Origin of the sequence: Frondihabitans australicus (genome assembly GCF_003634555.1) — a bacterium.
GTDB lineage: Bacteria > Actinomycetota > Actinomycetes > Actinomycetales > Microbacteriaceae > Frondihabitans > Frondihabitans australicus.
The window spans coordinates 1,080,897-1,138,567 of sequence record NZ_RBKS01000001.1; the positions used below are offsets into that span (position 1 = coordinate 1,080,897).

Annotated in this window: 54 protein-coding genes and 2 tRNA genes (2 of these 56 cut by a window edge); 47 read left to right on the top strand and 9 right to left on the bottom strand. The window is 70.2% G+C overall.

The genetic code is table 11. The features are described 5' to 3' along the window. The 12 genes from dnaJ to leuA all read left to right on the top strand — a co-directional run. Positions 1-1,091, top strand: the 3' portion of a protein-coding gene (gene dnaJ, locus C8E83_RS04970) for a molecular chaperone DnaJ (RefSeq protein WP_121368710.1). The gene continues 16 nt to the left of window position 1, outside the view; the window shows 1,091 of its 1,107 coding nt (coding positions 17-1,107); its start codon lies off the left edge, out of view; its stop codon occupies positions 1,089-1,091. 12 nt (positions 1,092-1,103) lie between these two features. Further along, the gene (locus C8E83_RS04975) at positions 1,104-1,844 is read left to right on the top strand and encodes a 16S rRNA (uracil(1498)-N(3))-methyltransferase (RefSeq protein WP_121368711.1); all 741 of its coding nucleotides are present in this window, start codon (positions 1,104-1,106) and stop codon (positions 1,842-1,844) included. A gap of 76 nt (positions 1,845-1,920) precedes the next feature. Beyond that, a complete protein-coding gene (locus C8E83_RS04980; RefSeq protein WP_121368712.1) occupies positions 1,921-2,292 on the top strand; it encodes a histidine triad nucleotide-binding protein in 372 nt (123 codons plus the stop codon). Beyond that, positions 2,285-3,310, top strand: a complete 1,026-nt coding sequence (locus tag C8E83_RS04985; RefSeq protein ID WP_425454753.1) for a PhoH family protein — start codon at positions 2,285-2,287, stop codon at positions 3,308-3,310. The genes C8E83_RS04980 and C8E83_RS04985 overlap by 8 nt, the downstream gene beginning before the upstream one ends. Beyond that, on the top strand, positions 3,307-3,768 hold the full coding sequence (gene ybeY, locus C8E83_RS04990; protein WP_121368714.1) for an rRNA maturation RNase YbeY: 462 nt from the start codon (positions 3,307-3,309) through the stop codon (positions 3,766-3,768). The genes C8E83_RS04985 and ybeY overlap by 4 nt, the downstream gene beginning before the upstream one ends. A gap of 9 nt (positions 3,769-3,777) precedes the next feature. Next, positions 3,778-5,136 carry a hemolysin family protein gene (locus C8E83_RS04995; protein WP_121368715.1) on the top strand — a complete coding sequence of 453 codons (1,359 nt, stop codon included), beginning with the start codon at positions 3,778-3,780 and terminating at the stop codon, positions 5,134-5,136. Continuing rightward, entirely contained in the window at positions 5,133-6,035 is a 903-nt protein-coding gene (era, locus tag C8E83_RS05000; protein WP_121368716.1) for a GTPase Era, read from the top strand. Before C8E83_RS04995 ends, era begins: the two co-directional genes overlap by 4 nt. Before the next feature lie 91 nt (positions 6,036-6,126). After that, on the top strand, positions 6,127-7,434 hold the full coding sequence (locus C8E83_RS05005) for a sensor histidine kinase (protein ID WP_121368717.1): 1,308 nt from the start codon (positions 6,127-6,129) through the stop codon (positions 7,432-7,434). 59 nt (positions 7,435-7,493) lie between these two features. Then, positions 7,494-8,159, top strand: a complete 666-nt coding sequence (locus C8E83_RS05010; RefSeq protein ID WP_281270835.1) for a response regulator — start codon at positions 7,494-7,496, stop codon at positions 8,157-8,159. A gap of 11 nt (positions 8,160-8,170) precedes the next feature. Beyond that, positions 8,171-9,490 carry an alpha/beta hydrolase gene (locus C8E83_RS05015; RefSeq protein WP_121368719.1) on the top strand — a complete coding sequence of 440 codons (1,320 nt, stop codon included), beginning with the start codon at positions 8,171-8,173 and terminating at the stop codon, positions 9,488-9,490. Beyond that, positions 9,487-12,000, top strand: a complete 2,514-nt coding sequence (locus tag C8E83_RS05020; protein WP_121368720.1) for a bifunctional lysylphosphatidylglycerol flippase/synthetase MprF — start codon at positions 9,487-9,489, stop codon at positions 11,998-12,000. The genes C8E83_RS05015 and C8E83_RS05020 overlap by 4 nt, the downstream gene beginning before the upstream one ends. Positions 12,001-12,189: 189 nt before the next feature. Next, entirely contained in the window at positions 12,190-13,950 is a 1,761-nt protein-coding gene (gene leuA / locus C8E83_RS05025; RefSeq protein WP_121368721.1) for a 2-isopropylmalate synthase, read from the top strand. Here the strand turns inward: leuA and C8E83_RS05030 are convergent. Next, the gene (locus C8E83_RS05030; protein WP_121368722.1) at positions 13,947-14,609 is read right to left on the bottom strand and encodes a trimeric intracellular cation channel family protein; all 663 of its coding nucleotides are present in this window, start codon (positions 14,607-14,609) and stop codon (positions 13,947-13,949) included. The two genes, leuA and C8E83_RS05030, sit on opposite strands and share 4 nt — an antisense overlap. A 34-nt stretch (positions 14,610-14,643) precedes the next feature. Between C8E83_RS05030 and recO the strand changes: the two genes are divergently transcribed. After that, a complete protein-coding gene (gene recO / locus C8E83_RS05035; RefSeq protein ID WP_121368723.1) occupies positions 14,644-15,450 on the top strand; it encodes a DNA repair protein RecO in 807 nt (268 codons plus the stop codon). 74 nt (positions 15,451-15,524) lie between these two features. After that, positions 15,525-16,322 (top strand): isoprenyl transferase, encoded by a 798-nt coding sequence (locus tag C8E83_RS05040; protein ID WP_121371745.1) that lies wholly within the window; start codon positions 15,525-15,527, stop codon positions 16,320-16,322. Positions 16,323-16,355: 33 nt separating this feature from the next. Here C8E83_RS05040 and C8E83_RS05045 read toward each other — a convergent pair whose 3' ends face one another. After that, positions 16,356-17,036, bottom strand: coding sequence for a hypothetical protein (locus C8E83_RS05045; RefSeq protein ID WP_147430085.1), 681 nt, complete (start codon positions 17,034-17,036; stop codon positions 16,356-16,358). Between the two features lie 115 nt (positions 17,037-17,151). Between C8E83_RS05045 and C8E83_RS05050 the strand changes: the two genes are divergently transcribed. Genes C8E83_RS05050 through C8E83_RS05060 form a run of 3 tightly spaced genes read left to right on the top strand, consistent with a single transcriptional unit; the run spans position 17,152 to position 19,504 of the window. Further along, the gene (locus C8E83_RS05050; protein ID WP_121368725.1) at positions 17,152-18,537 is read left to right on the top strand and encodes a glycine--tRNA ligase; all 1,386 of its coding nucleotides are present in this window, start codon (positions 17,152-17,154) and stop codon (positions 18,535-18,537) included. A 53-nt stretch (positions 18,538-18,590) separates the two neighbouring features. Beyond that, a complete protein-coding gene (locus C8E83_RS05055) occupies positions 18,591-19,289 on the top strand; it encodes a DsbA family oxidoreductase (protein ID WP_121368726.1) in 699 nt (232 codons plus the stop codon). Then, entirely contained in the window at positions 19,286-19,504 is a 219-nt protein-coding gene (locus tag C8E83_RS05060) for a hypothetical protein (RefSeq protein ID WP_121368727.1), read from the top strand. The genes C8E83_RS05055 and C8E83_RS05060 overlap by 4 nt, the downstream gene beginning before the upstream one ends. A 9-nt stretch (positions 19,505-19,513) precedes the next feature. Here the strand turns inward: C8E83_RS05060 and C8E83_RS05065 are convergent, their stop codons facing one another. Next, positions 19,514-20,002 carry an aminoacyl-tRNA deacylase gene (locus C8E83_RS05065; protein WP_121368728.1) on the bottom strand — a complete coding sequence of 163 codons (489 nt, stop codon included), beginning with the start codon at positions 20,000-20,002 and terminating at the stop codon, positions 19,514-19,516. A 108-nt stretch (positions 20,003-20,110) separates the two neighbouring features. Here C8E83_RS05065 and dusB point away from each other — a divergent pair, with 108 nt between their 5' ends. The 5 genes from dusB to C8E83_RS05090 all read left to right on the top strand — a co-directional run bounded on the left by dusB (position 20,111) and on the right by C8E83_RS05090 (position 26,641). Then, entirely contained in the window at positions 20,111-21,283 is a 1,173-nt protein-coding gene (gene dusB / locus C8E83_RS05070; RefSeq protein ID WP_425454754.1) for a tRNA dihydrouridine synthase DusB, read from the top strand. A gap of 8 nt (positions 21,284-21,291) precedes the next feature. Next, positions 21,292-22,656 (top strand): deoxyguanosinetriphosphate triphosphohydrolase, encoded by a 1,365-nt coding sequence (locus C8E83_RS05075; RefSeq protein ID WP_121368729.1) that lies wholly within the window; start codon positions 21,292-21,294, stop codon positions 22,654-22,656. Between the two features lie 67 nt (positions 22,657-22,723). Next, positions 22,724-24,631 carry a DNA primase gene (dnaG, locus tag C8E83_RS05080; protein WP_121368730.1) on the top strand — a complete coding sequence of 636 codons (1,908 nt, stop codon included), beginning with the start codon at positions 22,724-22,726 and terminating at the stop codon, positions 24,629-24,631. 117 nt (positions 24,632-24,748) lie between these two features. Then, on the top strand, positions 24,749-25,621 hold the full coding sequence (locus C8E83_RS05085) for an ATP-binding cassette domain-containing protein (RefSeq protein ID WP_121368731.1): 873 nt from the start codon (positions 24,749-24,751) through the stop codon (positions 25,619-25,621). A gap of 3 nt (positions 25,622-25,624) precedes the next feature. Further along, positions 25,625-26,641, top strand: coding sequence for a D-isomer specific 2-hydroxyacid dehydrogenase family protein (locus C8E83_RS05090; protein ID WP_121368732.1), 1,017 nt, complete (start codon positions 25,625-25,627; stop codon positions 26,639-26,641). On the opposite strand, the gene C8E83_RS05095 is transcribed toward C8E83_RS05090, so the two are convergent. From C8E83_RS05095 to def, 5 genes are all read right to left on the bottom strand, one after another. Continuing rightward, a complete protein-coding gene (locus tag C8E83_RS05095) occupies positions 26,638-27,129 on the bottom strand; it encodes an SHOCT domain-containing protein (protein ID WP_211331664.1) in 492 nt (163 codons plus the stop codon). The two genes, C8E83_RS05090 and C8E83_RS05095, sit on opposite strands and share 4 nt — an antisense overlap. A 169-nt stretch (positions 27,130-27,298) precedes the next feature. Then, positions 27,299-27,961 carry a response regulator gene (locus C8E83_RS05100; protein ID WP_121368733.1) on the bottom strand — a complete coding sequence of 221 codons (663 nt, stop codon included), beginning with the start codon at positions 27,959-27,961 and terminating at the stop codon, positions 27,299-27,301. Next, on the bottom strand, positions 27,958-29,115 hold the full coding sequence (locus C8E83_RS05105) for a sensor histidine kinase (RefSeq protein ID WP_170159851.1): 1,158 nt from the start codon (positions 29,113-29,115) through the stop codon (positions 27,958-27,960). The genes C8E83_RS05100 and C8E83_RS05105 overlap by 4 nt, the downstream gene beginning before the upstream one ends. A gap of 153 nt (positions 29,116-29,268) precedes the next feature. After that, positions 29,269-29,341, bottom strand: a tRNA-Asn gene (locus C8E83_RS05110). 82 nt (positions 29,342-29,423) lie between these two features. Further along, on the bottom strand, positions 29,424-29,990 hold the full coding sequence (def, locus tag C8E83_RS05115) for a peptide deformylase (RefSeq protein ID WP_121368735.1): 567 nt from the start codon (positions 29,988-29,990) through the stop codon (positions 29,424-29,426). 40 nt (positions 29,991-30,030) lie between these two features. Between def and C8E83_RS05120 the strand changes: the two genes are divergently transcribed. From C8E83_RS05120 to C8E83_RS05230, 25 genes are all read left to right on the top strand, one after another. Then, the gene (locus tag C8E83_RS05120; protein WP_121368736.1) at positions 30,031-30,945 is read left to right on the top strand and encodes a DMT family transporter; all 915 of its coding nucleotides are present in this window, start codon (positions 30,031-30,033) and stop codon (positions 30,943-30,945) included. A gap of 61 nt (positions 30,946-31,006) precedes the next feature. Continuing rightward, on the top strand, positions 31,007-32,269 hold the full coding sequence (locus tag C8E83_RS05125) for a glycosyltransferase (RefSeq protein WP_245981428.1): 1,263 nt from the start codon (positions 31,007-31,009) through the stop codon (positions 32,267-32,269). A gap of 173 nt (positions 32,270-32,442) precedes the next feature. Then, positions 32,443-32,517: transfer RNA gene (locus C8E83_RS05130), tRNA-Ile, on the top strand. A gap of 20 nt (positions 32,518-32,537) precedes the next feature. Further along, the gene (locus tag C8E83_RS05135) at positions 32,538-33,578 is read left to right on the top strand and encodes a DUF262 domain-containing protein (protein ID WP_211331665.1); all 1,041 of its coding nucleotides are present in this window, start codon (positions 32,538-32,540) and stop codon (positions 33,576-33,578) included. Between the two features lie 138 nt (positions 33,579-33,716). Further along, complete coding sequence (locus C8E83_RS19150; protein ID WP_147430086.1) at positions 33,717-34,478, top strand: hypothetical protein; 762 nt, start codon at positions 33,717-33,719, stop codon at positions 34,476-34,478. 517 nt (positions 34,479-34,995) lie between these two features. Further along, positions 34,996-36,405 carry an MFS transporter gene (locus C8E83_RS05140; RefSeq protein WP_121368737.1) on the top strand — a complete coding sequence of 470 codons (1,410 nt, stop codon included), beginning with the start codon at positions 34,996-34,998 and terminating at the stop codon, positions 36,403-36,405. A 212-nt stretch (positions 36,406-36,617) separates the two neighbouring features. Then, on the top strand, positions 36,618-36,908 hold the full coding sequence (locus C8E83_RS05145; protein WP_170159852.1) for a WXG100 family type VII secretion target: 291 nt from the start codon (positions 36,618-36,620) through the stop codon (positions 36,906-36,908). A 74-nt stretch (positions 36,909-36,982) separates the two neighbouring features. Next, positions 36,983-37,369, top strand: a complete 387-nt coding sequence (locus C8E83_RS05150) for a WXG100 family type VII secretion target (RefSeq protein ID WP_121368739.1) — start codon at positions 36,983-36,985, stop codon at positions 37,367-37,369. Next, positions 37,369-37,656, top strand: coding sequence for a WXG100 family type VII secretion target (locus C8E83_RS05155; protein ID WP_121368740.1), 288 nt, complete (start codon positions 37,369-37,371; stop codon positions 37,654-37,656). The genes C8E83_RS05150 and C8E83_RS05155 overlap by 1 nt, the downstream gene beginning before the upstream one ends. Further along, entirely contained in the window at positions 37,656-39,281 is a 1,626-nt protein-coding gene (locus C8E83_RS05160) for a glycohydrolase toxin TNT-related protein (RefSeq protein ID WP_147430087.1), read from the top strand. Before C8E83_RS05155 ends, C8E83_RS05160 begins: the two co-directional genes overlap by 1 nt. Continuing rightward, positions 39,281-39,637: a hypothetical protein gene (locus C8E83_RS05165; protein ID WP_147430088.1), complete on the top strand. Its 357-nt coding sequence runs from the start codon at positions 39,281-39,283 to the stop codon at positions 39,635-39,637. The genes C8E83_RS05160 and C8E83_RS05165 overlap by 1 nt, the downstream gene beginning before the upstream one ends. A gap of 72 nt (positions 39,638-39,709) precedes the next feature. Further along, the gene (locus C8E83_RS05170; RefSeq protein WP_147430089.1) at positions 39,710-39,967 is read left to right on the top strand and encodes a hypothetical protein; all 258 of its coding nucleotides are present in this window, start codon (positions 39,710-39,712) and stop codon (positions 39,965-39,967) included. 82 nt (positions 39,968-40,049) lie between these two features. Then, positions 40,050-40,451 (top strand): hypothetical protein, encoded by a 402-nt coding sequence (locus tag C8E83_RS19155; RefSeq protein WP_147430090.1) that lies wholly within the window; start codon positions 40,050-40,052, stop codon positions 40,449-40,451. Further along, a complete protein-coding gene (locus C8E83_RS05175) occupies positions 40,448-40,873 on the top strand; it encodes a hypothetical protein (RefSeq protein ID WP_147430091.1) in 426 nt (141 codons plus the stop codon). The genes C8E83_RS19155 and C8E83_RS05175 overlap by 4 nt, the downstream gene beginning before the upstream one ends. Next, entirely contained in the window at positions 40,873-41,271 is a 399-nt protein-coding gene (locus C8E83_RS05180; protein WP_121368745.1) for a hypothetical protein, read from the top strand. The genes C8E83_RS05175 and C8E83_RS05180 overlap by 1 nt, the downstream gene beginning before the upstream one ends. A gap of 119 nt (positions 41,272-41,390) precedes the next feature. Beyond that, positions 41,391-41,711 carry a hypothetical protein gene (locus tag C8E83_RS05185; RefSeq protein WP_147430092.1) on the top strand — a complete coding sequence of 107 codons (321 nt, stop codon included), beginning with the start codon at positions 41,391-41,393 and terminating at the stop codon, positions 41,709-41,711. A 148-nt stretch (positions 41,712-41,859) separates the two neighbouring features. Continuing rightward, positions 41,860-42,978 carry an FHA domain-containing protein gene (locus tag C8E83_RS05190; protein ID WP_147430093.1) on the top strand — a complete coding sequence of 373 codons (1,119 nt, stop codon included), beginning with the start codon at positions 41,860-41,862 and terminating at the stop codon, positions 42,976-42,978. Then, positions 42,968-44,449 carry a serine/threonine-protein kinase gene (locus tag C8E83_RS05195; RefSeq protein WP_121368748.1) on the top strand — a complete coding sequence of 494 codons (1,482 nt, stop codon included), beginning with the start codon at positions 42,968-42,970 and terminating at the stop codon, positions 44,447-44,449. The genes C8E83_RS05190 and C8E83_RS05195 overlap by 11 nt, the downstream gene beginning before the upstream one ends. A 2-nt stretch (positions 44,450-44,451) precedes the next feature. Continuing rightward, a complete protein-coding gene (locus C8E83_RS05200; protein ID WP_147430094.1) occupies positions 44,452-50,106 on the top strand; it encodes an Ig-like domain-containing protein in 5,655 nt (1,884 codons plus the stop codon). Continuing rightward, a complete protein-coding gene (locus tag C8E83_RS05205; protein ID WP_121368750.1) occupies positions 50,103-51,107 on the top strand; it encodes an AAA family ATPase in 1,005 nt (334 codons plus the stop codon). Before C8E83_RS05200 ends, C8E83_RS05205 begins: the two co-directional genes overlap by 4 nt. Beyond that, entirely contained in the window at positions 51,104-52,504 is a 1,401-nt protein-coding gene (locus C8E83_RS05210) for a DUF58 domain-containing protein (protein ID WP_121368751.1), read from the top strand. The genes C8E83_RS05205 and C8E83_RS05210 overlap by 4 nt, the downstream gene beginning before the upstream one ends. After that, the gene (locus tag C8E83_RS05215; RefSeq protein ID WP_121368752.1) at positions 52,501-54,867 is read left to right on the top strand and encodes a transglutaminase TgpA family protein; all 2,367 of its coding nucleotides are present in this window, start codon (positions 52,501-52,503) and stop codon (positions 54,865-54,867) included. The genes C8E83_RS05210 and C8E83_RS05215 overlap by 4 nt, the downstream gene beginning before the upstream one ends. Beyond that, positions 54,864-55,211 (top strand): FHA domain-containing protein, encoded by a 348-nt coding sequence (locus tag C8E83_RS05220; RefSeq protein WP_121368753.1) that lies wholly within the window; start codon positions 54,864-54,866, stop codon positions 55,209-55,211. Before C8E83_RS05215 ends, C8E83_RS05220 begins: the two co-directional genes overlap by 4 nt. Positions 55,212-55,217: 6 nt before the next feature. After that, positions 55,218-56,543: an MFS transporter gene (locus C8E83_RS05225; RefSeq protein WP_121368754.1), complete on the top strand. Its 1,326-nt coding sequence runs from the start codon at positions 55,218-55,220 to the stop codon at positions 56,541-56,543. Further along, entirely contained in the window at positions 56,543-57,577 is a 1,035-nt protein-coding gene (locus C8E83_RS05230; protein ID WP_121368755.1) for an NAD-dependent epimerase/dehydratase family protein, read from the top strand. The genes C8E83_RS05225 and C8E83_RS05230 overlap by 1 nt, the downstream gene beginning before the upstream one ends. A gap of 24 nt (positions 57,578-57,601) precedes the next feature. Here C8E83_RS05230 and C8E83_RS05235 read toward each other — a convergent pair whose 3' ends face one another. After that, positions 57,602-57,671, bottom strand: the final stretch of a protein-coding gene (locus tag C8E83_RS05235) for a metallophosphoesterase family protein (RefSeq protein ID WP_121368756.1). 686 nt of this gene lie beyond the right edge of the window; only the last 70 of its 756 coding nucleotides appear in the window; the start codon falls outside the window, past its right edge; its stop codon occupies positions 57,602-57,604.

Genomic DNA, 57,671 nt, shown 5'->3' on the forward strand with positions numbered 1-57,671 from the left:
AGGTCCTCGGCGTCGACCGCAACGCGACGCCCGAAGAGATCAAGAAGGCCTACCGGAGGCTCGCCCGCGAGCTCCACCCCGACGTCAACCCGAGCCCGGAGGCCTCCGAGCGCTTCAAGGAGGTCACGCACGCGTACGACGTGCTGAGCGACCCGCAGCAGCGTCAGCAGTACGACCGCGGGCCGATGCCCGGCTTCGGCGGAGGCGGGGGAGCAGCGGGGTTCGGCGACATCTTCGACGCGTTCTTCGGCGGAGCCCAGCAGCAGCGGCAGGGGCCGCGATCGCGTCGCGAGCGCGGGCAGGACGCCCTGCTGCGCCTCGAGGTCGAGCTCGACGACATCGTCTTCGGCGTCCAGCGTGACATCGAGGTCGACACCGCCATCCTGTGCGAGACGTGCCAGGGGTCGTGCTGCGCGCCCGGCACGAGCCCGCAGACGTGCGACATCTGCCACGGCTCCGGTCAGATCCAGCGCACCGTCCGCTCGCTCCTCGGCAACGTCATGACGTCGAGCCCGTGCGGCACCTGCCGCGGCTACGGCACCGTGATCCCCAACCCGTGCCCGACCTGCCAGGGGCAGGGCCGCGTCCGCGCGCGCCGCACCATCCCGGTGGAGATCCCCGCCGGCGTCGACACCGGCATCCGACTGCAGATGCCCGGCCAGGGCGAGGTCGGCCCGGCCGGCGGCCCCAACGGCGACCTCTACCTCGAGGTCAAAGTCCGCCACCACGACGTCTACAGCCGCAACGGCGACGACCTCCTGGCGACGCTCGAGGTGCAGATGGCCGACGCCATCCTCGGCACGTCGACGACCATCGCCGGGCTCGACGGCGACGTGCAGGTCGAGGTGCGCCCGGGCATCCAGAGCGCCGACGTCATCACGATCAAAGACCGGGGTGTCACAAGGCTGCGCGGATCAGGTCGCGGCGACCTGAAGATCGGCGTGCAGGTGGTGACGCCGACCAAGCTCAGCCACAAAGAGCGCGAGCTGATCGAGAAGTTCGCCTCCGGCCGGAAGCACGACGCGCCCCAGCTGTCGCAGTTCCAGCAGGGGCTGTTCGGCAAGCTCCGCGACCGCTTCCTGAACTTCTAGCAGCGGATCGCAGTGGCGCACTTCTACCTGGCCGACGAGCTGGCCGAGACCTCCGCGGGTTCCGACGTGGTCATCACCGGCCCGGAGGCCCGGCATGCCGTCACGGTGAGTCGGGTGCGCGTCGGCGAGACCCTGCTGGTCGGCAACGGGCGAGGTCTCGTCGTCGAGGGGCCCGTCGTCGAGGCGAGCGGAGACCGGCTGGTGCTGCGCGCCGAGAGCGTGTCGCGGGCTCCTGCGCCCTCGCCTCGGCTCGTGCTCGTGCAGGCGCTCGCCAAGGGTGACCGCGATGAGATGGCCGTGCAGGCCGCCACCGAGCTCGGCGTCGATCGCGTCGTACCGTGGTCGGCCGCCCGGAGCATCTCGCGGTGGGAGGGGCCCAAGGTCGCCAAGGGCCTCGCCCGGTGGCGCGCGATCGCCCGCGAGGCGACCAAGCAGTCGATCCGCCCCTGGGCCCCCGAGATCACCGAGCCGGTCTCGACGGCCCAGCTGGCCAGGCTGGCAGGATCAGCACGCCTCCTCGTCCTCGAGCCCTCGGCCGCCGACGCCCTCTCGGCGGTCCCCCTCGACGACCTCACGACGGGCGGCGACGTCGTCATCGTCGTGGGCCCCGAGGGCGGCATCGCCCCGCACGAGCTGGACGCCCTGGTCGAGGCGGGCGGTCGAACGGTGCGGCTGGGCGACTCGGTGCTGCGCACCTCCACGGCCGGCCCGGCGGCCCTCGCCGTGCTCAGCGTGCGGCTGGGGCGTTGGTGAGACGCGGGTCGTTGGTGAGAGCTGGGGCGTTGGTGAGAGCCGACCCGGCGTCACCGGCCTTCGTTACGATGAACCCATGAGCACAGCAACCGGGCCGTCGGTCTTCGAGCGCATCATCGCGCGCGAGATCCCGGCGACGATCGTCTTCGAGTCCGACACGGTCATCGCGATCAAGGACATCGCGCCCAAGGCGCCCGTGCACCTGCTCGTGATCCCGAAAGACCCGCAGTACGCCGACGTCGTCGAGCTCGCAGCGGGCGACCCGGCCCTCCTCGCCGACATGGTCGCGACCGCCAGGCGCCTCGCCGACGATCCCGAGCTCTTCGGGGACTATCCGGCGGGCGAATTCCGTTTGATCTTCAACACCGGCGAAGCCGTCGGTCAGACCGTCTTCCACGTCCATGCGCACGTCATGGCGGGGAACCTCCAGGAAGGCTCACTTGCCTAGCTCCTCCAGCTCCACCCCCTCCGCCGACAGCGTCCGCGTCGACCTGGTCGTCGACGGGGTAGCCATGGTCCAGCTCCTCGGGCCGCAGGACCGCCTCCTCCGCGCCGTCGAGCAGCAGTACCCCGAGGTCAGAGTCCTCGTCCGAGGCAACGAGGTCGCCCTCGAGGGGCCCAGGGCCGACGTCGAGCGTGCCCGCGAGCTCGTCGACGAGCTCGTCGCCATGGTGCGGCAGGGCCACGACCTCGGGCCGAGCGAGGTCGCGACGACCGGGCGGATTCTCGCCGAGGGGCAGGGCCACCCCGTCGAGCTCTTCGGCAAGGCGATCCTCACCGGCAGCAAGGGCAAGAGCATCCGGGCGAAGACGCTCGGCCAGAAGGACTACGTCGACGCCATCGACGACAACACGATCGTCTTCGGCATCGGGCCGGCCGGTACCGGCAAGACGTACCTGGCGATGGCGAAGGCCGTCCAGGCCCTTCAGCGCCGCGAGGTGTCGCGGATCATCCTGACCCGGCCTGCCGTCGAGGCGGGGGAGCGCCTGGGCTTCCTGCCGGGCACGCTCACCGACAAGATCGACCCCTACCTCCGGCCGCTCTACGACGCGCTCAACGAGATGATGGACCCGGAGATCGTGCCGAAGCTCCTCGCGGCCGGCACGGTCGAGGTCGCACCGCTGGCCTACATGCGCGGCCGCACTCTCAACGACGCGTTCGTCGTGCTCGACGAGGCTCAGAACACGACGCCCGAGCAGATGAAGATGTTCCTCACCCGTCTCGGGTTCGGCTCGAAGATGGTGGTGACCGGCGACATCACCCAGGTCGACCTCCCGACCGGCGCCTCCGGGCTCCAGCTCGTCACCCGCGTGCTCGACCGGATCCCCGACATCCACTTCGCGCGCCTGACGAGCGACGACGTCGTGCGCCACACGCTCGTGGCGAAGATCGTCGACGCCTACACGAAGTACGACGCCGAGAAGCAGGCTCGCCTGCACGCACGCACCGCCGGAGGCGACGCTTGACCATCGAGATCAACAACGAGTCGGGCGTCGAGGTCGACGAGCCGGCGATCCTGCGCCTCGCCACCTTCGCCCTCGACCAGATGCACGTGCACCCCGAGGCCGAGCTCGCGATCGTCCTCGTCGACGAGGGGGCGATGGAGCAGCTCCACGTCCAGTGGATGGACGAGCCCGGGCCGACCGACGTCCTCAGCTTCCCGATGGACGAGCTGCGCCCCGGCACGGAGGACGAACCGACGCCGGCGGGGCTCCTGGGCGACATCGTCCTCTGCCCTCAGGTGGCGGCGGCGCAGGCCGTGACGGCCGGTCACTCGACCCTCGACGAACTGCTGCTGCTCACCTGCCACGGGGTGCTGCACCTGCTGGGGTTCGACCACGCCGAGCCCGAGGAGCACGCCGAGATGTTCGGCATCCAGGGCCGGATTCTGGACGCCTTCGCCCAGGCCGACTCGCAGCGGTAGACGCCCGTGATGATCGCGATCTTCATCACCGCGGCCGTCGTCCTCGTCGTCTTCGGCGGGTTCCTGGCGGCGACCGACTCGGCGCTGACCGTCCTGAGCCGGCACGACCTCCTCGAACTGGCCGACGAGCGCCGCCGCGGCGGTCGCTCCATCCGTGCGGTCGCCGACGATATCGGCGCGCACGTGAACGCCGTCAACTTCGTGCGCGTGCTCGCCGAGGTGTCGTCCGCGGTGCTCGTCGCGATGGCGTTCGCCTACGCCTTCGACGAGTGGTGGTGGGCGCTGCTGGCGTCGGCCCTCATCATGACCGCCGTCTCGTTCGTCCTCGTCGGGTCGAGCCCTCGCAGCGTGGGGCGCGCCCACCCGCGAGGCCTCGTCATCGCCGCAGCCGGCCTCGTCCGCGGCATCCGCGTCGTCCTCGGGCCGCTGGCCGACCTCCTCGTCGTCGTCGGCAACTGGGTGACGCCCGGCAGGCCCCGCACGGCCTCGTTCTCGTCGGAGGAGCAGCTGCTCAGCATGGTCGACGAGGCGACCGAGCTCGACGTGCTCGACGAGGACGACCGCACCCTCATCCACTCGATCTTCGAGTTCAACGAGACCGTGGTGCGCGAGGTCATGGTGCCCCGCACCGACATGGTCACGGTGGACGCCGACCAATCGGTCGACGAGACCATGGCCGTCTTCCTCGGCAAGGGCGTCTCGCGAGTGCCCGTCGTCGGGCGCGACAGCGACGACGTCGTCGGCATCGCCTACCTGCGCGACGTGGCCCGGTTCGTCCACGAGCGTCGCGACGGCCAGACCGGCCTGGCCCTCGACCTGGCGAAGCCCGCCGTCTTCATCCCGGAGTCGAAGCGCGCCGACGAGACCCTCCGCCAGATGCAGCTGCAGAAGAACCACCTGGCGATGGTCGTCGACGAGTACGGCGGCATCGCCGGCCTCGTCACCCTCGAGGACCTCATCGAAGAGCTCGTCGGCGACATCAGCGACGAGTACGACCAGACCGTCGTCGACCACCGCGAGATCTCCGAGGGCGTGCAGCTCGTGAGCGCGCGCATGCCCGTCGACGAGCTCGGCGACCTGTTCGGCATCGAGCTGGACGACGACGACGTCGACTCCGTCGGCGGCCTGCTCACGAAGGTCCTCGGGCGCCTGCCCGAGCGCGGGTCCGAGGCGCGGGTCTCCGGCCTGGTGCTCACCGCGAACCACACGGAGGGGCGCCGCCGAGACCTCCAGACGGTGATCGTGCGGCGCGACGTGGCGCTCGACGACGCCGAGACGGCGCTCGGGGCCGGCCACGTGGGCGGGTCGGATCCTGCGCCCTCCGAGCCCACGAACCACCGAGACACGAGCGAACGGGTACGACGATGACCACCACACCTCCCGGCTACCGTGCGGGCTTCGTCTCGTTCGTGGGCCGCCCCAACGTCGGCAAGTCGACGCTCACGAATGCGCTCGTCGGCGAGAAGGTCGCCATCACGTCGTCCAAGCCGCAGACCACCAGGCGCGCGATCCGCGGCGTCGTGCACCGGCCCGACGGCCAGATCGTCATCGTCGACACGCCGGGCATCCACCGGCCCCGGACGCTGCTCGGCGAACGACTCAACACCGTCGTGAGCGACACCCTGGCCGACGTCGACGTGATCGGCTTCTGCGTGCCCGCCAACGAGAAGCTCGGCCCGGGCGACCGCTTCATCAACGAGCAGCTCGACCAGTATCCGCGGGCGAAGAAGCTCGCCATCATCACGAAGGTCGACATCGCGTCGAAGGCGGCGGTCGCCGAGCAGCTGCTCGCCGTGAGTGCCCTGCGCGACTGGGAGGCACTGGTTCCGGTCTCGGCGCTGACCGACGAGCAGCTCGACACGGTCGCGGCCGAGATCGTGCCGCTCCTGCCCGAGTCGCCGCAGCTCTACCCGTCCGACGTCGTCACCGAGGAGGGGCTCGCCGACCGCATCGGCGAGCTGATCCGCGAGGCGGCGCTCGAGGGCGTGCAGGACGAACTTCCGCACTCGCTCGCCGTCACCATCGACGACCTCGTCGAGCGCGACGACAAAGACCTCGTCGAGATCTACGCGAACCTCTTCGTCGAGCGCGACAGCCAGAAGGGGATCGTCATCGGCCACCGCGGCGCGCGCCTCCGTGAGGTGGGCGAGCGCGCGCGGGCGCAGATCGAGCCGCTCGTCGGGTCGCAGGTCTACCTGAACATCCGGGTGAAGGTCGCCAAAGACTGGCAGCGCGACCCGAAGCAGCTCGGCCGACTGGGGTTCTGAACGTACATCCGCAGGATGATTCCGGGCGACGAAGGTCTCGACGTCGGTTCACGACGAGGGCGCAGGAGCGCGGGCACCGTACGGTAGTCACGTGATTTTCCGCCCCCTCCGCTCTCACCAGGTCGTCCTCGACGTCCTGATCGGCGTCGTCGTGGGGCTCGTCACGCTCGTCTTCGACCTGCACGCGAACCCGTTCTCGCTCGTCATCACGCTCGGCATGGCGGCGTCCCTGGCGTTCCGGCGGCTGTCGCCGGGGCTCGCGCTGGCGATCGTGTGGGCCACGGCCGTCTTCGAGATGCTCACGCTCTCGACGCCCCAGGTGTCCAACCTCGCGATCTGCGCCGTGCTGTACGCGTCGGCGGCGTACGGTTCGCCGCGCCTGCGCTGGTTCGGCCTCGCCTCGGTCGGCATCGGCGCCGCCATCGGGATGTTCTACGTGACCTTCGCGAACGTGGCGCTGTTCGGGGTGCCGCACGACGTGTCGAACGTCACCGACCTGGTCCGGTTGTTCCTGCAGATCGGCATCACGTTCCTCGGCTTCCTGGCGCTGCTCGGCCTGCCCTGGGTCGGCGGGCAGCTGGTCCGCGCCCGGTACGCTGCGCGCTCCAGCCGCGACGCGCAGCTCCTGGCCGAGCGGGAGACCGCGCGCGCCGAACGCGAGGCGGCTCGTGCGGAGAACGAGGCGGCGCGCGCCGAGCGCGAGGCAGCCCGCGCCGAGCGCGACATCGCCGTCGAGCAGGAGCGCAGCCGCATCGCGCGCGACATGCACGACGTCGTCGCGCACTCGCTCGCCGTCGTCATCGCCCAGGCGGACGGCGCCAGGTATGCCTACCGTGCCGATCCGACCACGGTCGAGGACTCCCTCGTGACGATCGCGTCGACCGCGCGCGAGGCTCTCGGCGAGGTGCGCGAGCTCCTGGGCCAGCTCCGGCACAGTCAGGGGGCGGCGCCGCAGCCCGTCCTGGTCGACCTCGAACGCCTCGTCGAGCAGATGACCGCGGCCGGGCTCTCGATCGACCTGCGATCGAGCGGCACGCCGGCCCAGCTGAGCAGCAACCGGCAGCTGGCGATCTACCGCATCGTGCAGGAGTCGCTCACGAACGTCCTCCGGCACGGCGACACGCGGTCGACCGTCGACGTGCTCTTCGACTGGCGGCCCGACGACCTCACCATCGTCATCGCGTCGACCCTGCGGCCGACCGACACGATCGACGCCGACGCCCTCACGACCAGCGGCCAGTACCGCCCTGACGAGCGACGAGGCCACGGCGTCGTCGGCATGAGCGAACGCGCTACGTTGGCAGGAGGCTCGCTGACGACTCACCAGGCCGGCGGCCGCTTCATCGTGCGCGCCATGATCCCGTCGACCGCACTGACCCAGGAGGTTCACCTGCGATGAGCATCGCCCCGAATCAGCCGGACGCACCGAGCCCGACCGAGCCGCACCCCGGCACCGGAGTGATCCGCGTCGTCCTCGTCGACGACCAGGCGCTGTTCCGCGCGGGCATCCGCATGGTCGTGTCGTCGCAGCGCGATCTCGAGTTCGTCGGCGAGGCCGGCGACGGCGAGGAGGGCGTCGACGTCGTCTCGCGCACCCAGCCCGACGTCGTCCTCATGGACATCCGCATGCCCGTCATGGACGGCATCGCCGCGACCCAGGCAATCCTGGCGCGCGCCGACGCCGAGAACCGCCGTGCCCCCAAGATCGTCGTGCTGACCACGTTCGACCTCGACGAGGCGGCGACGCGCGCCATCCGCTCGGGCGCCAGCGGGTTCGTCCTGAAGGACAGCGACCCCGAGTTCCTCCTGGCCGCCATCCGGACGGTGCACGCGGGCACGTCCGTCATCGCCGCTTCCGCGACCCGCGAGCTCTTCGAGCACTTCGACAAGAACCGCGAGGCCGCGCCGAAGCCGGTGCCCGAGGCCTTCCAGCAGCTCACCACGCGCGAGCGCGACATCTTCCAGTCCGCCGCGCGCGGTCTCAGCAACAGCGAGATCGCCCAGCTCGAGTACCTCAGCGAGGCGACGGTGAAGACGCACATCTCCAGGGTTCTCGCGAAGCTCGGCCTGCGCGACCGGGTGCAGCTCGTCGTGTACGCCTACGAGCACGGGCTGACCACGTAGTCTCACCCTCTGTGAACCTGTTCCACCTGTCGCTGACGTCGGCGCTGACGCTGGGCGTGGCCGACATCGTGGCGGGCGCCCTGTGCCTGGCGATGATCCTGCGACCGCGACGCCGGAGGGGCCGCTGGTTCCGCCACGTGACGATCGCGATCCTCGCCGGCGCGGCGGCCGGGGGCACCGCGATCTGGGTCGTCGGCGACGTGATGAACGCCTTCGACGTCCCGCCGACCTGGGTCGATCGGGCCTGGGTGTCGGCCATGGTCGCCGGGGTGTGTCTGGCGATCGTCAACCTCGTCTACGGTCCGGCGGGGCGCAAGGTCGCGGCCGCGGTCGGAGTCATCGCCGTCGTGGTCGCGGGCGGGCTCGCGCTGAACCGCGACGTGGGGGAGTTCCCGCGGCTGGGCGATGCGCTCGGCGTGACGGGGTCGGAGCCCCTGATCCTGCCTCACCCGCGGACCCCGGGCACGGCCGCGGCCGACGACGACCTCTACGCCGACTGGAAGGCCCCCGAGCTCATGCCCCGGCGAGGTCGGGTGGGATCCGTGACGATCCCGGCCACGAAATCGCACTTCGACGCACGGAAGGCCCTCGTGTACCTGCCGCCCGCCGCGCTCGTGGCCTCGGCGCCGGCGCTGCCCGTGGTCGTGCTGATGTCCGGGCAGCCCGGCAGCCCGCTGTCGGTGATGACGGCGGGCCGAGTGCCGCAGATCCTGAACGCGCTGGCTCGTCGCGATCACGGGCTCGCCCCGATCGTCGTGGTCCCCGACCAGCTCGGCTCGGCGGGCGCGAACCCGATGTGCGTCGACGGGCCCCTCGGCAACAGCGCCACCTACCTCACCGAAGACGTCCCGGACTGGATCACCACTCACCTCCACGTCCAGACCGGCCCCACCGCCTGGGTCGTCGGCGGCTTCTCGCAGGGAGCGACCTGCGCCCTGCAGTTCGCCACGGCCCTGCCCGAGCTGTTCGGGTCGCTCATCGACGTCTCCGGCCAGCAGTACCCGACTCTCTCGAGCGACGACAGGGCGATCGACCAGGGGTTCGGCGGCAGCACGGCGCGGTTCGACGCGGCGAAGCCTGCCGCGGTCATGGCGGCGCACGGCCACTACGCCGACACGGTCGCCCTGTTCGCCGCGGGCGCCACCGACGCGGTCTACAGCGAGAACGCGCGCGTCATGTCTGCCCTTGCGGCCAAGCACGGCATCCGCGTGACGCGGTACCTGTCGCCCGGCAGCGGGCATGACTGGACGACCGCGTCGAACGCCTTCCGGCGGGGCTTCGACCTCCTCTACCCGCGCCTCGGCCTGTCGAAGGGGGCGCAGAATCTATGACCGACCTCACCCTCGCCCCTCACCCCACTCCGTCGCGCGCCCTCACGTGGCTGCGAGACCTCGCACGCCAGCAGCCGGTGAGCCTCGTGATCGCCGCCGTGCTCGTCGTGCTGGCGCTCGTCTCCGGAAGCGCACTGCACGGCCCGTCGGACGCCCTGCGCGACGTCATCGGCGCCGGGGTCGCCGAGCGGACCTCGGCGAACTCGTGGATCGCCACGCTCGCGAGCGTCCTGTTCTCGGGCAGCCTGCCCGAGCTCATCGCCACCGTCATCGCCGTGCTCGTGCTGGTCGGCGCCGCCGAGCGGAGAATCGGTCACGGCCGGGCCCTGGCCGCGTACCTCATCACCGGGGTGGTGGCGACGGTCATCGGCGTCGCTGTGCAGGCCATCGGCATCGGAATCGGCGAGGTCTGGGCGCTCGAGGTCGCCTACGACACCACGCTCCACCCGTTCACGCCGGCCCTCGGCACGATCATGACGGCCAGCGCCTTCGCGGGTCCGCTCTGGCGGCGCCGGATCCGGATCATCGGCTTCGCGTCGATCACGACGTTCCTGCTCTACGACGGCCACCCGTCGGGGCTGTACGCCCTTCTCGGCGCCGTCGCCGGGCTCGCGCTCGGCCGCTTCCTGCGGCCCCGAGGCCGCGTCGTGGCGCGCCTGTGGACACGCAGCTCCCACCACGAGGCGCGCGTGCTCCTGTCGACGCTGGTCTTCATCACGGCGCTCGGGCCTCTCGTGACGATCGTCACGCGCGCGCCGATCGGAATCCTGGCGCCGCTCGGCAGCCTGTTCGGCGACTCGCTGCCGCCGCGGCACCTCACCAGGCCGTGCACGATCGACGCGACGTGCATCCGCGACGTCGCGCTCGGCGACCTGCACGGCCCCGGCACGCTCGCGCTGAGCCTCCTGCCGCTGGTGACTCTCATCGTCGCGGCTCTGCTGATCCGCCGCGCCCGTCGCATCGCGGTGTGGGCGGCGATCCTGGTGAATCTGCTCCTCGCCCTGCTGGCGGCGCTCTACTACGGCGTCCTGCCGCTGACGAGCGACGTCGCCGCCGACATGCCCGGCCATCACGTCGAACGCTTCTTCCTCGGCATCCTGTCGGCCGTCGCACCCCTGATCGTCGCGGTCGTGCTGTTCGTGTTCCTCCACCACTTCACCGTGCGCACCCCGCGCCACATCGTGCGGCAGTACATCGCGCTGCTGGTGGCGTCGTTCGTGCTGCTCGCGGGCTTCTACATCAGCGTCGGCTTCCTCGGGCGTGAGCGCTTCAGCCCGCCGATCACCCTGGGCCGGCTCGTCTTCTCCGCGCCGGAGCGGTTCATCCCGGTCGGCTTCGTCGGGCTCGACCGCGTCGGGCCGGTGCCGACGGACGGACCGCTGCGCGGGGTGTTCGTGGGCGTCGGGCCGCTCATGTGGCTGATCGTCGTCGTGGGGCTGGTGGTGGCGGCAGGAGTCACGGGGCGAGCGGGCGGGGCGTCGCGCCGTGGGGCGGTGGCGCGGATCCTGCGACGCGGCGTGTCGGGTCATCTCGGCCAGATGGCGCTCTGGAGCGGCACCTCGTACTGGCTGTCGGACGACGGCGCCGCCGCGGTCGCCTACCGGGAGGTCGGCGGCACGGCGATCACCGTGGGGGATCCGCTCTGCGACCAGGCGCGCGCGGCCCAGACCGTGCTCGAGTTCGCCCGATGGTGCGACGACCAGGGTCTCGTGCCGGTCTTCTACAGCGTGCGGGAGACCCTGGCGCCCGCCTTCGCCGAGATGGGCTGGCCGACGCTGCCGGTGGCGGAGGAGACCGTGCTGCATCCGGCGTCGTTCAGCCTGCAGGGCAAGAAGTGGCAGGACGTCCGCACGAGCATGAACCGGGCGACCCGCTCGGGCGTGCGCGCGGTCTGGACGCGATACGTCGACCTCCGGCCCTCGGTGGCGCGCCAGATCGAGGACATCTCCGAGCAGTGGGTGGCCGACAAGGAGCTGCCCGAGATGGGCTTCACCCTCGGCGGCCTCGACGAGCTGATGGACCGCGACGTACGGCTGATGCTGGCCGTCGACGAACGAGAGCAGGTGCTCGCGGTGACCAGCTGGCTGCCCACCTGGCGGGACGGCGAGGTCGTCGGCTGGACGCTCGACTTCATGCGCCGCCGCGCCGACTCGATCCACGGCGTCATGGAGTTCCTCATCGCCTCCGCCGCGCTCCGGGCGCAGGAGGACGGCATCGAGTTCGTCAGCCTCTCCGCCGCCCCGCTGGCAGGCGTGGACCTCGACGGCGACGACCCCGATCGCAGCCAGGCCGAGCGCGTCATGGCCTTCCTCGCTCGGGCTCTCGAACCCGCCTACGGCTTCCGGTCCCTGCTCACGTTCAAGGCGAAGTTCCAGCCGGAGTTCTCGACGCTCCTCATGGCCTATCCCGACCCGCTGCAGCTGCCGGCGATCGGCACGGCACTCGCCCGCGCCTACGTGCCCGAGCTCCGGGTGAGCCGACTGCCGCGGCTCCTGCGCAGCGTCGTCTGACCCCGTCGAACGCTGCGAGGCGGTCGGGCGCAGGAGCGCGGAGACCCGCACGTGCTACCGTGGAACCGTGCTGTTCGGCCTGCTCCTTCTTAGCTGCCGCGACGAGACCTCGTTCTAAGGCCTCCCTCGTCGCGGTGTTCGCTGTTTTCTCGGCCTGACCCACATACCGATACGACGAGGTAGAGAGCAATGCGCAACACTCAGAAACCGTCGGCCATGCCGATCCACAAGTACGTCCCGTTCTCCGAGCAGATCCGCGTGGACCTGCCCGACCGCACCTGGCCGACGAAGCAGATCACCGAGGCGCCGCGCTGGTGCGCCGTCGACCTGCGCGACGGCAACCAGGCCCTCATCGACCCGATGAGCCCCGAGCGCAAGCGGATCATGTTCGACCTGCTCGTGAAGATGGGCTACAAGGAGATCGAGGTCGGCTTCCCGTCGGCGTCGCAGACGGACTTCGACTTCGTCCGCAGCCTCATCGAGGAGGACGCGATCCCCGACGACGTCACGATCCAGGTCCTGACCCAGGCGCGCGAACACCTGATCAACCGCACCTACGAGTCCATCAAGGGCGCCAAGCAGGCGATCGTGCACCTGTACAACTCCACGAGCATCCTGCAGCGCGACGTCGTGTTCCGCACCGACCGCCAGGGCATCATCGACATCGCGCTCGAGGGCGCGCGCCTGTGCAGGGCAGCCGAGGCGACCGTGCCCGGCACGACCGTCTACTACGAGTACAGCCCCGAGTCGTTCACCGGCACCGAGCTCGAGTTCGCCCGCGACATCTGCAACGCCGTCCTCGAGGTCTTCGAGCCGACGCCCGAGCGCAAGGTCATCGTCAACCTGCCCGCCACGGTCGAGATGGCGACGCCGAACGTCTACGCCGACGCCATCGAGTGGATGAGCCGTCACCTGGCGCACCGCGAGAACGTGATCCTGTCGCTGCACCCGCACAACGACCGCGGCACCGGCATCGCCGCCGCCGAGCTGGGCTACATGGCCGGCGCCGACCGCATCGAGGGCTGCCTCTTCGGCAACGGCGAGCGCACCGGCAACGTCGACATCGTCGCGCTGGGCATCAACCTCTTCACGCAGGGCATCGACCCGCAGATCGACTTCTCCGACCTCGACGAGGTGAAGCGCACCGCCGAGTACTGCAACCAGCTGCCCGTGCACGAGCGCAGCCCGTGGGCCGGCGACCTGGTCTACACCGCCTTCTCGGGGTCGCACCAGGACGCCATCAAGAAGGGCTTCGAGGCCATGGCCGCCGACGCCGCCGCACAGGGCAAGTCGGTCGACGACCTGGTCTGGGCCGTGCCGTACCTGCCGGTCGACCCGAAGGACCTGGGCCGCTCCTACGAGGCCGTGATCCGCGTCAACTCGCAGTCCGGCAAGGGCGGCGTCGCCTACCTGCTGAAGACCGACCACGCGCTCGACCTGCCGCGCAAGCTGCAGATCGACTTCTCGGGCGTCGTGCAGGCCCGCACCGACGCCGAGGGCGGCGAGGTCACCAGCGAGCAGATCTGGGAGATCTTCCAGGACGAATACCTCCCGTCGCGCGACGTGGCGGCGAAGTGGGGTCACTTCGAACTGCACCGCACCGGCATGCGCAGCGACATGAACGGCGTCACGCGGCTCGACGCGGCGCTGCGTGCGGGCTCCGACGTGATCGAGGTCGAGGGCGCCGGATCCGGCCCCATCGACGCCTTCATCGACGTGCTCGCCACGCAGGGTGTCGCGGTGAAGCTGTACGACTACTCCGAGCACACGCTCAGCGCGTCGGGCGACGCGCAGGCCGCGGCCTACGTCGAGCTCGACGTCGACGGGACGCGTCTGTGGGGCGTGGGCATCGACGCCGACATCTCGACCGCGTCGCTGAAGGCCATCGTCTCGGCCGTCAACCGCGCCCTGCGGTCGAAGCAGCCCGAGCCGGCCCTGGCCACCGCCTAGCGGGGGCGACGCCACCGGGGCAGCCGCGACAGCGCGCGCTGCTCCGGGAGCGTCCACCCGAATCTCACCGCCAGGAGCCGGATCACGACGGTCACGACCGTCCCCACGATCCCCGCGGCGAGGGTCGGCGTACCGACCGCCACCATGGCCACCAGCACGATCGTCCCGGCGCCGGCGGCCACCGCGTAGAGCGATCCGACGTGCATCATCGCGATCGTCAGGTTCATGAGCACGTCACGCATCACCGATCCGCCCACGGCCGCGACGACGCCGACGAAGATCGCGGGGATCTCGGGCAGCCCGAAGGCGAGGGCCTTCGTCGCGCCGATCGCTCCGTAGACGCCGAGCGTCAGGGCGTCGAGCACGGTGATCAGCGCCGCCAGGCGCGAGAAGATGCGCTGCAGGAGCATGCCGAGCAGCGACGCGAGGACGGCCACGAGCAGGTACCAGTTCGACTCGAGCGCCCGGGGGATCACGCCGAGCAGCACGTCTCGCAGGATCCCGCCGCCGAGTCCGGCCGCGGTGCCGACGATCGCGACCCCGAGCAGGTCGATGCGGCGGTCGCGGAAGGTGGAGGCGAAGAGCGCTCCCTGCAGGCTGCCGAGCGCCACCGCGCTGAGATCAGCCCAGAGGGGGATGGAGATGGCTGTGGCGGACACCGGAAGATACTAGCCTCCGGGGGATACTGGACGGGTGCCCGTGTACCGAGACGAATGCGTGATCCTGCGCACCCACAAGCTGGGTGAGGCGGACCGCATCCTCACGATGCTGAGCCGGCAGCACGGCAAGATCCGCGCCGTGGCCAAGGGCGTCCGGCGCACCGCGTCGAAGTTCGGGGCGCGTCTCGAGCCGTTCATGGTCGCCGACCTGCAGCTCTACGAGGGCCGCAGCCTCGACATCGTCACGCAGGCCGAGTCGATCGGCTCGTACGGCGCCGACATCGTCTCCGACTACGCCAGCTACACCGCGGCGAACGTCCTCGTCGAGACGGCCGACAAGCTCACCGACGCCGAGGCCGGCCTCCAGCAGTACCTCCTGCTGGTCGGAGCCCTGCGGTCGCTCGCACGGCGAGAGCACGACCCGCAGCTGATCCTCGACTCGTACCTCCTGCGGGCTCTGAGCATCGCAGGATGGGCGCCGAGCTTCGGCGACTGCGCCGTCACCGGCGTACCCGGGCCCCACTCGGCCTTCGTGGTGCAGCTCGGCGGCGTGGTGGCCGACGCTGCGGCGCCCCCGGGTGCGCCTCGGCTGGATCCTGCGACCCTGGCTCTGCTCGGGGCCCTGCTCACCGGCGACTGGGCGGCGGCCGAGAGCGCAGGCGAGGCCACCCGCAACCACGCGTCGGGCGTCGTCGCGGCATACACGCAGTGGCATCTCGAGCGCGGCCTGCGATCGCTCGAGCACGTCGACCGCAGCGTCGCCTCCAGCAACACCATCGTTCCGACCGCTGCCGTCGTTCCGAGCACCACCGTCGTTCCGAGTACCGGAGAAGTCCTGTGAGCCCCACCCCCTCCACGCCCGACCGCTCGTCCGAGCCCGCCGTCGCGGAGCGGCGCCGACTCTTCGGGCGTCGGATGATGCCGCAGCAGATGGAGTTCCTGCCCCTCGACTGGCAGGGGCCGACACCGCCCGCGTACGAGCCCGGCACCGTGCCCGAGCACGTCGCAGTCGTGATGGACGGCAACGGTCGCTGGGCGAACGCTCGCGGACTCCCGCGGATCGAGGGGCACAAGGCCGGCGAGGCCGCGCTGCTCGAGGTCGTCGCCGGTGCCATCCAGGTGGGAGTGAAGCACCTGAGCGTGTACGTCTTCTCGACCGAGAACTGGCGCCGCAGCCCCGAGGAGGTCCGCTTCCTGATGGGGTTCAACCGCGAGGTGCTGCACCGTCGACGCGAGCAGCTCGACGCGTGGGGCGTGCGGATCCGCTGGTCGGGTCGCCGCCCGAAGCTCTGGGCCTCCGTCATCAAGGAGCTCCAGGTGGCCGAGGCCGCGACCGCCGGCAACTCGACCATGACTCTCAACATGTGCGTCAACTACGGCGGGCGCAACGAGCTCACCGACGCCGTCCAGTCGATAGCTGCCGAGGTCGCAGCCGGCCGCCTCAAGCCGTCGGGAATCACCGAGAAGGTGATCCAGCGGCACCTCTACCAGCCTCAGCTCCCCGACGTCGACCTGTTCGTGCGGTCGTCGGGCGAGCAGCGCACCTCGAACTTCCAGCTGTGGGAGTCGGCGTACGCCGAGATGGTGTTCCTCGACCAGCTGTGGCCCGACTTCACGCGGGAAGACCTCTGGGGCGCCATCGACCTCTACACGAGGCGCGGCCGCCGCTTCGGGGGAGCGGTCGACGCGCCGACCCAGACGCCTGCCGTGTGACCGTCGGATCCTGCGCCCAGGATCCGACAGTCTCTAGAACTGGATGTTCGCGCCCAGGAAGATCCTCTGCGCCGGCCACAGGAACTGCAGCGTGAGAGGCCCGTCGGTGTCGCGATAGAACCACGCGTTGGCGAAGACGACGTCTTTGCCGGGCAGGAGGTACCAGGTCGACGCGCCCTTCGGGAACTGCCTCGACAGGTCGGTCGAGTACCCCTTCTGCGTGAGGAGGTCCTGACCGGCGAACGTGTCCTGAGTGGCGAGCTTGTTGCCGTACGAGGAGTAGTCGGCGCTGAAGTCGGTGAGGTCGAGCCGCTGATCGGACTCGTTCACGAGCACGTACGCGGTGACCTCGACGTGGGTGCCTGCGGGGTACGGGTCGTCGCCGTTCGGGTGCGCGTAGATCGAGGGCTTCGTCGTGGTGAGCTCGCCCACGCGGTAGATGTAGATGGTCAGGTCTTTGTAGTTGACCTGGTTCAGGAGCTTGCCGCCGGGTGCGAGTTTCGAGGGGTCGACCGGTGCGGAGCCCGTCGAGCCGCCGCTGCCCGGGCCGCCCGTCACCTGAGGCTGGGGCGCGCTCGTCGACTGACCGCTGCCTGATGAGGTGCCGCCCTGCGACCCGGCGACCGGCGTGAGGCTCTTGACCACGGGGAAGCAGCCGGTGAGACCGATCAGCGCCGCGGCGACGACGGCCGCGGCCACGAGTCTTCTGCGCACCGGTCAAGCCTAACCGGGCGGTCCGGGCGCCACCGCCGCGTGCGGGTTAGTAGAGTTCTGGGACAGCCCCTTCGCATCCAGCGGGGGCCGATGAACCTCACTGGGAGCAACACACGTGGCAGCACCGAACCGTCTCGACTCCGTCATCGCCCTGGCCAAGCGCCGCGGCTTCGTCTTCCAGGCGGGCGAGATCTACGGAGGTTCGCGGTCCGCGTGGGACTACGGGCCCCTCGGCACCGCGCTGAAAGAGAACATCAAGCAGCAGTGGTGGAAGTTCATGGTGCAGGGCCGCGACGACATCGTAGGGCTCGACTCTTCGGTGATCCTGCCCCGCCAGGTGTGGGAGGCCTCCGGCCACGTCGAGGTCTTCTCCGACCCCCTCGTCGAGTCGCTGCACACGCACCGTCGCTACCGCGCCGACCACCTGCTCGAGGCGTACGAGGCGAAGCACGGCCACCCGCCGCTCAACGGCCTCGCCGACATCCGCGACCCCGAGACCGGTCAGGAGGGTTCGTGGACCGAGCCGCAGAACTTCTCCGGGCTCCTGAAGACCTTCCTCGGCCCGGTCGACAACGAGCAGGGCATGGCGTACCTCCGCCCGGAGACGGCGCAGGGCATCTTCGTCAACTTCGCCAACGTGATGGGCGCGGCGCGCATGAAGCCGCCGTTCGGCATCGCGCAGGTCGGCAAGTCGTTCCGCAACGAGATCACGCCCGGCAACTTCATCTTCCGCACCCGCGAGTTCGAGCAGATGGAGATGGAGTTCTTCGTCGAGCCCGGCACCGACGACGAGTGGTTCCAGTACTGGATCGACGCCTGTGAGAAGTGGTACCTCGATCTCGGCATCACCCCCGAGAACATCCGCCGCTACGAGCACCCGCAGGAGAAGCTGTCGCACTACTCGAAGCAGACCGTCGACCTCGAGTACCGCTTCCGTTTCGCAGGATCCGAGTGGGGCGAGCTCATGGGCGTCGCGAACCGCACCGACTTCGACCTGTCGACGCACTCGAAGGCGTCAGGCGTCGACCTCTCCTACTTCGACCAGACGAAGAACGAGCGCTGGGTGCCGTACGTGATCGAGCCCGCTTTCGGCCTCACCCGCGCGCTGATGGCGTTCCTCGTCGACGCGTTCCACGAAGACGAGGCGCCGAACGCGAAGGGCGGCGTCGACAAGCGGACCGTGCTGAGGCTCGACCGCCGCCTCGCGCCGGTCAAGGCCGCCGTGCTCCCGCTGTCGCGCAACGAGAACCTCTCGCCGCTCGCGCGTCAGGTCGCGGCCGGGCTCCGCAAGTTCTGGAACATCGACTTCGACGACGCCGGCGCCATCGGCCGCCGGTACCGCCGCCAGGACGAAATCGGCACGCCGTTCTGCGTCACCGTCGACTTCGACTCGCTGGACGACAACGCCGTGACCGTGCGCGAGCGCGACACCATGGCGCAGGAGCGAGTGTCGCTCGACCAGCTCGAGGGCTACCTGGCTGCGCGCCTCCTCGGCGCATAGCCTCGCCGGCGCCCGGCAGGAATGCAGGCCGCCGATGCTAGGTTGCCTTCATCGTGAGTGACAGCAACAGCAGCCCCGCAGCGCCCGCAGCCATCAAGGTCGACGTCTGGTCCGACATCGCGTGTCCATGGTGCTTCATCGGCAAACGCAAGTTCGAGGCCGGTGCCGCCGGGTTCGACGGCCAGGTGGAGGTCGAGTACCACTCGTTCGAGCTCTCGCCCGACACCCCGGTGGACTTCGAGGGCAACGAGGCCGAGTTCCTCGCCACGCACAAGGGCCTCTCGGTCGAGCAGGCGCAGGGCATGCTCGACAACGTGGGCGGGATCGCCCGCTCGGTCGGCCTCGCCTACGACTTCGACGCCATGCATCACACGAACACCGTGAAGGCGCACCAGCTGATCCACTACGCCAAGGCGCGCGGAGCCCAGCTCGACATGAATGAGCGCCTCCTCGCGGCCTACTTCGAGCAGGGTCGCCACCTGGGTCGCACCGAGGTCCTCGCCGACATCGCCGCCGAGGCGGGCTTCGACCGCGACGACGTCGTCCGGTCTCTCGAGGCCGACGAGTACCTCGCCGACGTGCGCGCCGATCAGGCTCAGGCCCAGGCGTTCGGCATCAACGGGGTGCCGTTCTTCGTCTTCGAGGGCAAGTACGGGGTGTCCGGGGCGCAGGATCCCGCGACCTTCCGTCAGGTCCTCGACACCGTCGCCGCCGAGAAGGCCGGGCTCTCCTCGGTCGAGGTGGCACAGTGACCGGCGCCGGGGCCGAGGCTTCGATCCCGGCGAGCCCCTTCACCATGCTGGGGTCGCCCGACGCCCTCGCCTGCGAGGGCGACGCGTGTGTGATCCCCTCGGCGACCGTCGACCTCGACTCCGACGCGGTCGACATCGAGCCGTCGCCCCAGGAGGCCGCGGCGGCGTCCGGGCGGGCGGTCGCGGCGGCACTCGACGAGGGCGCGTCGCTCTAGCCGGTCGCGTCAGTCGCGGGGCTTCTCCTCGTCGGTGATGTCGGCGACGGTGGCCGCGTAGGCCGCGATGAGTGCGTCCGCGTCGACGAACGCGCTGTGGCCATGGGCTCCGGCGCCGAGCGCGACCCTCGTTCCGACGATCCGCTCGTCGGCGAAGACGGGCCAGGGCGTCGTGCTCCCGACGGGCGTGATGGTGCCGCGCTCGAAGCCGGTCGCGTCGAGTGCAACGTCGGGCGAGGGCATCGACAGCTTGTTGACGCCCACGACTCCGCGCAGCTTCGCCCAGGAGATCTGACGGCCGCCGGGAACCAGGGCGAAGAGGAAGCTCCCGTCGTGCTTCTTCACCACGAGACTCTTCACGATGCCCGAGGGGTCGATGCCGAGCAGCCGGGCCGCCTCGTGCAGGCTGCCCGCCTCGGGGCGGGTGGTGATGTCGATCGCGAGGCCGCGCGACGCGGCGTCGTCGAGCACTCGCTGGGTTCCGGGGGAGACGGTCACGGCGGGGACAACGGGGCGTCAGCGGTGGGCATTCCCTGATCCTGCGCCCGGATTTGTCCACAGCCGTGGGCTCGCGCCACGAACCGGGGCCGTCAGGTGCGACAATTGATGGCGATGACGACGACTCTCTCCTCCCCACGGTTGCAGGCCGAACCGCTGCGCATCGGGCCCCTGCGGCTCGATTCGCCCGTCGTGCTGGCGCCCATGGCGGGCATCACGAACACCGCGTTCCGTCGCCTGTGCCGTGAGTACGGCGCAGGCCTGTACGTGAGCGAGATGATCACCAGCCGGGCGCTCGTCGAGCGGACCCCGGAGTCGATGCGGCTGATCACGCACCACGAGAGCGAGACGACCCGCAGCATCCAGCTGTACGGCGTCGAGCCCAATACCGTCGCCGAGGCCGTCACGATGCTCGTCGCCGAAGACAGGGCCGATCACATCGACCTCAACTTCGGCTGCCCGGTGCCCAAGGTGACCCGCAAGGGCGGCGGTGCCGCGCTGCCCTGGAAGCTCGGGCTCTTCCGCGAGATCGTCGAGCGCGCCGTGAGGGCCGCCGGCGACATCCCGCTCACCGTCAAGATGCGCAAGGGCATCGACTCCGACCACCTCACCTACCTCGAGGCCGGGCGTGCGGCCGAGGGCGCGGGCGTGTCCTCGATCGCGCTGCACGCTCGCACGGCGTCCGAATTCTACTCGGGCCACGCCGACTGGTCGGCGATCGCGAAGCTGAAGGAGACGATCACGGGCGTGCCCGTGCTCGGCAACGGCGACATCTGGTCGGCCGCCGACGCGCTCCGCATGGTCGACGAGACCGGCTGCGACGGTGTCGTCGTCGGCCGCGGCTGCCTCGGTCGCCCGTGGCTCTTCGGCGACCTGGCCGCCGCCTTCCGCGGCGAGGAGCACCACGCTCAGCCGAGCCTCGGTGAGGTCGCCCGGGCGTTCCGCCGCCACGCCGAGCTGCTGGTCGAGTTCTTCGGCGACGAGGACCGCGGCTGCCGCGACATCCGGAAGCACGTCGCCTGGTATTTCAAGGGCTATCCCGTCGGTGGCGACCTCCGCGCCGCGCTGGCGACGGTGCCGAACCTCGAGGTGCTCGACGAACTGCTGGCCACGCTCGACGGCGACCTGCCGTACCCGGGCGAGGGCGCCGAGGGGCCTCGCGGCCGTGCCGGCAGCCCGAAGAGGCCGGCCCTGCCCGACCGCTGGCTCGAGAGCCGAGACCTCGATGCAGGGTTCCGCGAAGAGCTCGCCGCGGCCGAACTCCACCACAGCGGCGGCTGATCGACCGGATGACGACCTACCGAACCACCGACACCTCGTCCACCCGGTCCGCCCAGAACTCCGATCGCCCCGCGGGCGGTCTGACATCGCACAGCATCTCCGCCGCCACGGCCGCGCTCGGCTACGTCGAGCGAGACACCGAGCGGTGGCTGCCCGAGCAGCACTCGAGCCGGCGGAGCGACTTCGCCCGCGACCGTGCCCGTCTCCTGCACTCGAGCGCCCTCCGCAGGCTGGCCGCGAAGACGCAGGTGCTGAGCCCCACCGCCGGGCTCGACTTCGCCCGGAACCGCCTCACGCACTCGCTCGAGGTGGCTCAGGTCGGCCGCGAGCTCGCCACGAGTCTCGGCCTCGACCCCGACGTCGTCGACACGGCCTGCCTCGCCCACGACCTCGGCCATCCGCCCTTCGGCCACAACGGCGAGAAGGCCCTCAACGACTGGGCGGCCGACTTCGGCGGCTTCGAGGGCAACGCCCAGACCCTCCGACTGCTGACGCGGATCGAACCGAAGGTGATCGGCCTCGACGCCGCGCGCGGGGCCGGGGCGCACAGCTTCGGGCTCAACCTCACCCGGGCGAGCCTCGATGCGAGCTGCAAGTACCCGTGGCCGGCGGCGCAGGGTGTCGCCGACCCGTCGGGGCGGATGAAGTTCGGCTTCTATGACGACGACACCCCGGCCTTCGAGTGGCTGCGTCTCGGCGCACCCCGTCGGCAGCGGTGCATCGAGGCTCAGGTGATGGACCTCAGCGACGACATCGCCTACTCGGTGCACGACTTCGAAGACGCCGTCGTGAACGGATACATCGAGGTCGCCCAGCTGAACTCACCCGGCGACCACTCGGGCCTCATCGAGGCGATGCACGCGTGGGTGGGCGGAGAACTCAGCCGCGACGAGCTCGCCGAGGCGTTCGACCGGCTGCGGTCGCTCGACGTCTGGCTCGACTCGTACGACGGCGGCCGCCTCGACCAGGCGAGACTGAAGAACCTCACCAGTCAGCTGATCGGCCGATTCGCGGCGTCCGCCACCCAGGCGACGCACGAGCACTATCCGCAGGCGAGCCTCATCCGGTTCTCGGCCAGCGTCGTGATCCCGGCCGAGATCATCGGCGAGATCGCGGCTCTCAAGGGCATCGTCGCGGCCTTCGTGATGACGCGCAACACGCGCCAGCCGATCTACGTGCAGCAGCGCGAGCTGCTCGCCGGCCTCGCCGACGCCCTGTGGGCCTCTGGGCCGGACCGCCTCGACCCCGGCTTCGCTCTCGACTGGAGCGAGGCGGCCGACGACGACGCGCGTCGACGGGTGATCGTCGACCAGGTGGCGTCGCTGACCGACCAGAGCGCGATGGCGTGGCACGACCGGCTGGTGCGGGCGTGACGACCCCGACCACGCAGGCCCTGAGCGGCCCCGGGGCAGTGTCGGCCGTCGATCGTAGGGTGGTCGTGTGCCCGGTCTGATCCTGCGAAACGACATCGACGAGGTGCGGTCGCGGGTCAACATCGCCGACATCGTCTCGGACTACGTGAGCCTCAAGGGCGCCGGCATCGGCTCGATGAAGGGTCTCTGCCCGTTCCACGACGAGCGCAGCCCCAGCTTCCACGTCCGGCCGCAGGCCGGGCGGTACCACTGCTTCGGCTGCGGCGAGGACGGCGACGTCTTCAGCTTCATCCAGAAGATGGACCACACGACCTTCCAGGAGGCCGTGGAGCGCATGGCGGCGCGCATCAACTTCACGCTCCACTACGAGGACGGCGGCCAGGCCTCCGACCACGGCAACCGAGCACGCCTGCTCGCCGCCAACGAGGCGGCGCGCGAGTTCTTCGTCGAGCACCTCACGGCCGCCGACGCCGAGCCCGGCCGACGATTCCTCGGCGAACGCGGGTTCGACCCGACCGCCGCCGCGCGCTTCGGCGTCGGCTTCGCTCCGAAATCCTTCGACGCCCTGCGCACGCACCTCAAGGGCCGCGGCTTCAGCGAGGAAGAGCTGGTGACGGCGGGCCTGCTGAGCCAGGGCGACCGCAACGTCTACGACCGGTTCCGTGGTCGGCTGATCTGGCCGATCCGCGACGTGACGGGTGCCACCATCGGGTTCGGCGCCCGCAAGCTCCTCGACGACGACAACGGCCCGAAGTACCTCAACACGCCCGAGACGCCCGTCTACCACAAGTCGCAGGTGCTCTACGGGATCGACCTCGCCCGCCGCGACATCTCCAAAGACAAGCGCGTCGTGATCGTCGAGGGCTATACCGACGTCATGGCCTGCCACCTGGCCGGGGTCACGACGGCGGTCGCCACCTGCGGCACGAGCTTCGGGGTCGACCACATCAAGGTGCTCCGGCCGATGCTGGGCGACAGCCGAGGCTCCGACGTCTCGGCCGCCGGCGAGGTCGTTTTCACATTCGACCCCGACGAGGCCGGTCAGCGGGCCGCCAGCCGCGCCTTCGCGGAGGAGCAGCGCTTCGCCGCCCAGACGTTCGTCGCAGTCGCGCCCGACAACCTCGACCCGTGCGACCTCCGGCTCAACCGGGGCGACGACGCCGTGCGCCGCCTGGTCGAAGGCAAGCGGCCGATGTTCGAGTTCATGATCAAGCGGACCCTCGCCGGTCACGACCTCGAGACCGTCGAGGGGCGGGTCGCGGCCCTCCGCGCGTCCGCGCCCGTGGTCGCGGGGATCCGCGACGTGTCGATGACCTCCGGGTACGTGCGGCAGCTCGCCGGCTGGCTGGGCGTCGACCCGCCCGACGTGCAGAGCGCCGTCGACGCGGCGCGGCGACAGCTGGCGCACGCGCCGAAGGCCGTGGAGCGCCTCGCTCCGGCGAGCGAGCCGGGGCGCCAGTCGATCACCAGCCTGCCCGAGCTGCCGCCGGTCGACGAGTCGGCGAGCATTCTGCGCCTGCCCGACGACCCCGCCACGAGGCTGGAACGCGACGCCCTCATGGCGATCCTGCAGCACCCCGCGCAGGCGCCGCGCGACCTGACGGTCCAGGCAGTCTTCTCGCAGCTGAACAATCCCTCCCTCGCCGTCGTCCGCGACGCCCTCGCTGCGAGCCTCGATTCGCTCGACGCGGCCAACTTCGTCGACGTGGTCCTCGAGCAGACACCGGCGCCGTTCGCGCAGCTCGTCAAGGAGCTCGCCGTGGGGCCGCTTCCCGAGCGCGAGGGCAGCGACATGGGGCTCTACTGCACGGGCGTGCTCTCGTCGCTCGTCGAGCGCGACCTGCTCCGGCAGAAGGCCGAGCTTCTCGGCCGCCTCCACCGCACGGACGCGAAGACCGAGCCCGAGGCACGGCGTGAGATCGCCCAGAAGCTCGTCGAGATCGAGTCCTCGCGGCGGCGGCTGCGCAACGAATAGGGAGTGAGGGGCATTCGCCGTGCGGGTGCCCGATCCTGCGACCTCGCCGTGGCGGTCCGGCTCGGCTCACAGGGGCGTCGATAGGGTGGACGGACGTCGACGAAAGAGTTCTGCCGCGTGACCGACACCACCGCCCCCACCCTCTCCGAGCCCGTGATCGTCGCCGACGATCTGTCGCTCGTCTACCCGGCCCGCAGCGGCCGGCCCGAGGTGCGCGCGGTCGACGGCGTCAGCGTGACCCTGCACGAGGGCGAGGTCCTCGCCGTGCTCGGGGCGAGCGGATCGGGCAAGTCGACGCTGGCCCTCGGGCTCTCGGGTCGCGCCTACGGCAGGCGGCCGCCGGAGGGCATGCCGACTCTCGCCGGTGGCGAGCTGACGGTCGTGGGGGAGCGGATCAAGACGATCTCGCAACGTCGCCGCGACCGCCTCACCGGGACGGTCGGCTACCTCTCGCAGCGCGACGGCGACGAGCTGAACCCCGACCTCACCGTCGGCGAGGCGGTCGCCGAGCCGCTGTACGAACGCGACCGCCGCTTCGACCGCACCGAGGCGGGCCGGCTCGTGTCGGTGCTCATCGACGCAGTGCACCTGCCCCTCGGCACGATGCTCAAGCAGACGTGGGAGCTCAGCGCGGGCCAGCGTCAGCGCGTCGCCCTGGCCCGCAGCCTCGTACTCGAGCCCCGCGTGCTCATCGCCGACGAGCCCGCCCGCGGCGTCGACGTGCTCGTGCGACGATCCGTCCTCGAGCTGCTCAGCACCCTGCACGGCAACCGCCGGTTCTCGGCCGTCGTCGTGACGTCGTCGGTCGACGAGGCCAGGGCCGTCGCCGACCGGATGGTCGTGCTCCGCGAGGGCCGCGTCGTCGGCTTCGGCGAGATCGACGACGTGCTCGAGTCCGCCGTCGACCCCTACGTCAAGGCTCTGTCGCAGGCCTCGCCTCTCGACATCGTCCCTGATTCCGACCGCACCCCGAAGAAGCACAAGCCCTAGGAGATCGCACCCGTGTCGTCCACGAACGCCACCCGCGGCCACCGCGCCGTCCTCACCGAATCCGCGCCGCTCGACGCCGAGCACCGCCCGACCCCCGGCGCAATCTCGATCGGCCCCGAGTCCACCGAGCTCTTCGAGACCGCCGTGCGCGAGGCGGGCGGCACCCTCGTGCCGCTCGGCGACGAGACGCGCGGCCTGATGTGGCTCTCGCACCGGGCCGTCGACGAGCTCGACGAGGTGCTCCAGGCGCATCCGGGCATCGAGTGGGTGCAGATGCCGATGGCGGGCGTCGACATGTTCGCCGGCGTGATGGCGAAGTACGCCGACCGCCCCAAGCCCCTCTGGACGAGCGCGAAGGGCGCCTACTCCGAGCCGGTCGCCGAGCACGCCCTGGCCCTCGCGCTCGGCCTGCTCCGTGTCTTCCCCGAGCGGGTCCGCGCCGAGAGCTGGGCCACCGTGCCGAAGGGCATCTCGCTGTACGGCCTGAACGTCGTGATCGTGGGTGCGGGCGGCATCGCGCTCGAGATCATGCGCCTGCTCGAGCCGTTCGACACCACCGTCACCATCGTGCGCAGGAGCACGACGCCCGTCGCCGGAGCATCGCGCACCGTCGCGGCATCCTCCCTCGCCGAAGTCCTGCCCGACGCCGACGTGGTGATCGTCGCGGCGGCGATGACGACCGACACGTCGAAGATGTTCGGCGCCACGGAGTTCGCGCTCATGAAGGAGTCCGCGATCCTGGTCAACATCGCCCGGGGCGGGCTCGTCGACACCGACGCGCTGGTTGAGGCTCTGCGGTCCGAGCGTCTGTGGGGCGCGGGGCTCGACGTCACTGACCCCGAGCCCCTGCCCGACGGCCACCCGCTGTGGACGGAGCCGCGCGCGCTCATCACGCCGCACCAGGCCGACACACCCGAGATGACCGCGCCTCTGCTCGCCGAGCGTATCCGGCACAATGTGCGGGCGCTGGCGGGTGACGGCGAGTTCATCGGGGTGGTCGACCCGGCTGCGGGCTACTAGGCGCGGGGGTCGCTCGGGGTCGAGCCCTGGGGTCCCTGCGGACCCTGCTGCGACGGACCCTGCTGCGACGGCCCCTGCGGGCGACCGTACGGTGCCTGCGGGCCGAACGACGGCTGCCCTGCCCGCAGCACCTCGAGCCTCGCGCGGTACTCGACCTCGTCGATGTCACCGCGGGCGAAGCGGTCGGCGAGCACCTGCTCGGCCTGCTGGGTGCCCGATCCGGCCCACTGGCCGCCGTGACCCCAGCCGCCGCCCCAAGGGCCGCCGAAGCCGCGGCCGAACGGCCCGCCATAAGGGCTGTAGCCGTTCTGGGCCCAGAACGCCATGGCGCGACGGCGCCGACGCCCGAAGACGATCGCCAGGACCACGATGACCGCGATCCAGAAGAGCGGAACGAAGAGGAAGAACGGGAAGAAGGCGTGCCCGCCGTACCCCCACGGGCCCATGCCGTGGAAGGCGAGCGGTGCTGCTGCGAGTGCGGTGTTCATCGGAACGGTCCTTTGTCGTGAGATGAAGGCCCGGTGGTCGGGCCAGGCCCGGTGATCCGGGCTCTGACATCAGCATCGCCGTCCGTGCCGCCGGGCGAATCCGCCGGCCGGAGCGACTGGCGTACTCCCGGGGGAGCAGCGCACGCGACTCGGTGAGACCAGGGTGCCGTCAGCGCCAGCCCGGCTGCACGAGCCCGGTCTCGTAGGCGACGACGACGAGGTGCACGCGATCGCGCGACCCAAGCTTCGTCATGATCCTCGACACGTGCGTCTTCGCCGTCAGCGGGCTCAGGAACAGCCTCGCACCGATCTCCGCATTGGTGAGCCCCTGGCCGACCAGGGTGAGCACGTCACGCTCCCGATCGGTGAGCACGTCGAGAACCGCGGTGTCCGCAGGATCGCGAAGCCCGCCCGCCACACGCTCGAGCAGCCTCCTGGTCACCCCCGGCGACAGCAGCGCCTCGCCGGCGGCGGCGACCCGCACCGCGCGGATCAGCTCGACCGGCTCGGTGTCCTTCACGAGGAACCCGCTCGCGCCCGCCCGGATCGCCTGCGCCACGTACTCGTCGAGCTCGAAGGTCGTGACGACGACGATCCGCGTTCCGGCGAGCGATGGGTCGCCGACGATCTGCTCGGTCGCCCAGAGGCCGTCGCCGTCGGGCATCCGGATGTCCATGAGGACGACGTCGGGGCGCGTGGAGCGGACCACCGCGAGGGTCTCGGATCCTGCGCCCGCCTCGCCCACCACCTCGATGTCGGGCTCGGAGTCGAGAAGGGCGTGGAAGCCGGCTCGGATCAGCTGCTGGTCGTCGGCGACGACGACGCGGATCACGGGGTGCTCCCGCGCACGGGGATCCGCGCGACGACCTCGAAGCCGCCGCCCGCCGCGGGCCCGGCCGACAGCGTGCCGCCGAGGAGCTCTGCGCGTTCGCGCATGCCCGTGATGCCTCGACCCGGAACGGGCGCAGGATCGTGCCCACGACCGTCGTCGCGGATCGTCGCCACGCAGGCCCCTGCCTCTCGGGCGAGCCCCACGTCCACGACGGTGGCGTTCGCATGGCGGGCGGCGTTCGTCAGCGCCTCCTGGACGATGCGGTAGAGGGCGAGCTGCACGGCGTGCGGCACGTCGGTGCCGAGCCGGTCGTCGAGGCGCACCTCGAGCCCGCCACGTCCGACGGCGGCCACGAGCGACGGCAGGCGGGACAGGTCGGGCGCGGGGGAGCGGGACGCGGCCTCCTCGCCCGGGACGCTGCCCTCTTGTCGCAGGAAGCCGAGGACTCCGCGGACCTCCTCGAGAGCCTGACCGCTCGTCAGCTTGATGGCTGCGAGGCTGTCCTTCGCCTTGTCGGGCTGCGCGTCGAAGAGGTGCAGGCCGACGTTCGCCTGCACGCTGATCTGCGAGAGCGAGTGAGCGAGGACGTCGTGGAGCTCTCGGGCGATCCGCAGTCGCTCGGCCTCGCTCTCGGCCCGTCTCCGTTCCGCGACCTGGCGGGAGACCTCGCGCCAGCGTTCGCGCCGCGCGCGGAAGACCTCGCCGAGGCCGACGAAGAAGCACAGGGCGAGGGCGACGGCCAGCGGACGGATGCTCGAGACCGGGGTGCGGGTGACGGCGTAGACGACGCTGGGGACGATCACGGCGACTCCGGCGAGCGTCGACCAGACCCAGACCCTCGCGCCGCGGATCGTTGCGCTCACCACGGCGATCGCCAGCGGGATCGCGGCGACCGGCGGGCCGGTCGACAGTGCGAGTGCCGAGGCGGCCAGGAGCGCCACGACCACCACGGTCGGGCCGGGCCACCGTCGGCGGGCGATGAGGGCCAGGGCTGCGGCGATCCCGAGGCCGAACGCGACGAGGGCGAGGGCCGTCGGGTGATGCCCTCGCCCGTGGACTCCGAGCGCGGGGAGTTGCAGGACGATGCTCAGGATCGGCGGAAACCAGCGGGAGCCCTCACGCCGGCGGCGCGGGAAGCCCTGCTCGTTCCACATGCCCCCACGGTAGTGCGCAGTGGCGCGGGCGGCGTCCGCCGACGGTACTCGCCCCCTACTCCCGCGGGAGTACTGCCCTCGCGGCGAAGCCGCCCAAAGGATAAGGCCCCGCGGGTGGAGCCGCGGGGCCTTCAGCATCAGATGAATGCTGTGCTCCCCGACTTGGACTCGAACCAAGAACCTGCCGGTTAACAGCCGGCTGCTCTGCCAATTGAGCTATCGAGGACTACTGCTCGTTCATGGACTGTCGAACGAGCGACCACAACTCTAGCAAACGTTTCGACCGCGGGTGACCACTCGACGCGCCGTCAGCCCTCCGGGTGGTCGACGCCGGGCAGCCAGGTCTGGCCGGGCGAGCCCCAGCTGTTCTTCCTGATCGTCTTGGCGACGGCCTTCGAGTAGGGGTGCTCGAGGCGGTCTGCGTAGAGCACGCCGTCGAGGTGGTCGTATTCGTGCTGGAAGATGCGCGCCAGCCAGCCGTGCGCTTCGATCTCGAACGGGTTTCGGTCGAGGTCGAGAGCGCGGAGGATCACCCCCTCGGCGCGTCGCAGCGGGAATCTCTCGCCCGGGATCGACAGGCAGCCTTCCGACTCGTCCTCTTCGTCGAGCGGCTCGATCGACAGGGGAGACTGCCAGAGCACGGGGTTGATCGCCTCACCGCGCCAGACCGTGCCTTCGTCGTCGGTGTACGAGTAGACGAACAGCCTCAGCGGAAGCCCGACCTGCGGGCCGGCGAGGCCGACGCCGGGCGCGGCGTCCATCGTCTCGAGCATGTCCGCGACGAGGTCGCGGAGGGTGTCGTCGAAGTCGGTGACGTCGTGCGCGCGCTCGTGGAGCACGGGCTCGCCGGTGATGGTGATGGGTCGGACGGCCATCCGTCCAGCCTAACGGCGGGCCTCGGGGTAGCGTGTGGGAGTGTCTTCGAACCTCAGCGACCTGACCTCCCAGGTCTCTCTGACTCCGTATCAGGCACTCGGGATTCCGATCGCGGTCGTCGGGGCCCTCTTCCTCTCGACGGGCACACAGCTTCAGAGCCGCGGCGTGGCGAAGATCGAACGGCTTCACGGGCGAGCGACGAAGGGGTTCAACGTCCGCCAGCTCCTGCGCCTGGTGGGTCGCCCGTCGTGGGTCATCGGCACGCTGCTGTGCGCCCTCGCCATCGTGTTCCAGCTGACCAGCCTCAGCTTCGCGCCGCTCATCGTCGTGCAGCCGCTGGGCGCCGTCGCTCTCGTCGTGACGGCCCTGGTGAACTCGCGGGTGTCGCGTCAGCGACTCGATCGCCGCACGAAGCGCTCGATCGCGTTCTGCGTCGGCGGGGTCGGGCTCTTCGTCACGGTGGCGGCCATCACGGCCACGGAGCCGCCGATCACGACCGGCCAGCTCGTGGCTGTCCTGATCATCCTCGCCGTCGTGTTCGCGATCTTCCTGGTGGCGTTCACGATGTTCCGGCACAGGATCCGCGCCCTCTTCTACGTGATCGGCGCGGGCTTCATGTACGGATTCGTCGCCACTCTGGCGAAGATCATCATCAACCGGATCGAGCAGCACGAGTTCGACGTCCTCACCGTCGTCTGCTTCCTGGCCCTGTGCGTCGTGGGCCTCCTGGGCGGCTACTTCGTCACGAACGCGTACTCGTCCGGACCGCCCGACCTCGTCATCGCGGGGCTCACGGTCGTCGACCCAATGGTCGCGATCGGCGTGGGGATCCTGGTGCTCGGCGAGGCCGCTCACGCGCCCTGGTGGGCGGCGGTCCTGTTCCTCATCGCGGGCGCCATCGCGGTCTTCGGCGTGTTCCAGCTGGCGAAATACCATCCTCAGACGAGGGGCTGAGTTAGCCTGGGCGGGCCAGACATCCCTCCGTGTGCACTGAAACGGTAAGGACACTCTCTTCGTGAGCGACCACCATCCCCGTGACGAGTCCCGTCGTCTCCGCGTCCTGATAGCGGGCGACACGTTCCCGCCCGACGTGAACGGCGCGGCGAACTTCACCGAGCGACTCGCCGTCGGCCTCGCCGGCCGCGGCCACGACGTCCACGTCGTCGCACCCGCCGCCACGCGGAAGCACGGCACGTTCCGTGAGGAGCACGGCGGGGCCACGCTGACCGTGCACCGACTCAACTCCACGCGCTGGCCGCTGCACGACTGGCTCCGCTTCGCCACGCCGTGGATGGTGCAGCACCACACGCGGCCGATCGTCGACTCGTTCCACCCGGACGTCGTCCACATCCAGGCCCACATCGTCATCGGTCGAGGCCTCACGAAGGTCGCGCGCGATCGCGGAATCCGCGTCATCGCCACGAATCACTTCATGCCCGACAACCTCGTCGAGCACGCCCCGCCGATGCCGAAGAAGCTGCTCGACTGGATCGCGAAGAGGGCCTGGCAGGACGCCGCCAACACCTACCGGCACGTCCAGGCGCTGACGACGCCGACGCGCAAAGCGGCCAACTACCTCGAAGAGGCCACCGGCATGCACGGCGTGTACGCCATCTCCTGCGGCATCGACGCCCGCGACTACACGGCGCGGCTCGACCGGCCCCGGCAGAACCGCATCGTGTTCGTCGGTCGCGTCACCGCCGAGAAGAACATCGACGTCCTGCTCCGCGCGATGACCAAGCTCTCGCCCGACCTCGACGCCTCGCTGACGGTCGTCGGCGGCGGGGACCTGCTGGGCAAGCTCACCCAGATGACCGTCGACCTGGGGCTCGCCGACCGTGTCACGTTCACCGGCTACACCTCCGACGAGGAGCTCCGCCACATCCTGACCGGGGCGACGGTCTTCGCGATGCCGTCGACCGCCGAGCTGCAGAGCATCGCGAGCCTCGAGGCCATGGCCTCCGGCCTGCCCGTCGTCGCCGCCGACGCCATGGCTCTTCCCCATCTCGTCGACCCCGGATCGAACGGCTACCTGTTCACCCCCGGCGACTCCGACGACCTCGCGGCGAAGCTGACGGCGGTGCTGACGCAGAGCGACGACGACTACGTCGCAATGCGACGAGCCAGCCTGAAGATGATCGAGCCGCACGACATCAACCGCACTCTCGACACGTTCGAGAAGCTGTATCGTGGTGAGCCGGTGGCAGCCCAAGCCGCCGACGCCCCGAGCGGTCGCGAGAGCACCGCGGGGGCGCGGGGCGGTAGCTCAGCTGGTTAGAGCATCGGACTGATAACATCTCAATCATCGCCTCACATGCGCGTGTTTATGGGGATGTAGCGGGTTCGGACCCACTAACGGGACCACTAAGTCCTATTCGGCAACGCGTTACAGGGCCCTCCCCGCAGAGACAGTGGGTCCGCCCTAGAATCGGGTGCAACGGATTGCCGCTAGGGGCGGTAGCCAAGCTGGTTAAGGCACTGGGCTCATAACCCAAAGATGCGTGGGTTCAAGTCCCACCCGCCCCACTCGTAAACAAGGGACGTCGATGGCTCAGAACATCACTGAAAACGATCTAGTCATTCAGTCGAGCGACATGGCTCTCGTGAATATTTCGACATTGGCGGCATCGGGAGCTCTGGACCTGAGTCCCCGATTTCAACGGCGCAATCGCTGGGACCGCGAGCGTCAGAGCCAACTCATCGAATCGTTCCTGACAAACGTTCCCGTTCCTCCCGTGTATCTGGCCGAAGAATCACGTGGCACATTTGCCGTGATCGACGGCAAGCAGCGATTGACGGCGATCACGGAGTACTTCGACAATGTGTATCCCATCACCGATCTACAACTCCGCGGTGAGCTGGAGGGGACCTACTTTCGAGACTTGCCTCTGGAGGTTTCAGCATCCTTGAGCATGCGGCCTCTTCGTGCTGTTACAGTTCTGCGCCAGACTCCGGACTGGGTCAAGCATCAGGTCTTCATTCGCTTGAACCGCGGGGGGCAACCTCTCAATGCTCAAGAAATTCGCAACGTGGCATTCGCTGGCCAGCTCAACGACTCAATCATTGAAGCTTCGGCCGACCCATTTCTCCAACGCCAGTTAAAAATCACGTCGCCGAATTCACCCTCATATGCCGACATGACGGACGTAGAATTTGTAGTTCGATTCTTCGCTGTCGGCGAGTCTTGGAGTCGATTTGGTGGCAGCATGCGGGATGCCATGGACGATTTTATGGCCAAGCATTTCAAGGCGGGTCGGACTGAGGTGTCCGCCCTTATAGAGCGATTCAAGAGAGCGCTCAGGTACTGCGAAGCCATCTGGGGAGATCGAGCCTTTCAGCGGTTCGATCGCGGCCAATGGCGAGACCAACTAATCGGAGGAATGTACGACGCCCAAATGGTTGCGGTCGACCAGTTGCCGGATTTCATATTGGAACACGTCGTCAACAATTCTTCAAACGCCATCTCGCACACGCAGCGTCTTTTTACCCACGAGGACTTTGATCAAGCAGTTCGCGTTGCAACAAACACGCCAAGCCGTGTCCAACTGAGAGTCAATCGCGTCGTCGAGACACTTAGGGCAATTTAGCTTGTGTCCTCAGTCGACAAATTCATTAGAGGCCTGGACGAGGTTGACGAAGCACTCGACTTCTCATTGAGGCCGCCCTTGGGCACTCCCACGAGTGTAATTGCCGGCTTGCACCGGTCCACTGCCGTGGGTGTTCTCGTGCTCCTCGAAGAGTTCTTGCGCGATAGGGCGGCAGAATGGAGTCACTTTCTCACGTCGGCCCGGATTAATCCGAGCCAATTGCCCGGTGGAGCCGTGTCTTACCAGGACCGTATGGTTGAGGCCTTGCCTGGCGCATACAGGCGAACAGCAGTGGTAAATCGAAGCATTCTCGCTCAGGGGTTCTCGAAGACGGTGGCGTCTCTCGCCGGCAATTCGCTCGAGTCGCACGAGATTCTATTCGACTGGAGTGGTTCAAACATCGACGCGGCCGATGTCGAATCAATATTGAAATTGGTCGGCATTGGTAAGGCTTGGGATCAAATGACCGTCTTCTGGAAAATTCTTGACAGGACGGCCCCGAATCAAAGTGCTCGAAACTTGCTAAATGAAGTGACCTCGTCCCGGCACCGAGCAGCCCATGCCCTCAACCCGGCCCTGGCTCAAACCACCCTGCTAGCTCTGAGCCGGAACGCTCGACTTACCGCGATTCTCATTGATGCTCTTGTATCGACTGCCTTGGTCAAGCTGGCTCGGGGCGATGTCCCTGGAAATGCCATCAGCAACTCCATCCGGATTCGCAGGATCGAGAGAGACAGCTCACGCTGGTCGGAGTACGGCCCCAAGGCCACCCGGGCGTTCAGACGCCACCCGGACTTGCAGACAGCGTTGACTGAGGCCGCAGGACGCGCCAAGGCTCGAGACGAATTCGTCGTCGCGGTCGACGGTGGCGAAATAAAGGACTGGCGCTCTCTCATCTGACCGTGCTTCGAGAGTGGGTGTCGAGTGTGGATCTTGGCAACGTGGACCCACTAACTAGACCCACTAAGTTCTATGGAGGTTTGATGCGCGACTCCAGTCGGCCCTTCGATGCCGGTCAATTGCCCGCATGGCATTTCCGATCTCGCTATCAAACCCCTCATAATCCGTCGGTCACGGGTTCAAGTCCCGTCCGCCCTACGGTATCTTCTGGTTCCGGCGCGCCCGGCATCACCGGTCTCGTACAGGCCTCGCCATCCGCTGAGGCGGACACGCCGGCACGCCGCGGCTTCGCCGCGAGCCGAGGAACTCAGGAAGTGCCGAGGGAGTCCCCAGGTCGGGGTGGTTGCGGCCTACGCAGCGAGCCCTCAGACTGGATGGACAGCACTCGTCGTGGAGTGACCGACCATCCGCTCACCACCAGCAGAGCCCGCGACGACCGCACCCCCGATCCTGAGCCCCCTCAGATCGTCTCAGACGCCATGGCGTCTGTGATCGTCGCGCGCACCCGAGGCCCGCCATGACCACAGAAAGCATCGCCACCGTCCGCCGTCCGTCGACGCCCCGCGCCGCCGACCGTGCTCCCCGCACCGCGTCGATCCCGCAGCACGCTCTCACCGCGCGCGCCGTGATCGGCATCGCCGTGCTCGCGCTCTCCTGCTTCTTCGCCATCACCACCGAGCTCATGCCCGTCGGCCTCCTCGGCCAGATGAGCTCGTCGCTGCACGTGTCGGAGTCGACGATGGGCGTCGTCGTGACCGTCTACGCACTCGCCGTCGCCCTGCTCGCGCTGCCTTTGACGTGGGCCACCGCGCGGTTCCCGCGACGCACCGTCCTCGTCGCGACTCTCGTCGGCTACGCCGCGTCCAACCTCATGGTGGCGCTCGCACCGTCGTTCGCGATGGTCTGCGCGGGGCGCGTCGTGGGCGGTGTCGCTCACGCCCTCTTCTTCTCCGTCGCATCGGCCTACGCCACGAGGATCGTTCCGCCGAGACTCGCCGGACGGGCGATCGCGTTCGTGTACTCCGGGTCGTCGCTCGGATTCGTGGTCGGAGTGCCCGTGGCCACGACCGTCGGCGACCACCTCGGATGGCGTCTGGCAGTCGGGGCGGTCGCGGCGGCCGCGGCGGTGCTGGCGATCGTGGCGCGGCTCCTGCTGCCTCAGGTCAAGGGTGAGGCCAGCCCTCACCTGGGCTCGCCTCGCTCGTGGGCCCGTACCGGGCTCGTCTCGGTCGTGACGGCCGACCTCCTCCTCTTCGCCGGGCACTACGTCGTCTACACGTACGTCGGGCCGTACCTCGAAGGTGCCGGGCTGGCGGCGGACGCCGTCGGCGGCGCCCTCCTCGTCCTCGGCGGGGCCGGCACCGTCGGGCTCTTGCTCGCCGGGTCGTTCGTCGACCGGGCACCGCGGCAGACCCTGATCGCGGCCGTCGCCGTCATGGCCGCCGCGATCCTCGCGCTGCCGTTCGTGCACGGTTCGCTGGTCGGCACGTTCGTGGTCGCAGGAGTCTGGATGGCCGCGAACGGCACGACCGGCACCCTCTTCATGGCAGCGGCGATCAGGACAGGAGGCGTCAGCCCCGACATCGCCGGCGCCCTCGTGAACGGCGCGTCGAACGTCGGGATCGCCGGGGGAGCCCTCATCGGCGCACAGGTCTACGGGTCCGCGGGCCTTGCGGCCCTGCCGTTCGCCGCCGCTGGCGTGCTGGTGGCCGGCCTCGCCGTCGTCGTCATCGCCCGTCGAGGATTCCCGCGTCACGGTCATGTGCAGGCGACGCTCTCGACGTCGTCGATCTCGACGATCACGAGCTCGCTGCACGCGGTGACGTCGTCGATCCGCGTCGTCACGTCGTCCGTGCGTCTTCCCACGGCGGCTGTCCGCCTGACGACCGCCTCGATCCGCACCACTCGCGCCACCCCGGGGTCCTAGATCGGCGACGGTCGTCGCGGAACCCCTCCGTGTACCCCGAACGATACAGTACGTTCGTATAGATATCGATGTGCAGGGGGCAGAAGTGCCTACACGCGTACCCCGTTCTGGGTCATCGACGACTCTCAGGGTCCTGTAGGGTCGAAGCGCGTGGACGTTCGTTCTGGGGGATTCCGCCTCCGCGCGCCGCGCTCGACGAAGGGTTTCTCACCATGGCTCAGTACAAGGTCTCGTCCGACAGCCTCGCTACCGCGGCATCGCAGCTGCAGTCGGGGTCGAGCGACGTCCAGACGACGCTCTCGCGTCTCCGCAGCCTTGTCGACAGCCTCGGCAGCGAGTGGGAGGGCTCCGGCTCGGGCGCCTTCAACGAGCTGTACACCGAGTTCAACACCGCCGGCCTCAAGCTCAACGAGTCGCTCGCCGGTATCGCCGACCTCCTCAGCAAGGCGGCCTCCTACTACGCCGAGTCCGAGGCGAACGTCACGAACGCCTTCCGCAGCTGACCTGAGCCGCTGTCGGGCCGCTTCAATCCTGCGGCCCGCAACGGTGACGTGTCGGTTCGAGCAGGAGAAAGCAAGTGGTAGACGTTCGGGTCTCATCAGAGGCCGTCGATCAGGCCTCCGGTCAGGTGGCCGCGATGGTCGAAGAGTTCACGCAGCGGCATTCGCTGTGCGATCAGACGGTGTCGGCGCTCGTGTCCGGTCCGTGGACGGGGCAGGCCTCCGTCACGTTCCACGAGGGCTGGGCCGAGTGGAGTGAGGGTGCCGCGAAGGTGTCCGAGGCTCTGCACGGCATCGCGACGCTTCTGGCCGAGGCGTCCGCGCAGTACGCGGAGACCGAGGGTCGGGTCACGCGCGTGTCGCAGTCGTCGCGGGTCGTATCTGCGACGCCGGTCGCAGGAGCAGGCGGGGCCGGCGTTCCCTCCCGTGGCGGCGCCTCGACGGCGGCCGGGGGTGCTGCCTGATGGCCCGCTACCACGCCGAGGTCGGCGAGATCGACCAGACCGTCGTCACGCTCGCCCAGATGGCGGAGTTCTGCGAGCACTTGCTGACCCGGATCGATCAGATCAAGGACACCGTGTCGGCGGAGTGGTCGGGCGAGGCGTTCGCGCAGTTCCAGGCGCTGCACGCCGAGTGGGCTGCGGGCGCCGCCGAGATGAAGGCCGGTATCGGCACGATGCACCAGGCCGCGTCGACCTCGTCGTCGAACTACACGGCCGGCGTCGATGCGTCCAGGGGAGTGTGGGGCTGATGGCCGGCACCGTGCTCGACGTCGACGCGCAGGACTTCGTCACGTCGTCGTCTCACGCCGCGTCCGTCGCGCGAGCGATCTCGCAGGCCGGGGCGACCCTGCGGGGCGCCCTGTCGGGCGACTCGCAGATGGCGGGCTCCGATCCCACGGGAAGGAAGTGGGCGGCGCAGTACGACAAGGTCGCCGCCGATGCGATCTCGGGCATCGACTCGCTCGAGACCGCGTTCGGGCAGATCGCGGCCGGCCTGTCCGTCACGGGCCTGAACTACGCGACCGCGGACTGGCTGTCGGCCGGGAAGTCAGGGCATGCTCCGGGCTACACGGTCCCGTCGCTGCCGGGTGAGGTCTGCTCGGCCGCACCGCCGTCGGCGTCCGGCGGCACCGGCTCCTGCGACATCCCGGGCTGGCACTACGTCGCGGACTTCATCGGCGACATGTGGCCCGACGGCGACACCGGCAAACTCCGGCACGCGAAGACCGCCTGGTCGACGTTCGCCGACACCCTCGACTCGATCCACGGCGCCGACATCCCGCGGATCATCTCGGCTCTCGACGACACGCAGACACCGGAGATGCCGGCGATCCACTCGACCGTGACGACGGTGAAGTCGTCGGTGTCGAAGCTGGCGCAGGAGGCCCGGAACCTCTCGTCGGCGGCCGGGCAGCTCGCCGATCAGATCGACCACGTCCATCAGCAGACCGAGCAAGAGCTGATCTCCCTCGGCGAGCAGCTCGCCGCGACGGCCGCGATCGGCATCGGGCTGACGATCTTCACCGCCGGGCTCTCCGACGCCGCAGGCGCACTCGCCGGCGGGGGAGAGATCGCGGTGGCGGTGTCGCGCATTCTGGGCTTCATCGCGGAACTCGGCACGAACGTCGCCCGCGTGGTCGACACTGTCGCCGAGTCCGCCGGCGCCATCGCGAAGGTCGCCGGTGTTTCCGAACAGATCACGATCAGGATCGTGACCATCGCCGGCAACTCGGTCGTCACCGGAGTCGGCGGCGGTCTGACCAACATCGGCGTTCAGGAGATCGTCGACCCCGGTGCCGACATCGACAACTCGTTCGTCAACGGCTTCGTGGGCGGTGCCGCCTTCGGCGTCGTCGGCGAAGTCGGGAGCATGGCACGCGTCGCTGCCGTGAAGCAGTTCCATGACTTCAAGCTGAATTTGAAGGACTGGGCCGCCACCAACGGGCCCGCTGGCTACCAGATGTACGGAAGTCTGGGCGAAAAGGCATGGTTCAAGACCTACTTCCAAGGATTTGACAAGAAGGGCTATGCCCAGTGGAAGTGGCCCGACGGTGACCACGGTTTCCTCAATGGCGTCAGCAAGCCCAACTCGCTCACCGTCGGCCAGCAGATCACGAGGCTGAGCGCGAAGGGTGCCGACGGCCGATTCGCCACCGACCCAGGAACCTCCTTCGGCTCCATGTCGCTTCCGCCGGATCGGCTGGCTCCCAACTTCGTGACCACGAAATACGAAGTGCTCAAACCACTTCCCCCCTTCATTCGAGAGGGTGCAATTGACCCCGGATTCGAGCAGGCCGGCATGGGTAAGCAATACTTCTTTCCCAAAGGCATCGACCAACTGGTAAAAGATGGCTACTTGAAGGTGATCCCCTGATGAACTATTCCGATCTCGTCACTGCCGTCCAATCCGCGAGACTTGATGCGAATCGACTCGTGGATTTCGTCTCGGACGCCGGTGAGGTTTCAGCCAGCGTTGCGTATTCCATCGTCGCCACGGGGCCGGAGTTTGCCGTGTTGGCGGGAATGGGTCGCGGCGAGCTGACGGAGTTGCCCGACGACGGTTACCGATTCGCCTCCGAGTCGGATGCATGCGAGTTCGTCTGGCGCCACATTCGCTCGACGGCGGCGCCAGATCTTCTGTCTGATGATGAGGAGGAGCTCCTCAGGCGAGAGGCAGCGGAGAGTATTGCTCGCCAGACCGCCGCGTACGAAGCCGAAGCCGGTCATTGACCCCTCCTGGCACCCCACGCAGACGAAACCGAGAGGCCGACAGACTGAGCAAGTCCGCCATCGCTTGTCGATATGGCCAATGACGTGAGCTACGCATACAACATCGACAAGCTTCAGATCCGTCGCGAGAGCGGGCACGTCAATTCCGATCTTGTCAACATCGGCTCGTACGCAGAAGGGTGCCTGTGCATCGTCCACACCTCGGACGGGCGCTGGGAGACGTTCATCGGACAGCGCAGTGAAAAAGATGAACTCCACGTGTGGGACACCGAGGAAGACGCGTGCATTTACTTCCTCGGTCGGGTCGCCTGGAGGGAGTGGCACGACTGACGTCGACGATCGTGCGCGCGACGCGCTCCCGTGGAAGTTCGACGGCGGCTGGAAAATGACGTCGGTGACGAAAGGGAAACACGTGGCTCGCGAAGGACGACGCCCGTATAACGGGCCGCTCAAGGATGATGTGTACTTCGAGGCTGTGTCGCCGTCCCCGTACTACAACTTCCACACCGATTCTCCCGTGACCCAGTACGAAGTGCGGAAGGACCAAGTCCTTCTCGGCGTCATTTGGTTTTCGGACAACGACGATGCAGGCGGATTCATGTCGGCAGCCGCGTGCGGAGGCCGAGGAAAAAACGCGTCTGTCGAGTGGAACCAGCAGCTGCGACAGGCGAAGGCGGCCGGCTTGGGCCCCCAGCTGGCGGTCGAAAGTCTCGTTCGGGATGTGGATCTCGGCCAGCACGGTCGCATCGACACAGCATCGAGAAGACACTTCCCCGATTTGGCAGCCGCGCACGCGTTCGCGGCTGAACGATGAGTTCTGCAGGCCGAGCGCAGATGAATCGCGACAAAACGGGTTCCTACCGTGGGCCCCAGAGTGAAGACCTCCAGTTCAAGCTGACCGGCTCGGCGACCGAGTTCGAGTTGACCTGCGAGTCGGAGGTGCAGTTCATGACCGTCGCGAATCACGATCACGTGCTGGGCCTTCTCTGGTATTCGGATTCTTCTCTGGCAGCGGCCTTCGCCAACCGCCAAGCAGCGGGAGATATCGGACTGAACGCGGGAGTCGCTTGGCACGAGCAATTGAGCACTGCGTACGCCCGCGGTCTGCGGCCTTCGGAGGCGATCGCGTTCTTCGCAACGGTGGATCTAGGGCTTTACGGGCGTATCAAGTCCGGGGCGCCGCAGGTCGCCGCTAACTCGGCCGAGGTCGAGGCCATCGCGGAGGCACCCTCGTGATGTCCCACGCAGAGACGCCCTACGAGGGTCCGCAGAGTCAGGACGTCGTCTTCGAGAACATCGGCCCGGGCCCGGTCTTCGGTTCGACCTCCGAGCACCCGGTCGACTACCTCGTCGTCCAGGACGACCGGCAGGTGCTCGGCTTTCTCTGGTTCACTGACGACGGTCGCGCAGCATCTTTCGCCCCTCGTCGCAGCGTCGGTGGTCTCGCTCTGAACGCCGGCGTCGCCTGGCGCGAGGCTCTGCTCCACGAGGGAGCGACGGGAGCCCTACCGTCGCAGGCGATCGAGGCGCTGGCCCGCGGACGCGGTCTCGGAGTCTTCGGTCGCATTCGCCCGGGGTCGCAAGGACACGCGAGCTCGTCCGCCGAGCTCAAGGCGATGGCGGCGACTGAATGACAACACCGTGCGACGTCTGCAGCGACGGCTGGGACAAGGGCGAGCGCCCGCGGCTCGTGCTGCAGAGCATGGATCGCCAGGCGCTCGTCCGCCGAGCTCAAGGCGATGGCGGCGACTGAATGACGACGCCGGGGGAGGTGGCCACGTGGGGCGGAGACCTGTCGCAGGCGATCGTGCGCTACGTCGGCCACGGGGAGTCCTCTTACCCGCGGGAGCGCCCCGAATCGGTCGCGCAGGCTTTCGGACCCAGAAGCTCGGGCCTGGTCGACGATGTTCGCGCGCTGCTTCGGGAGACCGAGGAGTGCGCTGCCGACGTCGACCGCACCGACGCCGGCGACTCGTTCCGTGCCGTCCGCGCCGCGATGGTAGCGCGTCACCCCGAACTCGACGACGAGGCCGTCCGAGCGCTCGCGTGGGCCTGGTCGTACGGCGACCGCTGATCCGAGGGCCGACACGGCCTGTACCCCGGCACGCGACACGACTGTCGATGCCCTGGGCACCGCGGTTCTCCACAGCCCCCGCTTCGGGGGACCGAACCCCCAGCGCGGATTCGCTAATATGTCGGGGAGCACGACGCACGGGGGTGGCATGACGAACACAGGTTGGCGGGTCGCCTGGCAGACGCCGGTGGCTGTGTCCGTGTCCCCCGATCACTCGTCGCTGGGCCGAATCAGCTTCACGGCGACCGACTCCGCCGCGGGCACCGACGTCGTCCAGTTCGCCATCGGCCTCGACGTGTCGCTGACGCTCGTCACCGGCGGCGGCCCCGTCGTCGTCACCGGCCGCGAGGCCGACGGTCGCATCGTGGCCGGCGTCGTCGAGGCCGTCCACGAGACCGAGGCCACTCCGACCAGCGAGGGGGCGCAGGAGCAGGGCGAGACCCCCTCGACCGAAGCCCCCGCCCCCGCCCCCGTCGCCGAGCCCGCCGACGCCGAGCCCGTCGACGACGCAGAGCCCGACGACGACGCAGAGCCCGACGACGAACCCCTCCCGAGCCGCGAGCTCGTCGCAGAGCTCCAGCCCGATCTCGACGAGACGATCATCGAGCCCGTCGGCATCACACCCGACACCCCCCGGCAGGCCGACGCCGCCGCCGACGCCGACGCCGACGCCACCGTGATCGGCGCTCCCGCCGAGTCCGAGGACCTCGACGCCACCGTCATCGGAGCATCCGGCAGAACCGGCAACGCCGACGAGGGCGACGACCCCACCTTCCGACCCTCCGCGAGCGAACCCCGCCTCCTCCGCATCGAGATCGCCGACGCCGACGGCAGCCGTGTCGTCGAGCTCGACGCACCCCTCTACGTCGGCCGGGCCCCTCGCATCCCGGCGGAGCGTGCCGCGCAGCCCGCGGGCCTGACCGTCGTCCGCTCGGCGACACCGCACGTCTCGGCCACTCACCTCGCCGTGCTCGCCGACCACGGGATGATCCTCGTGCGCGACCTCTGGTCGACGAACGGCACGATGCTGCGCCCGGCCGCCGGCGAGCCCTACCGGCTGGACGCCGGCGAGATCCTGCCGCTGACTCCCGGGTCGAGCGTCGTCCTCGCCGACGACGTCGCCCTGACCGCCCTGGTGCCGGCCGACAGCGACGACTCCGCTGCCGCGGCGCCCACCGGCCTCGCGACGCCGGCGGCATTCTCGTCGACACCCGCCCGACCGGAAGCCGCCCGACCGGAAGCCGCGGAGCCCGCCGGTGCCCAGTAGGCTCCCGGAGGCCCCGCCGGTGCTCCCGGGCTACAACCACGTCCGCCCCCTCGGGTCGGGCGGGTTCGCCGACGTCTTCCTCTACGAGCAGAGCATGCCGCGGCGACGAGTGGCCGTGAAGGTGCTCCTTCCCGGGGTCGCCGACAACGACGCCCGCGCGATGTTCCTCTCCGAGACGAACCTCATGGCGCAGCTCGCCGACCACCCCGACGTGCTGACCGTCTACGAGGCGGCCATCGCCGCCGACGGCAGGCCCTACCTCGTCATGGAGTACTGCCCCGAGTCGTACGGGCGCACCTTCCGCACCGAGCGCCTTCCGGTCGCCGAGGTCCTCCAGATCGCCGTGGCGATCGGCGGCGTGCTCGAGACCGCGCACCGCGACGGAGTCCTCCACCGCGACGTGAAGCCGGCGAACATCCTCAAGACGTCGTACGGCAGGCCCGTCCTCGCCGACTTCGGCATCGCGGCGACGCTCGCGCGCTCCGAGGGGCAGGAGGCACTGGGCCTCTCGATCCCGTGGTCGAGCCCCGAGGTGGTCCGCGGCACCACGCAGGGCACGGTCCGCAGCGAGATCTGGGCGTTCGGCGCCACCGCCTACGGACTCCTGGCCGGTCGGTCGCCCTTCGAGAAGCCCGACGGCGACAACTCCCGCGACGCCGTCCAGAGCCGCATCATCGGTCGTGCACGCGTCGCCCCCACGGGCCGCGGCGACGTCCCGGCGAGCCTCGAACAGCTCCTGTCCGCGTGCCTCTCGAAAGACCCCGCGCTCCGCCCCGCCTCGATGCTCGAGGTCCTCCGCTCGCTCCAGGCCGTCGAGGCCGAGCTCGGCATGCGGCCGTCGCCGCTGGTCATACCGACCGCCAGCGTCATCGACTCCCGGCATCTCGCTTCGGCGCCTCACGACGATTCGACCGGCGCGTCCCAGGGCGCAGGAGCAGCGGACACCGCCACGCACGACGGCTCCACCGCGACCTCCACCACCCGCCGCCCCCGAACACGGTCGCGCCTGCCGGCCGACCGTTCGACCCGCACGGGCCGCGGCGGCACCGCGGACGACGCCGTCAGCCGCGCCGACGCCACCGAGCTCCGCACCGCGCCCGGCGCCCGCTCGGCTCGACGAAGGTCCACGGCGCGGACGCGCATCGCACTCGTGGCCTGCGGCGTCGCCGTCGTCGCAGGTGTCATCGTCACCGTCTCACTCGCGACGCGGGGTGGCGGCTCGATCCCGACCGTCGGCACGATCAGCGCCAACACCACGGCGGACAGCGTGCAGTTCTCGTGGCGCGACCCCGGTCTCGGCTCCGGCGACACGTATCTCGTGCGCGTCGACGGCGGGCAGGGGACCACCCAGCGGAGCACGACGTACACCCTCCGCCACGCAGCCACCCAGGGGCAGGCGTGCGTGACCGTGACCGTGGTGCGCGACGGCACCGACGGGGCGCCGAGTTCGTCGACGTGCGCGGGCGGGTGAGCGTGGCAGATCGTCTCCGCCGGCTCCTGCGCCGCCTCGTGGCCCGTCTCCGGGCGCGCCTTCCGCTGACCATCACGGTCGTCTCGGCGATCGTCGTCGCAGCACTCGTCGCGGTCGCGGTGATCGTCTCACCCGGCTACACGCGGCAGCGGATGAACCTCGACGACGGCTCGGCCTGGGTCGCCAACGGGGCCTCGCGCCTCGTCGGCGACGCCAACGCCGAGATCGGTCAGCTCACGACGACGATCGACACGACCGGCACGACGCTCTCCCTCCTGCAGAGCCCGTCGCACCTCGTCGTCCACGACGAGGCGTCGAACACGCTGGACGTCATGAACCCCTCTACAGCCACCCTCACCGACACCGTGCCGCTGCCCGACGGCGTGCCCGACGTCGTCGGCGCGGGTGACTGGGTGGCGATCACCCTGCCGTCGAGCGGCGACACCTGGGTGACCCGCGTCGCCGACCTGTCGAGATTCTCCGCCAAGTCGTCGCCGACGCTCAGCCTCGGCGTCAACTCGTCGTTCGCGATCGACGCCGACGGGCGCTACGCCGGCTACAGCGCCAAGAGCGGAAAGCTCGTCACGGGCACGTTCGGAGCGGCCACGGGCGGTTCGACGTCAGCGGCGGCAGCCGTGTCGACCTCGCGGAAAGTGGAGTTCCCGGGAACCTCGAAGTCCGTGCAGGTCACCCTGGTGGCCGGCCGGCCCGCCCTCTTCGATCCGTCGAGCGACCGCGCCTGGGTCGACGGCGCCTCGATCGACCTGACGAAGAACGTCGCCGACCCGGGCACCGCCCTCCTCGAACAGCCGACGACGACCGGCGACCGCGTGCTTCTCGGCCATCGAGCGGGGCTCGTCGCGCTGCCTCTCTCCGGCGGCTCAGCCACGAGTCTTCAGGCCGGGACCACCGGCAAGGCCGCGGCTCCGGTCAGCATCGACGGCTGCGAGTACGCCGCCTGGTCGAACGGTCGTGCCGAGCGCTACTGCGGCGGCGCCACGCGCGGCCAGGCCGTGCGACTGCAGGGGGAGTCGGGCGACGGCGCGATCGTCCTCGAGGTAAACGGCCACCACGTCGTCGCGAACGACCCGGCGGACGGCCGTTCGTGGGCGATCCAGAACGGCGGCCGGCTCATCGACAACTGGTCGGACTTCGACCAGAAGACGAACACCGAGACCACGAAGCAGCAGCTCAAGGACGTCCCGCCGAAGCTCGCCGCCGAGGAGGCGCCGCCGGTCGCCGTGGACGACGCGTTCGGGGTCAGGGCGGGCCGTGCGAACACTCTGCCCGTGCTCCTGAACGACTCCGACCCCAACGGCGACCCGATCGTCATCAGCCAGGTGACGAGCATCTCGCCGCAGTTCGGCACCCTCGACATCGTCGGCGACGCGCAGCAGCTGCAGCTCACCACCCGGGCGACAGCCACGGGGCACGTCACCTTCGACTACACCATCACCGACGGCCGAGGCGGGCAGGATCACGCGACGGTCACCGTCACCGTGCGGTCTCCCGGCCAGAACTCCGCCCCCGTGCAGAAGCGCGTGACCCGCACGTCCGTGGCGTCCGGCGGCACGGTCTCGCTGAACGTCCTCGGGGACTGGGCCGACCCCGACAGCGACCCGATCTATCTCGCGAGCGCGAGCACGGCCGCCCCGAACAGCGTCGACTTCACGCAGGACGGCCGGGTGACGTTCCACGACGGGGATGCATCCGGCGACCTCAAGACCATAGCGATCACCGTGTCCGACGGCACGGCGACCGGGACGGGATCCGTCTCGGTGACGGTGGGCCCGCCCGGCACCGTCGCGATCACGGCGGAGTCGTTCGCCATCACCGGCTACACGGGGCAGCAGGTGCAGATCGCTCCGCTCGGCGACGTCCGGGGCGGCACGGGCACGGTGAGCCTCGACGGCGTCAGCGCGGCGTCCGGCGACGACTCGCTGCAGATCCAGCCCGACTACACGAACGGCGTCTTCGCGGTCACCGCGTCGCGAGCAGGCACCCACCACCTCCAGTACTCGGTCACCGACGGCAAGCAGACCGCCACCGGCACGATCCGACTCGAGATCGCCGATCCGCCGAGTGAGAACCTCCCGCCGGTCACCATGCCGACGACGGCCTTCCTCTACCTGCAGGACACCCGCTCGGTCGACGTGCTCGCGAACGACTCCGACCCCGCCGGCGGGGTCCTGAGCGTCACCGCCGTCTCCGGGCTCCCGGGATCCGGCAGCGTGGTCGCCGGCATCGTCGACCAGTCGGGACTTCGAGTCCGCCTGGTGCGGACGCTGGACGCACCCGTCACCTTCCACTACACGGTGAGCAACGGCAAGGCCAGCGCCCAGGGCTCGGTCACGGTCGTGCAGATCCCCGAACCCTCGAGGCTCCAGGCGCCCGTCGCGAATCCCGACCGGGTGACGGTCCGGGTCGGCACGGTCGCCGACATCCCGGTGCTCGACAACGACGTCCAGCCCAACGACAAGCCGTTGCAGCTCGCCGGCGCGCTCGTGAAGAACGTCCCGGACGGCGACGGGCTCCTGTTCACCTCCGGCTCCGAGCTCCGGTATCTGGCCCCGGATCACCCCGGGACCTACTCCGCCGCGTACCGCGTCACGCAGTCCGACGGCCAGTACGCGACCGCACCCGTCACAATCGTCGTCAAGGGCGACGACGCCGAGAACGACCGCGCGCCCGTCCCGCAGACCGTGACGGCGAGAGTCACCGCGGGCGGCACCGTCACGATCCCGATACCGCTGGCGGGCATCGACCCGGACGGCGACGCGGTCAGCCTGGTCGGTCAGGCGACCTCGCCGCATCTCGGCGCCATCTCGAAGGTGGGCAGCGACTCGCTGACCTACCGCGCGAGCTCGTACTCGTCAGGAACCGACACGTTCCAGTACACCGTGGTCGACTCGCTCGGCGTCGGCGGCACCGGGACGATCCGCGTCGGCGTCGTCCCCTCGTCCGGCACGACCCAGGCGCCCGCGGCTCAGGACGACCTCGTCACCACGCGCCCCGGCACCCGCCTGACCGTGCCCGTCCTCGACAACGACACGGACCCGCAGCAGAGCCCGCTCGTGGTGACGGGCGCGGAGGCGACCTCGAAGGCGATCACACCGGTGACGACGGCCGACTCGGTGCGCCTCACCGCGCCGAAGACGCCGGGGAGCTACGGCGTGCTGTACACGATCCGCAACGAGCGGGGGGCCCAGGCCTCGGCCTGGCTCTACCTCGACGTGGCGAAGAACGCGCCTCTCGCGAGTCCCACGGCGACCGACGTCGTCCTCACCTCCCAAGCGGTCGCCCACCGTGCGTCGGTCGTCGTCGACGCCATGAAGGCCGTCACGTTCTCGGAGGGGCAGACCTCCGACCTGAAGCTCTCGGTTCTCCCCGGATACGGGCACGCGACCGTCCAGCCCGACGGGACGATCCGGGTCACTGTGACGGCGAAGAGTCAGATCGTGCCCTATCGAGTCACGCGCAAGGACGACCCGAAGGCGTCGGCGACCGCGTTCATCTGGGTGCCGGGGTCGCTCAGCGGACGCCCCGAGATCCGCTCGAACGCACCCGCGCTCACCGTCGTCAGCGGGTCCCGGCTCGTCGTCCATCTCGCCGACCAGCTGATCGGGGTCGGCGGGCGTCGGGTGACCCTCGCCGGATCGTCGAGCGTCTCCGCCACGTACTCCGACGGTTCCTCCCTCGTGGTCGACGACACCACGCTCCAGTACACGTCCGAGGCGAACTACTTCGGCCCGGCCTCGATCACGCTCACCGTGACCGACGGACGCCCGGGCGACGCCTCGAGCCAGGCGACACTGACCCTGCCGATCACGGTGACTCCGAAGAACGACGAGCCGCCGGTCCTGAACGGCGCGAGCATCACGCTCGAGTCCGGGGCGCAGACGACCGTCGACCTCCGGGCGCTCACCGACTACCCGTACCCCGACCGGATCGACTCGCTCACCTACTCCGCGGTCTCAGGATCCCCGACGGTCGCGACGGCGAGCGTCTCGGCCGCGACCCTGACGATCCGCGGGGTCGACGGGGTGCAGGTGGGCCGCACGGCGAAGATCGTCGTCTCGGTGCGCGACGGCCACGGCGCGGGCAAGTCCGGCATCGTCTCGGTCACCATCGTCCGCTCGACCCGCCCCATCGTGGAGCCCATCCCCGACAGCGTCACGATCCGCCGCGGCGCCGCGGCGACGGTGGACGTCCTCGCGAACGACGAGGCGACGAACCCGTTCCCGGGCCGACCGCTCCACGTGGTCAGCGTCGGCGGGGGTGCCGTGCCGAGCGGGGTCACCGTCAGCGAGAGCGCCGACAGGAGCCGCGTCACCGTCACCGTCTCGAAGTCCGCCGCGACCGGCACCGTGACCATCCCGTACGAGGTCGGCGACGTCACGGACGATCCGACCCGGTACGCGTCGTCGACGATCAGCGTGCTCGTCCAGGACGTCCCGGACGCCCCGGTCGGCCCGCCGGCGGTCGTCGCGACCGACACGGCGAAGGCGCAGGTCACGCTCGCGATCCCGCACGCGTTCCCCAACTACTCCGACGTGACCGGCTACACGGTCACCTCCACCGACAAGACCGTCACGGCGGCGTGCACGAACCCCGACGCCTGCGTCGTCTCGGGGCTCGTCTACGGCACGGCCTACTCGTTCACGGCCGTCGCGACGAACGCCCTCGGCGACGGCGCGGCCAGCCCGCCGAGCGCCCCGGTGATCGTGGACGGCTCGCCGAGCGCCCCGGTGAACGTCACGGTGACGGCGACGCACGACGACCCGAACGGGCACTCGCTCGCGATCGCCTGGCAGCCGGGCCTGTCGGTGCCTGGGAGCCCCGTGCAGAGCTACGACGTGTCGCTCACAGGGCCGAACGGCTACTCGCACACCGAGTCGGTGCCGGCCGACCAGACCGCCGTGCGGGTCTCGGATCCTGGCATCCAGCCCGGCTCCGGCTACACCGCGTCGATCGTCGCCCACAACAAGACCAATGCCAGCGCTCCGGGCACCGGCTCGACCACGGCCGTCGGCCCGCCGAACGGTGTGATCGTCACCAGCCACCTGACCGTCTCGAACGGCCAGTTCGCCGTCGAGGTCGACTGGACACCGGGTTCCGCCAACGGCGGCCCGGGTCTCAGCTACTCGGTCGCGCGGACCGACGACGGCCCGAGTTCGTGCTCGGGCAACTCGCTGCCTGGCACACCGGTCGCCGGCACGTCGTGGATCGACGCCGACCCCGGCAACAACGGCACGCAGTACCACGTCTACGCGACGAACGGCCTCTTCTGCTCGACCTTCACCTCCGGCTTCACGAACACGCGCCTTCCCGCCGCGCCGAACGGCTCGGCCGCGCTGGCGACCAACCCCGACGGCGGCGCCCAGGACATCCAGATCGGCGCGCTGACGCCCGGCGACGGCCAGCAGGTCGACCACTACGAGTACGGCCTGGTGAACGCGAACGAGGCGCAGCCGAACAGCTGGGCGACGATCGTCCAGGGCGGCGGCTTCGTCACGGGCCCGGGCCACGACACGTCCCGCTACGGCACCGCCACCGACGTCTGGGTGCGAGCGTGCAGCCTGTCCTCCGAGGACAGCTGCGGCCCGGCCCAGCGGATCGGCGCGAACCTCACCCCAGCGAAAGCAGCCACACCATGACCACGACATCGCACGGCACCGACGACTTCACGCCCCTCACCCTCGAAGAGGCGGCGTGGTTCAAGGAGGTGTTCGGGCGGCTCAGCGAGAACGTCGAGCAGGTGGTGCTCGGCAAGCCGCACGTCGTCCGCCTCGCGCTCACGACGCTGCTCAGCGAGGGGCACCTGCTGCTCGAGGACTTCCCCGGCACCGGCAAGACGAGCCTGGCTCGCTCCATCGCGCAGACGGTCGAGGGCACCAGCAACCGGATTCAGTTCACCCCCGACCTGCTTCCCGGCGACGTCACCGGCATGAGCATGTACGACCAGAAGAACGGCATCTTCGAGTTCCACACGGGCCCCGTCTTCGCGAACGTCCTCCTGGCCGACGAGATCAACCGGGCCTCGCCGAAGACGCAGTCGGCGCTGCTCGAGGTCATGGAGGAGTCCCGCGTCACCGTCGACGGCGTCACCCATCGGGTGCCCGAGCCCTTCATGGTCATCGCGACGCAGAACCCGATCGAGCAGGCCGGCACGTACCGCCTGCCCGAGGCGCAGCTCGACCGCTTCCTGCTCAAGACCTCGCTCGGCTACCCCGACTCGGTGTCGACTCGGCGGATCCTCGAGGGCGCCCGCGTCAAGTCGCACTCCCGCACGCTGCCTCCCGTGCTGGCCGCCGCCGACATGCTCTCCATGATCGAGACGGCCAAGCGGGTCGAGACCGACGCGGCGATCCTCGACTACGTCTCGCGCATCGTCGACGCGACGCGCGAGGCCGCGGAGGTACGCCTCGGCGCCAGCGTCCGCGGCGCCCTCGCCCTCGTACGCGCCTCGATGACGTGGGCGGCGACCGAGGGCCGCACCTTCGTGCTGCCCGACGACGTCAAGGCGCTGGCCGAACCCGTCCTCGCGCATCGGCTCGTGCTCGACCCCGAGGCCGAGTTCGACGGGGTGACCGCCACGAGCGTCGTCGGCCGCATCCTCCTCGACGTGGTGCCCCCGAGCGAGAGGCTGACCGTGTGACGCCCCGCTCCCCGAAGTCGAGCACGGCCAGGGTGCGATCCAGGCCGCAGGATCGCGATCGCGTCACGTCGACCACGCTCGGCCGCACCGCCACCGGCACCGGCTACACGCACCTCACGGGCACCGGCTACACGACCCTCCTGCGCACCCCGGGTCAACGGCGCCTGCTGGCGCTCCGGCGCGCCAGGACGCGCGTGCTGCGCCGCACCCGACGCGTCGCCGGCGTGGCCGCCGGTGTCGTCACGCCCCTCGGCTGGTCCGTCCTGGCCGCCACGCTGGTCGCCCTCGTGGTCGGCTACGCGTGCGGCTGGCTCGAGTTCGCCGCCGCCGGTCTCGCCCTCGCTCTGCTCTCGGCGGTGTGCCTGCTCTTCCTCATCGGCCGGACCCGCTACTCGGTGGCCCTCGAAGTCGACGCCGATCGCACCGTCGTCGGCCGTCCCGTGGGAGCGCGCGTCGTCATCGGCGACGAGTCGCGACGCCCGCTGTGGGGAGCACGGCTGGAGGTCGAAGTCGGAGGCGAGCCCGTCGGGCTCCGAGTGCCGGGCGACAACTCGTTCACCGTGCCGGCCGACCGTCGCGGCGTGGTAAGGGTCGGCCCCGTCCGAACGGTGCGTGGCGATCCGGTGGGGCTATTCCGTCGCGACGTCGAGTGGACGGCCGTCCGCGAGGTCCACGTGCACCCCGAGACGATCACCGTGCCGTCGTCCTCGACGGGATTCGTCCGCGACCTCGAGGGGAGTCCGACACGCGACCTCACGGCCAACGACATCGCCTTCCACGCCCTCCGCGACTTCCGGCCCGGCGACGATCGCCGGCATATCCACTGGAAGAGCACCGCCCGTACCGGCGCCCTCGTCGTCCGGCAGTTCGAGGAGACACGGCGCAGCCACGTCGTCATCGCCTTCAGCCTCGCGCCGGCGGACTTCGCCGACGAGACGGAGTTCGAGCTGGCCGTCGGCGCCAGCGCGTCGCTCGCGCTGCGGGCGATCCGCGACGGGCGAGACGTCACCGCGATCACGAGCCCGCCCCGCGCCCAACCGGGAGACGAGCCGAGTCGTGAGCCGCGGAACCTGAGCACCCGCACCACGGCAGCCCTGCTCGACGCCGTCAGCGAGATCGAATGGGGCACCGGCGACATCGACGTCGGCGGCCTCGCGTCGCTCGCGAACGACCTCGTGACGGGCGTCTCGCTGGTGTTCCTGGTCTGCGGCAGCGCGCCGAGCATGCGAGACCTCCGCTCCTGGTCTCTCCGCTTCCCGCCCGGCGTCGAGATCGTCGCCGTCGTGTGCCGACCGGGCGCCGTGCCCGGGCTGCGGCGCGTCGGCGAGCTGAGCGTGCTCGAAATCGGCTACCTCGACGACCTCCGCCGGGCCCTGGCGAAGGCGGCGGCGGCGTGACCGCGCTCCAGGGCGCAGGAGCCGAGGTCGCGCCGCGTCGCCGCCGGGCAGAGCGCCGCCGCGACACCGCGGCCGCCCGGCTCCTGCCCCGCACCCCCGACGCGATCTTCGTGGTGCTGCTCCTGGTGGTCGGAGCCGCGCCGCTCTGGCCCGTCTACGACAGCTCGGCGTTCGTCGTCGTCGCGGCGGCCTCCATCGTGCTCGGGGGCGCGCTGGCCGTCGTCGGCGCGGCGAGGCGGCTGCCCGCGTACGCGGTGGCGGCGGTCGCGGCGGTGCTGTTCCTCGTGGGCGGCGTTCCGCTGGCGGTGCCGTCGCAGGCGATCGCCGGCGTGCTGCCGTCGGCCGAGGGCCTCCGGATCCTGCTGGCCGGTTCGGCGACGGCCTGGAAGCAGATGCTGTCGGTGGAGCTGCCGCTGGGCTCGTACGAGGCTCTGCTCGTGCCGGCGTTCATCGTGCTGCTGGCCTCCGCGGTGACGGGTCTGTCGCTGGCGCTGCGCCTCGCCCGGCCCGGCTGGGCGGTGCTCGCGCCGGTGGTGCTCCTCGCGTTCTCGGTGGCCTTCGGCTCGCGGGCGGGGCAGGTGCCGGTCGTCACGGGGCTCGTCTTCACGGGTCTGGCGCTGGCGTGGGCGATCGTGGCCGCGAACCGACGGCGTCCGGGCCGTGAGTCCAGGGGGCGGTGGGGGAGGGCGACCGCCGCGGTCGGCCTCCTCGTCGCGACGACGCTCGCCGGGGGTGCGCTGGCCGGTGTCTGGACTCCTGCGACCTCCCGTCAGGTGCTCCGCGACGCAGTCGCGCCGCCGTTCGACCCGCACCACTACGTCAGCCCGCTGGTGACCTTCCGCAACAGCGTCCTCACGCCGGGCAAGACGACCGACCAGCTCACCGTCACCGGCCTACCGTCGGGGGCGCGCCTGAGCGTGGCCACGCTCGACGCCTACGACGGTCGCGTCTTCGCGCAGGGGTCGAGCCCCTCCTCGGGGACCTTCAGCCGCGTCGCGTCGACGATCTCGCAGTCGGGCGCCACGGGATCCGCTGCGGACGTCACCGTGCGGGTGGACGGCTACAGCGACGTCTGGCTCCCGACCGTGGGCGCCGTCACGGCGATCTCCTTCTCCGGCACCGATGCCCCAGCACTGCGGGACGCCTTCTACTACGACCGCTCGACCGACAGCGGGGCGGTCCTCGGCGGCGTGTCGAAGGGCGACGGCTACTCGATGTCCACGATCGTCCCGGCACGGACGACCGCCTCCGACGTGGCGGCGGCGAAGCCGGGGCACGCCGAGCAGCCCAAGGCCACGAACGTTCCTTCGACGCTGATCGCCGCGGCGAGGAAGCACTACGGCACGGCGACGTCACCGGGCGCTCGCCTGGAGGCCGTCGCGTCCTGGCTGCGGTCGGGCTACGTCAGCGACTCGGGGCCCGGGCAGCCGTTCAGCGCGGCCGGCCACTCGGCGAGCCGGCTCGCTGCGCTGGCGACCGCGACGCCCATGCTGGGCGACGCCGAGCAGTACGCGCCGGCTCTCGCCCTGATCGCGCGCAACCTCGGATTCCCGTCGCGAGTCGTCGTCGGCTACGCGCCCGCCGCGTCACGGACCAGGTCGGGCAGCGTCACCCTCACGGGCGCCGACCTCACGGCCTGGGTCGAAGTCGAGGACTCCGCCGGCCGCTGGCTGACGGTCGACCCGAACCCGACGCCGCGCCCCGTTCCCGACGAGTCGACGAAGCAGAGCAAGGCGGTCGCCCAGCCGCAGACCGTGCAGCCCCCGTCGCCGCCCACGCAGCACGACACGGCCGTCACCCAGAACCGCGACAGCCAGACGAACAAGCACGATCCCGGTCCGCCAGCCTGGCTCGTGGTCCTGCTGGCCGGGCTTCGAATCGCCGGGCTCGTCCTCCTCGTGGCGCTCATCGTGCTCGCGCCGCTGTGGTCGATCGCCCTCGGCCGGTGGATCCGGCGCCGGCGGAGACTCCGACGCGATCTCGACGCGACCGTGCTCACCGGCGCGTGGAGCGAGCTCCTCGACGACGTCGTCGATCGCGGCTACGCCGTCCCGCGCGCCGCGACGAGGCGCGAGGTCGCCGATCTGGTCGGGGCGCCCGCCCTCCGCACCCTCGCCGACACCGCCGAACGCAGCGTGTTCTCGTCGCAGCGCCTCGACGACGCCGAGGTCCGCGCGTACTGGGACGCCGTCGGGCGCGCGCGCCACGGCCTCGCCGACGACGAGTCCCGCTGGCGGCGACTCCGATACCATCTCACTGCCGGGTCGCTCGTGAGACGACTCGGCGTCATCGCGGCCTCCGCTCGCCACGCTGTCACCGACCGGCGCACCGCCGTCGACCGCCGTCGAAAGGACGCCTCGTGAGCCCGGCCCGCACCCTGACCTTCAGCGACGGGCAGTCCCTCACGCCGACGGGCTACGTCGTGGTCGGCCGCAAGCCGTCGGCCGAACGCCTCGACGACCAGCTCGACGGGTCGAGCGACGTGGACCTCGTGACCGTGGCCGACGACGCGCGGTCGATCTCGCGCACCCACTTCGTCCTCGGCCCCTATGACGACCTGTTCTGGGTGGCCGACGCCGGGTCAGGCAACGGCACCCGTCTCGTCTACCCCGACGGGTCGGCGTTCCGTCTCGAGCCCGGCACCCGCTACGAGGTCGACCCGGGGTCGCGGATCACGTTCGGGTCGTTCTGGGTCGAGGTCTCGTAGCCGCGCATGACCACCTCCACCGACAGCCGCGATCGCGCCGGCGACACGGGGCAGCGCGCCCGCGATCTCCTGCGCATCGCGCCGTTCCGCTGGCTCGTTCTCGGCACGACCGTCAACAAGCTCGGCTCGTCGCTCGCCCCCGTGGCGCTCGCGTTCGCCGTGCTCGATCTCACGCACTCGGCGGCCCAGCTCGGGCTGGTCGTCGGCGCTCGGTCCGCCGCGACGCTGATCTTCCTGCTCCTGGGCGGCGCGCTCTCCGATCGGCTCCCGAGAGGCCTGGTGCTCGCAGGATCCAGCGTGGCCAGCGCCGCCACCCAGGCCGCCGTCGCCGTCGTCCTCCTCGCGCACGTCGACTCCGTGGCCGCGCTCTGCGTCCTCTCCGCCCTCAACGGGGCGTTCTCGGCGATCAGCGGCCCGGCGACGTCGGGGCTTCTGCCGCTGACGGTGGGAGCGGGGCAGCTCACCAGCGCGAATGCTCTCGCGCGGCTCCTGCAGAACGGCGCCTCGGTCGTCGGCCTCGCCGTCGCGGGCCTCGTCGTCGCGCTCGTCGGATCCGGGCCGGCGATCGCTGTCGATGCAGCGACGTTCGCCTTCGGCGCCGTGTGCTTCGCGCTGCTGAAGCTCGACGCGCTGCCGCACACGCACTCGGGCGGGTTCCTCCGAGCGCTGGCCGAGGGCTGGCGCGCGTTCGCGTCCCGGTCGTGGGTGTGGTCGATCGTCGTGGCCTTCACCCTGGCCAACGCCGTCTACGTGGGCGGGATCGTCGTGCTGGGGCCGGCCGTCGCCGACGCCACCTTCGGCCGGACGGCGTGGGGCGTGATCCTGGCGGCGGAATCGGTGGGCTTCGTCGCGGGCGGTGTCGTCGCCCTGCGCTGGCGGCCCCGGCGGCCGCTGCTCGCCGGCATCGGCTGCGGCATCGCGTGCTCGTTGCTGCTGTTCGCCCTCGGCGTCCACGCGCCGGTCGCGGTGCTCGTCGCGGCGGCGTTCGTCGGCGGCCTCGGCGTGGAGCAGTTCGGTGTCGCGTGGGAGACCGCTCTCGGCGAGCACGTGCCGATCGAGCTGCTGTCGCGCGTGTCGTCGTACGACCAGCTCGGGTCGTTCCTCGCCATCCCCGTGGGGCAGGTGCTCGCCGGGCCCGCCGCGGCGCGGATCGGACTCGAGCCGACGCTGGTCGGCGGCGGAGCGATCCTCGCGGCGTCGCTCGCGGCGACGCTTCTCGTTCCGTCCGTGCGCCGGCTGACCTCCGCCGCCGGCCGGCCGGCCGGGGCTCCCGACACGCCCCACGTCGTCGATCCCTCGTCGCCCGACCCGACATCGGCGGTGGAGGTCTGATGCGCGCGCTCGTCCTCGGTGTGAACGGAGTCACGGGGCGCGGCCTCGCCCCGACGTTCCTCGACTCCGGCTGGGACGTCGTCGCCACCGGTCGGGGGCCGTCGCGACTGACCGGCGCGTGGGCCGACGCGGTCGACTACCGGGTCTCCGACCGCACCGACGAGCGGGCCCTGCGCCACCTGCTCGACGAGGTCCAGCCCGACGTGGTCGTCGACTGCGTCTGCTACACGGCCGCACACGCCCGCGCTCTCGTCGATTCCTCGGGGGCGTTCGGCTCGGCCGTCGTCCTGTCGAGCAAGGCCGTCTACGTCGATCCGGAGGGCCACCACAGCAACAGCGACGAACCACCCGCGTTCGCCCGTCCGGTCACGGAAGGCAACGCCGTCCTCGAACCCGACTGGTCGGGCGACTACGCGAGTCGGGGCGGCTACGGCACGAACAAGGTGGCCGCCGAAATCGTGTTGCGTGAGTCGGGGCTGCCGGTGAGCATCCTGCGCCCGTCCCGGATCCACGGGCCAGGTGCGTCGCCCTCGCGGGAGTGGTTCGTCGTACGCCGGCTCCTCGACGGCCGCGGCAGGATCCCCCTGTCGCAGGGTGGAGCGACCGGCAACCACCCGACGTCCGCCGCCGCCCTCGCCGGGCTCGCGCTGGCCTGCGCCCTGTCGCCGGCCCCTCGAACCCTCAACGTGGCGGACGCGGGCACGCCGACGGCGGGCGCGGTGGTGCGAGCCATCGCCGAGGCGATGGGCACAGCGGTCGAGGTCGTGGGGCTCCCGGCGACCGCGTCGGCCGGCGATCGCTCGCTCGGCTACTCGCCGTGGGCGACGTGGCCGCCGTTCTTCCTCGACACCGCGGAGGCGACGCGCACGCTGGGGTGGCGTGCGCCCACCTACGCTGCGACGGTCGGCGCGGCGGTCGACGAGCTGCTGTCGCTGTCGCCCGACGAGCAGGCGGCGCTGTCGGTCTCGGACTACTTCACCGGCCTGTTCGACTACTCGGTCGACGACGCGGCCCTCGCCCTCGTCGACTCCTGACGCTGCCCTCGCCCGCGTGGCCAGTCAGCGCCCGTCGCGCGGTGCGAAGGCGGCCAGGGCTTCGGCGTCGGAAGTCGGCGCCAGCAGGGCCTCG

What these genes read in the sequence shown, in the direction of transcription:
- C8E83_RS04980 (WP_121368712.1), top strand. Translation starts at nt 1,921, where the DNA reads ATGAGCACAGCAACCGGGCCGTCGGTCTTCGAGCGCATCATCGCGCGC.
- C8E83_RS04995 (WP_121368715.1), top strand. Translation starts at nt 3,778, where the DNA reads ATGATCGCGATCTTCATCACCGCGGCCGTCGTCCTCGTCGTCTTCGGC.
- era (WP_121368716.1), top strand. Translation starts at nt 5,133, where the DNA reads ATGACCACCACACCTCCCGGCTACCGTGCGGGCTTCGTCTCGTTCGTG.
- C8E83_RS05020 (WP_121368720.1), top strand. Translation starts at nt 9,487, where the DNA reads ATGACCGACCTCACCCTCGCCCCTCACCCCACTCCGTCGCGCGCCCTC.
- leuA (WP_121368721.1), top strand. Translation starts at nt 12,190, where the DNA reads ATGCGCAACACTCAGAAACCGTCGGCCATGCCGATCCACAAGTACGTC.
- C8E83_RS05040 (WP_121371745.1), top strand. Translation starts at nt 15,525, where the DNA reads ATGATGCCGCAGCAGATGGAGTTCCTGCCCCTCGACTGGCAGGGGCCG.
- dusB (WP_425454754.1), top strand. Translation starts at nt 20,111, where the DNA reads ATGGCGATGACGACGACTCTCTCCTCCCCACGGTTGCAGGCCGAACCG.
- C8E83_RS05075 (WP_121368729.1), top strand. Translation starts at nt 21,292, where the DNA reads ATGACGACCTACCGAACCACCGACACCTCGTCCACCCGGTCCGCCCAG.
- C8E83_RS05095 (WP_211331664.1), bottom strand. Translation starts at nt 27,129, where the DNA reads ATGAACACCGCACTCGCAGCAGCACCGCTCGCCTTCCACGGCATGGGC.
- C8E83_RS05105 (WP_170159851.1), bottom strand. Translation starts at nt 29,115, where the DNA reads ATGTGGAACGAGCAGGGCTTCCCGCGCCGCCGGCGTGAGGGCTCCCGC.
- def (WP_121368735.1), bottom strand. Translation starts at nt 29,990, where the DNA reads ATGGCCGTCCGACCCATCACCATCACCGGCGAGCCCGTGCTCCACGAG.
- C8E83_RS05135 (WP_211331665.1), top strand. Translation starts at nt 32,538, where the DNA reads ATGGCTCAGAACATCACTGAAAACGATCTAGTCATTCAGTCGAGCGAC.
- C8E83_RS05140 (WP_121368737.1), top strand. Translation starts at nt 34,996, where the DNA reads ATGACCACAGAAAGCATCGCCACCGTCCGCCGTCCGTCGACGCCCCGC.
- C8E83_RS05145 (WP_170159852.1), top strand. Translation starts at nt 36,618, where the DNA reads ATGGCTCAGTACAAGGTCTCGTCCGACAGCCTCGCTACCGCGGCATCG.
- C8E83_RS05155 (WP_121368740.1), top strand. Translation starts at nt 37,369, where the DNA reads ATGGCCCGCTACCACGCCGAGGTCGGCGAGATCGACCAGACCGTCGTC.
- C8E83_RS05160 (WP_147430087.1), top strand. Translation starts at nt 37,656, where the DNA reads ATGGCCGGCACCGTGCTCGACGTCGACGCGCAGGACTTCGTCACGTCG.
- C8E83_RS05165 (WP_147430088.1), top strand. Translation starts at nt 39,281, where the DNA reads ATGAACTATTCCGATCTCGTCACTGCCGTCCAATCCGCGAGACTTGAT.
- C8E83_RS05170 (WP_147430089.1), top strand. Translation starts at nt 39,710, where the DNA reads ATGGCCAATGACGTGAGCTACGCATACAACATCGACAAGCTTCAGATC.
- C8E83_RS05175 (WP_147430091.1), top strand. Translation starts at nt 40,448, where the DNA reads ATGAGTTCTGCAGGCCGAGCGCAGATGAATCGCGACAAAACGGGTTCC.
- C8E83_RS05180 (WP_121368745.1), top strand. Translation starts at nt 40,873, where the DNA reads ATGTCCCACGCAGAGACGCCCTACGAGGGTCCGCAGAGTCAGGACGTC.
- C8E83_RS05185 (WP_147430092.1), top strand. Translation starts at nt 41,391, where the DNA reads ATGACGACGCCGGGGGAGGTGGCCACGTGGGGCGGAGACCTGTCGCAG.
- C8E83_RS05190 (WP_147430093.1), top strand. Translation starts at nt 41,860, where the DNA reads ATGACGAACACAGGTTGGCGGGTCGCCTGGCAGACGCCGGTGGCTGTG.
- C8E83_RS05205 (WP_121368750.1), top strand. Translation starts at nt 50,103, where the DNA reads ATGACCACGACATCGCACGGCACCGACGACTTCACGCCCCTCACCCTC.
- C8E83_RS05225 (WP_121368754.1), top strand. Translation starts at nt 55,218, where the DNA reads ATGACCACCTCCACCGACAGCCGCGATCGCGCCGGCGACACGGGGCAG.
- C8E83_RS05230 (WP_121368755.1), top strand. Translation starts at nt 56,543, where the DNA reads ATGCGCGCGCTCGTCCTCGGTGTGAACGGAGTCACGGGGCGCGGCCTC.